The sequence below is a fragment of the Mucilaginibacter pedocola genome (assembly GCF_002013915.1).
In the GTDB taxonomy this organism is placed as follows: Bacteria; Bacteroidota; Bacteroidia; order Sphingobacteriales; family Sphingobacteriaceae; genus Mucilaginibacter; species Mucilaginibacter pedocola.
In genome coordinates this window covers 173,014-230,684 of sequence record NZ_MBTF01000036.1, presented here as the reverse complement: position 1 = coordinate 230,684, position 57,671 = coordinate 173,014, and the positions used below count along the sequence as shown (strand labels likewise).

The window sequence follows — 57,671 nt, the reverse complement described above, 5'->3', positions numbered from 1 at the left end:
ACACGTTCGCTCTCGCGGAACGGATTCTCACAGGTCACCGCAATCTTTAGCGATGATGTCGACATTTATTTTGCCCGTAATCAAGTCAATCAGCGTCTTGCCGAAGCCAAAGAGAACCTTCCGGATGGGGTGGATCCAACTATGGGGGCCATTTCAACAGGCCTTGGCGAGATCTATATGTGGACGGTTGAATATAATAACCCGAATGGCAAAGGCGCAGATATCAAGAATGGCGAGCCGGGATGGCAGAAAGACGGAAGCTATCTGACACCGGAAGGCCAGCGTTTGCGCAAAGATTTCGAACTTGCGGGCTACCTGCGCACTGTAGAGGACTGGATTATTCGTCCGCAGATGAAAGGTGTCAAAGGCGTTGCCGGTGTCGATGCCATCGGCGGTTACGTTCAGCAATACCATGTGATGCCGGATCCGGAAAAATTGGTTTCTTTGGGATTGAGTTTCGATACCGTTATCAATGTTATTCAAAGAAACAACCATAGCATAGGCGCTGGCTACATCGAAAGAAACGGCGAATCCTATGTTGTGCGTTCGGATGGCCGCATTGACAATGCAGAGCAGCTGGCAAATATCGTTGTTGCCAATCGTCGCGGTATTCCAATTTATCTGAAAGACGTCGCCGAGATCGGCATTGGCCGCGAATTGCGTACAGGTTCTGCCAGCGGAAACGGGAACGAAGTTGTTGTCGGAACGTCCTTGATGCTTATCGGCTCGAACAGCCGTGTCGTGTCCGAAGCAGTTGACCAGAAATTGCAAGAAATCAACAAAAGCCTGCCACCGGGTATTATTGCAAAAACTGTCTTGAACCGCACAAAGCTAGTGGATTCAACAATCAAGACGGTAGAGAAGAACCTTACCGAGGGTGCGATCCTTGTTATCGTCATTTTGTTCGCGCTGCTTGGCAACTTCCGCGCAGCTTTGATTACGGCATTGGTTATCCCCATATCCATGCTGATGACAGCAATGGGCATGCAGTATTTCAATATCAGTGGAAATTTGATGAGCCTTGGCGCATTGGACTTCGGCTTGATTGTCGACGGGGCGGTCATCATTACCGAAAACTGCTTGCGGCGATTGGCGGAGCAACAGCATCACGAAGGCCGTGTTTTGACGTTAAAAGAGCGTCTGCACGAAGTGAGTTTAGCTGCACGCGAAATGATCCAGCCCTCCGTATTTGGTCAAGCCATCATTATTATGGTTTACATTCCGCTTCTGACTTTCACGGGAGTTGAAGGCAAGATGTTCCAGCCGATGGCTTTGACAGTTATCATTGCGTTGGTGGCTGCTTTCGTTTTGTCTTTGACTTTCGTGCCAGCGATGATTGCCATTTTCGTCAGTGGCAAGGTTGAGGAAAAAGAAAGCAAAATTATCCATGTAACCAAATCCGGTTATGAACCAATGCTTCGAAGCAGTCTACACAGGCCGCTTGCCTTCATCCTCGGTGCAACTGGTGCATTTGCTGTGGCGCTAATTATCTTTTTCAATATGGGTCAAGAATTTATTCCAACGCTCGATGAAAAAGACATCGCAATGCACGCTATCCGCATCCCAAGCACGTCTTTGACCCAATCTCAGGCGTTGCAGGCTGAGGTTGAGAAGGCTGTCAGCTCCATCCCTGAAGTATCGTTTGTATTTTCAAAAACGGGTACGGCAGAGATGGCAGCCGATCCGATGCCACCGAATGCTTCTGATACGTTCATTATTTTAAAACCACGAGAAGAATGGGCTGATTCGAAGATGGAGAAAACAGCCTTGATCGACCGTATCGCTGAAACTGTCGGAAAAATCCCTGGAAATAACTATGAGTTTACCCAGCCGATCCAAATGCGTTTCAATGAACTTATCTCGGGGGTACGAAGCGACATCGCCATCAAAGTCTATGGCGATGATTTCCCGCAAATGGAAAAGACAGCCAATCAGATCGCCCAGATCCTGCGTGGCGTCAACGGCTCTGCCGATGTCAAGGTTGAGCAGACTTCCGGCTTGCCGATGATGGAAATGAAGCTTGATAAAGGCGCTATCGCGCGATACGGCTTGAATGTCAGTGATATTCTTGATGTGATATCTGTAGCGATTGGCGGCAAAGAAACAGGTCTTGTTTTCCAAGGCGACCGCCGATTTGATATCCTTGTGCGTTTGCCAGATGCCTTGCGCCAAGATCTGGAGGTTATTCAAAATCTGCCAATCCTGCTGCCGGAAGACAATGATCCGTCAGATCTGGTCCGTAACGCGCAACACGTCCGTCCGACTTATATTCCACTGAAGGAAGTTGCCAAACTGGAAATAAAAGATGGACCAAACCAAATCAGCCGCGAAAATGGGAAGCGTCGCATTGTCGTCCAATCGAACGTGCGTGGCCGTGACATCTCAAGCTTCGTGGAAGACGCGCGCACAGTGCTGGACCAGAAACTAAAACTTCCTACTGGCTATTGGCTGGAATGGGGCGGACAGTTTAAAAACCTTGAAGAAGCTAAAGTGCGCCTTTCTTTGGTCGTGCCAGCCTGCTTCTTCATGATTTTCCTTTTGCTGTTCAGCGCACTTAACTCAGTCAAGCAGGCTTTGCTGGTATTTAGTGGGGTGCCATTGGCTTTGACAGGCGGCATTTTGACCCTTTGGCTACGAGGTATGCCGTTCTCTATCTCTGCGGCAGTTGGCCTTATTGCCCTGTCAGGGGTAGCCGTTTTGAATGGCCTTGTCATGGTGTCGCGGATCAATCAGCTGATCCGTGAAGGCATGGAAATCGACAGCGCGATCATTGAAGGCGCTTTGTCACGCTTGCGTCCAGTGCTTATGACGGCACTGGTGGCATCGCTTGGCTTCGTGCCTATGGCTATTGCAACAGGCGCTGGCGCAGAGGTTCAAAAACCCCTCGCCACTGTTGTAATCGGCGGCTTGATCACAGCGACACTCCTAACACTATTGGTTTTGCCGGCCATATATCATTATTTTTCTTTAGGCGAAAGGAATAAATAATTTGCCAATTAACTGGAGTAGCTTGTAAAAGATACCACACATCGTGTTACACATTTGCCGAATATCTTTGGTTGACAAAAAAAATTCAGCTATTAAATTCAGATAGATGGAAATTTGATTGTTTGGTCTTAAGCTCCTGCTCGAGGAGCCAATAACCTATAACAAGCTGAGTTTAACCTACGTTATTAGTCTTTAATAACAAAGGAAAAACTCATGTTTAATGGGTACACCCCTTTAGTCTCATTTCCAAATTGTCACACAAACTGTTACACATTTTGGGATACAAGAGACTTGCAGCACCTCATATACCGAACCAATACCTGGTACTTTAACCGCCGTGTTCCCGTTAAATATCGTGAATATGATTCCCGAAAACTTATTAGGACTTCCCTCAATACCGATAGCAAAAAAACTGCCGCAAAACTCGCCTATGGCGAAAATGAAAGGCTGGAGAGGTATTGGGAAAGTCTTTTAGCAACCGGCAGCAAACATTCGCACGACCGCTATCAACAAGCTATCAAAAGAGCGGAGATTCTCGGGTTCGACTACCAGCCCGCAAATCAACTAGCTGCCGGGCAATTCAGCCAACTGATAAATAGATTTTTATTCCTCCTAACGGCAGAGCTTACCCAGCCACGGGTTGAGGCAGTCTTGGGAGGCGTTGAAAAACCGGAAATTAAATTGGATGATGCGCTTAACAAGTATTTCGAAATCTCTCGGGATATCATCCTCGATAAAAGCGCAAACCAGGTGAGAAAATGGCGCAATCCACGAAAACTCGCTATTAAGAATTTAATCAATTGTATCGGTAATAAGCCTGTCCAGGAATTGACACGGGCTGATATGTTGAAGTTTCGTGATTGGTGGATAGATCGCATAGAAAGCGAAAATTTAATGCCGAATACGGCTAACAAAAATTTCATTCAAATAGGAAGTATTGTTACATCTGTCAGCAAAAACTATCAGTTGAAGTTAGATGTGGATCACATTTTTAGTGACCTGCTATTTGATGAAAGCTATGAACCTCGTCCGCCGTTTTCTACAGAGCACATCACCAACGTACTACTGAACGAAGAAAACCTAAGTGGTATGAGCGAGGTTTCACAGTGCCTATTAAAGGTATTTGCAGAGACAGGAGCATGCTTCTCAGAACAATCAGGAATTCTACCTGAAGATATTATCTTGAATGAGGAAATCCCACATATTGTTATCACCCCCCGCAAAAAGAAACGTCTTAAAACTAAATATAGAAAACGAGTTATTCCACTTGTGGGGTATGCATTGGATGTTTTTAGGAAACACCCTTTGGGTTTTTCGCATCTCGATATTAACCCGGATAGCTATTCAGCCGCAGTGAACAAATATCTTGTCGAAAACAAAATGCTTCCTACAGAACGCCACAGCGTCTATTCGCTCCGGCATAGCGTGCAGGATAGATTATTAAGATTAAATGCACCTGATCGTGTACAAGCTCAAATAATGGGTCATAAGTACACCCGACCAGATTACGGGGTTGGCGCGACTTTAGAACATAAGCAAGAATGGATGGAAAAGATTCAATTAGTCACTTAATTTAATTGCAAATTGTAATATCAATACTCTCTTTATGAGTATTACAAAACATGATATTGTCGCAAAAAATAACGAACGTGAGGACTTAATGCTCTATAGCCAAACAACCGCTTTCTTCGGGGATGATGAACTTTTAATTTACATCAAAGAAAATAAAATCCGTTTCCAAACCGACAGTAAAGGACTGATTGAGTTTCTCCCATTTGATAATGGAGAAATGCCGGCGTTAGAAGTTCCCTTGAACACGCGTAATATCCAATTAGATACCTTAAAAATCTCAGGTGGAATCAATGCTAAAATGGCTCAATCATTTATAGCAAATAGCCTGGAAATAATTGTCGATGGTGGTTTCGATGCACCATGCGCAACAGATATAGAAATAAGGTCATTAAAGCACAATCCTGAATATATCGTTGCGGACTCGGCATTCATCTTCGATGCCGACAAATTGGAAAAATCAGGACCTATATTTTTAGGAAACAATATAGCCCATGTCGAAACAGATGCGCTTTTCTTTTCAGGGAAACTTGGTTCAAAAAAGAAAATTTCCATGTTCAATAAGAACACTGGTTTCGTTAAAGTAAATAGCTATCCCTGGTTACCCTTAGATACAATGAAAGACATTATTAGTGGTGTTTATGAAAGAGGCAGAAATCATAAACAGTATATCAAATTCCTTGATACCTGCGAGGAAAAGCGAAGCCCTAAACCTTTCTAACGCTTAAAGGTCTCCATAATTTTATATTGAAGGATAACAATAGCTTATTGATCCACACTTTTGCCGCCCTGTGTCTCGGAAAAAATATCAAATAGCACCGGATCAAGCTGAAACGCTAATATTTGAAGTTCTTCGAATGTTTCACAATGTGATGCGCTTCTAATAGTTTTAAGACGGCTGTTAATGGTTTCTCGGGGGATTTGCAGTTGGTTGGACATTTTTTTGTACTCCATTCCACGGGCATGCAGGAGTAGTACACACATTTGTGCATGGCTTATATCAAAAGCCGCCCCTACTGATATAAACGATTTTTGAAAAACTTGTTCACCTCTATATAGTATTTTAAGATGTAATATTTTGTGCAAATCCGGCAGGCAGGTATCGGACACGTTGCCCAAAATTAACTCCGGTTCGCTATGTGCTGAAAACTGGATATATCTTGAATGTTGCATGACGTGACGGTATCGCACTTTTTTTCCTGAATAGTACTTCACGCGGTAGTTCAATAAGACTTCAAAATCCGTCCATTTCGTTTGGTCTTGCTTGTGATAAAAGCCCGCTATCGTCGGCAGTATAAATTTAGAATAGGTATGCCAGTCGTCAGCAAACCAAAGTTGGTTGCTAACGAACGCAATCCCTCTATTTTGCATTTTTTCAATTTCCCCACAGGCAAATTGTGCCATTCTCCGGTTTACAATTAAATACTGCTCGGTCCGACAGTCTAAAAGATAACTGCCTCTTGGATCGTCGGTAACTGTATCAAGAAAAAAAGGCAATTGTTTTTTCTGACGAGATTGAAAGAATGGAGAAGTCGATTGCTCACTTCCCCAGGTTGGTGAGTAAATGCCTGACATAGTGATACTTTTTTATATTGCAATATAAGAAATATAAGAAACAGCGCACTGACCAATTGGTTGTTTTTTGGAAGAATATGCTACTTAATTTTGGGTAAATAATTAATCAACAAATATTATGAAACAATTCAGCAACAAAGGTCAGAAAACAGGATTAGCGATACAAAAAAAGCTCAGTCATTCTGCATTTCCATTTTAAATACAAATGCTACTTTGCTTATACATCGTACCGGGAATTAATATTATTGCCGAAATCATACAGATGTTAATATGTTGAAAATAAAATGCTTGTCACACAAATTTTTAACCTGCTAAAAAACTATTTGTCCGTACCTTGCAGGTTTACACTCAAATAAAAATGTATCTAAAGGAACATAACTGCGAAGAACGAACTGGCTTTCCTATTGAATACTATATCAACCTTTCCGGTATTAAAGGCATATATCCTGACTTTAGATTGCAAGACGCGCGTGATCACGAAATAAAACTGGAAAACAAGCGTATCACCATTGAACTAGAAACAGACAGATTTTCAGACTTCTCAAGAACAATCGACAATCATCAGAAGATCATTCTAAACAATTTAATGGTCAATAGAGGCAAAAGTGATGGTGGCGCTTCTTGGAAAGTACTTCAGTCTCAAGTCCGCTATGCAGCCAAGCACAATTTTGACAAACTCATAGTAGATGCTTACCGGGAACTAGCAAAAAACGGGGACTACATCGGCTACTTGTTATGGTGTAAATATGGCTATTACATGCAAGATGAAGACCTAAAAGATTTCACGGAATTTATGAAAAAATCCGGAAGGAAGGAAAAAAATCTGGATGAACTAATAGCGACGGTAGAAGGCCAAGAATTTTGGAAAGAATATGGTGACAGATGGAATGGAGAGTTCGATCTTCAAAAAAATTCCTGGAGTCGGAAAAAATTCGCAAAAGCATTATTAGAAAGAAGAGATAGATGGTTTTTATAAACCATCCATCTTAAATCTCAGAGTATTGATTGTCGTAGTCCGTTGCTCTTCTGTTAGCGCCTTAAATTGGTCAAATACAAGGCGATCATTACCTGAATAACGATTAGGCTGCTCAAATTTCTCATTAATAAAAACGGAAAGCAATAAAATCCGCTGAGCGATTTTAGACTTCTTGAAACGAGCAAATCCCGGCGTATCCACTGCTGTCAAGCTCTGTATAATACTTTCAGCATTCGTGGCACCCTTATACTGCATGCGAATTCCTAAATTTTGAAGTTTCTTTTGTATAATGCTCTTTCTCTTAAACCCTTTATCCCGACAATGGGATATTGGGGACTTTGGAGAAGTGCGTCGATTTATTAACACCTTTGTCATTAGCGAATTATTCTTTACATGTCAATCAAACTTGTAAAGATTTATGCTATAAAGACCACTTAAATTTACAAGCTTAAAACCTAAAAATAATTAAGTTTTACTAACATTTTAAATAAAATCAAAAAAAACTTGAAAAATTATTCGTAATTGACATTTTAATGTTGAAAAAAAAGGATCGGGTTTCCCTTACGTGTCAAAAGACTAAGGGCAATTTTCCCTTTATAGATGAAGATATGTTCCCCAAGCTTAGAAAAATTAGTACAATAAGAGTCTCAAAAAACCGACTTGAAAATTATAAAAAACCAAATCTAACATTCTTGTTTGTTGTGAATAAGTTTCTCATTGTAGTGCTCTTTTTAGAGTTATCTTTACTAATTAAATTAGTTAGCCTTGGCATTACAAATTCTTTCTTACGTCGAAAAGCTACTCCCTTTTGCGCAAGATTTTACAATTAAGAAAATCAAAGAGCAGTTGATTTTCCATCAACTTTGTGAAAAAGCGGGTATTGATTTCTACGAAGACGACTTTGACTTTGCTTATCTTCATAGCATAGCTATCTTCCTTTCTACTCAAGAAAAAGATTGGGGCATAATTTTCAAAATAGCTGAAGTTCGTTCGGCATTTAAAAGAGGATATCGAAAGCGGGATTACAGTGAGTTTAATGCAATAGTAAATTACCATCTGCATGTAACTATAAAAAATGGTCCGCTAAAGGAGTTGAACACTACGCCTGAGAATTTAGCGAAGGACTTCGAAACTATCTATGCTGAATTAATTCAAGATCACATTACACCTTCTACACTTGAAGGTTTAAAGGTCACCAACGAGCTTAAACAAGAGTTTATTCATAACGCCGTTCAGAACGATAATTCTCATCAATTCACACAACAATTGCTGAGAGATTTGGCAGGCACGGTCCAAAGCCTTAAAAACGATGCAATCCCCAAAAGCGAATATGAGCAGTTTATGGATAGTGACCATCAGGCTCAGCTTGACCTCATCAAGAAGTTGATCGATAAGTATGAAGTTGAGGCTGCTAGAGAAAATCTTTTTGAACTAAAGGATCGCATTTGGTTTAGGGCGACGAATCAAATCAAGTTTAAAGTATTAAACAACATAGGGTTCACTTATGCACTACAAGATGATCTTTTAAAGTCTCTGGATTATTACGAGCAGGCCGCGGTTTTCGACCCTGATAATCTGAATAATCTCACCAACATGGTTGGGATATATTTTTCTTATAAGCGCTTCGACAAAATTGAACCGATTGCCGAACGTTTGAAAATAACCAAACCAGGAATCGCTAAAGCTCTGGAACTTTATCGCAATGAAAGCCTGGCTGCACAAGGAAATTTGGAGAGTTTGATTACCGATGATTTAATGCACGATCAAGAAGTAATCGTAGCTCTCATCAATTTGTATTTAAAGCTCTACCCGTTAAAGGCACTAGATTATGCTTACAAGCTCTACGATACTAAACGCGACAGCGACAATTTTAAAGATATCTATTGCAATCTGGTCTGTGTAGCTCTTATTGGCGAAAGAATTGATTTCGAGACAACAGAATTACAAGAGTTAAAAAACGTAAAAATCATTGAGTATGCCGACGAATTATTGGTCGAGCTATGGAATAAATATTCCAACTCTGATCTAAGAAAGTTCAAGCTAACAATTCTAGAAAAAAGAGGGCTGATATTAACAGTATTGGGAAAACACCAGGAGGCGATTAATGTAGCTGACGAAATATTGAAGATAAAGCCAGAGGCATATCATTCTGCGAAGCAACGGGGAATGAATTTGATGTACCTAAAGAAATATGCCGAGGCTACCGAATGTTTTAATAAGATCGCAGTAACTAACGGAGAAGCTTGGGAGTACTTAATGGCCTGGTTAATTTCGTTAGCAAAATCCGAAGGTCTAAGTGCTGCCCAACTTAAAGCTGACAGATATTTACGAGAGCCTGATTGCACAGCTGACGACCGACAAAGAATTTTATCCACCTTATCATTTCTATATATCGACGAACAGGAATATCCTACAGCCCTATCTATTGTAAATATAATGGAAGATGAATTTCCAAATCAAATATCTATCATAGCAGATAAGGCTTCGATTTTAGAGAAAATCGGTTCGAAAGAACAATACGAAGAATATTTAGGCAAGCTTTTAGACTTATCACAGAATGGCTTTAACACTTATGATAAAAAAGACCTGTGTATAGTCGCAAACTATTTAATGAGGGCGGGAAAGTTCAATGAAGCGGCAATAATATTCCAATCATTTGTAGAAATAAAGCGCGACCATTACCTAACCATGCAATTAGCCGAATGCTATCATAAATCGGGCAATAAAGAAAAGGCATTAGCGATTTATGAAACACTGAGGGATAATAACGGTGTTGGAAAATACACCCTTAATGAAGCTGAAATATACTACTTCTATCATGACTATGCCAAGACTTTAGAAGTAATGTCGCTGTACAATGAAAAGTTCCCAGAGGATCAACGCACGCGAATTAACCTCATCGGCCTGAACATTAAGCTTAAGCACATTCCTGCAGCTATGCAGTTACTTGAAAAGGGTTTTCCGATAAAGGATATGCCCGTTACCGAGATAAAAGTTCTTGCAGAGATAATGATCAAGCTTGGCTTGTATGTTCGGGGCTTAGATATATTATACGATTACCGTCGACTGTACCCAAGCGCGAAAATAAATAGCTGCTACATGAGCTATTGTTTATATGACCCAACCAACCGGGAGCAAGTTGAAGCTAAAAACGAGGTAGAAGTTGACTGCGTAGTAAAACTGGAAAGCAAAGGTTCAACTTTTCATTATGTAGTAGAAGACAAACCGGCAAATGAAGTCAATCATAGTAAAGGCGAAATAAATCTTAGCGATCCAATTTACCTTGCCATGGCAGGAAAAACTGTTGGTGCCAAAGTCAATCTTGGTAGTGGTAAAAGTGCGAGAGAATGGACAATCAACGAGATATTTCCAAAATATCGTTATGCATTTCATTCTGCAATGAATGAAAACCAAACTATTTTCTCAACTGAGACCGATAGCTTTTCCGGCTATATAGCAGATATCAAGGAGCTTGATGACCTTATTGGGGAGCAAATTAAAAACCAACAGAAACTAGATGATTTTTCTCGCGAACACGAAGAAAATTACGTCAATTACCAATTACCTCTGTCTGCCTTCGCTTCTTTTAGAAATAAAAACACGATTGAACTTTACGAGTATTTCATGCACAAATCCGGTATTAAATACAGTGTCGGAAACGTCGGCGAATACACAAAGGCAATCAGTTTTTTTAATGAATCACCATACGTCGTAGCGGATATTACAACACTGCTAACGTTGTATTTTATCGGTTTTGATGCGAAAAGACTCATCCCATCAATAGAAATAGTTACCTCATACCCAACAATCGATTTAATCAACGAGCTTTATTTTAAACGAGAATCATCAAGTAAAGCTGACCATATGTCGATTTTCGAGGAGAATGGCGAGCGGGTAAGGATGATCGTTACTGCTGAAAGCAAGATAATTGAGTTTGAAAGGCTGTCTAGCTTCAAGCAGTGGGTAGAAAACAACGCAAGACCCTTGCCTTGTAAACTGCTATTGAAATTTGACGACGAGAAAAATGATAAATTTAAAAGTGTGCTTGGCTCCGATGTTTTTGAAGTGGCTTTATTGGGTCAAGAATACAATGCGCCTTTTTTATATGATGATGCAGCGGGAAGAAGAATTATCGGCGAGGAATATCGTTTTGAAGGCGCCTGGACGCAACCATTTTTAAAATGGCTCGAATTAAAGGGGCTGATAACGTCTGAAGATTATATTTCATTTTTAGTCAAATTGTGTTCCTTAAAGTTTACACACACAGGAATTAATACCCAAGACATCCTAAACGTCATTAAAATTGACGAAGGTAAGCTATCTGATAATTTAGAACTCATAGTATCGATCCTCAACGGACAGAATAGCGATGACAGATCGATTTTTATCGCATTTGGTGCAATTGCGGAAATATGGAATCTAGCAATTACTGAGAAAAGGAAAGACGAACTCTCTTACTTTATTTTAATGACTTTCATGATAGGTCGACCCCTATCTCCTTTAATGGAGATGCTGCCACTTCATGTAGACTATTTTATCAAAGATTTTCAAACCGGCAAAAAGATGCAAAAAATCATAACAAGATTACGCAAGGACTTTGGGTATAAATCAAAGCTGTGGAAGTGATATAGGCTAAATTTTGTTTGGTAATATAACGCATTCGCTTTGATTGATTTTTAATTGTATAAAACAATTAATGGTGGCAGAAAATATGCCTCAAGCTTCTAAATTAGAGGCAAGATGACAGGATTCTACACTGTACAAAGTACACTAACTGACAGACAATCAGACAAAAGCCTATCGTCTTTTTAGTTTTTTGGCAAGATTTCAGCTTGGTACGCTACTTGAAAGATATCTTTCAGCATCGCCATTAATGAGGAAAAACGGCGAGCTGAAAGAATTTCTGATGTATTTTATTTTAGTCGATCAAATATAATATAAGTTCTTTTAACACAAAGACCTCGTGTAGCCGTTCAAAAATGGCTTTTAACACTGTATTATATGGCAAATTTTACTGCTCAAAGCTTAAAATTCCCAGGTTATAAGCATACCGCTCTGCCTGATGATGATCCAAGAACAACAGGAAAGCCCGATAGCACACTTTTGAATAAAGGCGAATCTTATGAGATGGTCTATTTTATAAATAGATACATGACTAAGAAAAGATGGACCTTACGCGATACGTTTCAACGAATCGAGACATTTATAAAGACAGATGCTAATGTGCACAAATCGCATGCTTTTTGGACAAGTGAATTAGACAGGAGATTTTCTGCTTAATTTAAAGTGGATGCCTTAGGGCATCCACTTTTTTACATTAATTAAAATTAGTGACAGGCGATTAAAATGGGCCTGTTGTCAATATGAGCGAGCAAGTAAATTGTCCCTTTTGTAACCAAATTGGTGAAAAGTCTAAAGACCACATATTCCAGCAATTTTTCGGTGGACATCAAACTACGCCTGTATGTAAAAAATGTAATAATTTTTTTGGGCATGCTTTCGAAGGTAAATTTGCAAATAGTTTCTCGCCATTTATGGTGACGCTCGGCGTTGCGGGAATTCCACCTAAAAATGAGACCACTTGGCGTAATGCCGTGATTGATCAGACCTCAGGAGTTAAGTACGACCTTAATTCAAAAGGTGAATTCACGCCCCAAACCAAAGCCTTTTATGAAGACGGTAAACTCAAAGGTATTATTACTAGTGCAGCGCAAGCAAAGCAAAAGCAAAAAGAACTGGAAGCAAAATATCCGGATTCAAAATTTCTTTTGACAGAGAATACGCGTTTAGATTGGAAGCCGGAGTTAAATTTCAGCATACCGTTTAATTCAAACGTTAGAAGGCTTAGTATCAAGATGAGTGTAGCACTGGGTTCTTACCTCGGTTTTAATAACCTAATGGATGAAAATTCTCGAAACTATCTACTTAATGAAAACTTTGAAGAGGAAAATCCTGTGCGATTGGCAACGAATGGCTATCCTGCCTTAGACGAAATGCGGCCATCGCTTTCACACCTTATCTATGTCGAAGGTGATAAGCAGTTAAGGGTGTGTTACTCTTTAGTGCAATTATACGGAGTATTTCAAATGTGTTGCCTCCTAAATAAGAATTACGACGGTGAAAATTTTGCAGCCATAGGCGTACATGACATAGTGACTCATGAAGAAACATTTCAGGAAATATCACCACTTCAACTCGCCTTTCCGCAACAACATTTATCACAACACGAGTATAACGAGAATGTCCATTCAATATTTGACAAGCTTATGCTTGAATTAGATAATAGGCTAGGAAGCACTAATTTATTTTTAAAAATTACCAATATTCCACCCAAAGACAATACTTCGATTACATGGAACGGGGAAATAACATTCAATCCAAAATAAAAGACCTTCTTGCGCAACTGTATGAAGAAGGCACAGTTTTGCAAAATCATCAGCAAATAGGTCGCAATTCGCAGAAATTCCACAAATTCGATTTTGTGATTAAGGACAATAACGTTCTAGGGTTGCCTTTATTTATTGTAGTAAACGTCCCAGCTAAGCCAATTAGCGTAAAAATAATTGATAATTTTTTTGATGAATTAAAGGATGTACAGGCTACTAAGGGTGTATTAATCAGTCAAACGACTTTTACCGAACAATTATTTAATTACGCAAAAAAGAAAAATATTGAGCTAAGTACGGTTACTCATCTTAATCAAAAGAATTGGGATGAAGGTCTCAAAATACCTATGGTTTACATTGATAATCGATGGGATCTTCATGCAACATTATCTGGTACAATCCCAGGGCATCTTCAAGCCTATGCGCCAACCCATCCTAGAGAATTCATATTGTCATTTGACAAGATAAACCAAGTCACGCTTCAAGAACATTTTATTAACCTTTGGAACCGGAACGTGCTTAATAACAAACCCAATAAATTCCACAACTATCCGATAAAAGGTTTATTTGTTTTCATTCAAGGCGATTGGTACCCACTTGATGAACTTGTGCTCCAATATCAACACGTAAAAACTGGATTAATTAAATACGTTAAACCTAAAGAATTCGTTGAAATAAGCCAAATTAGTGCAACGGGTGTAAATTTCGCCGTTGAAGATAGTTTTGACATTAAAGATGGAAGCTGGCAGGAATTTAAGCATGTTGACGTTGCCAATCATTTCTTTCCTGGTCTTCATATCGTTGTGCAAGCAAATGAGAAATTAACGCCAGAATTGCTTCAATATTCTTAAATTATATGGCTTGCTCATTGCATTTGCAATTTTCAAACCTAACTAGCATAACCCACAACTACTAGAGGCTTTTGTATATTTAACGGATCAGGTTATTGATTCAAGATACGAAGAATTAGAAACCGGCGACACCGTTTTGATTTTATTTTTACCTTTTGAATCTCTCTGGCACAAGTGAATCAATGTACGCTTTGTATTCAGGATTGAAATTCATTTTTATTTGTACGTTGCTCATCGCTCTAACAACGTCCTCACTAAATAGCCGAACAAGAACCTTAACCTTCTTGGCCATTTCAGGATCTTTTGAAGTAACTCACATAACATTACCCTTTATCTCAGTTGTGTAATGTATATCTTCTGGTGCAATTGTTTGTTCGTCTATCATCTGTTACTACTGTCTTTAGGTTTAAAATTAAATCTATTGTTCTTGGGTACCTGAATATAATTATCCGGGTTAAGTTCTTCCGAATAATCGAGTACGACATCGTATATACCTTCTGCCACACCTTCAAGCATAATAACGTCTAAGTTTGTGCGTAAAAAATCTTCTAGTAACGCTAAAAAACAAAGCCCCGACACTCTCGCAGCATCGGGGCTTTAACCTAAACCTTATCACAATAGTGGCGGACGCCACCAGTAATAGAACTTCTAAGTTACGTTTTAAATCACATGCATTCCCTATGCTTAGTCATTTTTAATGTGCCTTGCAAACCAATGCAAGTTTCTCTCGATCACGACACGGTTGTCGTAAACATCCCTGCCCTCAACTTTTAAATGCAGCAACGATAATTCCTTCCGGTAAAACACGATTTGTTCATCCGTATAGCTTTCATCAAATTCTTTTGAAAAAACATCTAAATAACTGCCAGGGATGACAATCTTTTGATTTGTAGGTCTGATTTCAATGTGATCGTATGATTTAGGATCAATTTCTAAACAGTCCTGAATACTATTGTATTCTTGCCCGTTTTTATAGAAAGTGAGCTTTTCTACAATCATAGGACCAACACCATTATTCTGAACATGAATAAATAATACCCTGTCCTTGTCCACCACATCTATTTGCGGCAGCGGCGTAACTGATTTTACATTATGCACCCGTTGAATGTGCGCTTGATAAATTGTTGTGAGTACAGCAGTAACTGAGAGTATAATAGTGAGAGAAACGGCAATGTCCAAGAAACACCATCCTGAGAAGGTTGTATTTTACGATGGCATTATTACACATTTTTGCAGTAATTGCAATCGTTCGATAGCTTGCAGCTCGTAATATTTAGGTATAAAACGATGGTACAAACTGCATTGTGGATCTTTATCTTTAATACGATAAACTGGGCAACCACTTGTACAAACGGAACGATATCGGCACTGTTTACAGTCTTCCGATTTTTTATCCTCCAAGTGTTCTCCTGATTCAATCATTTCTACAAGGTCTAAGCCCGCACTAAAAATTGATGTTTCAGCATTTGCTTCTTTGCCAAATTGAACATGGCAATATTTAAATGAGCCATCAACATATATCGCTCCGCCAGAGAAACCTGAAGCACAAGTTTGAAAACCCAAATCGTTTGGCTTTAGATCACAAAACTGGTAGCGCTTAGAAAACTGCCACCCTTCGGTAATTGCCTCTTGCATAATAGCATAGGAAGCCAACAGGTTTTCTTCTAACAATTCGCCATGTATCGCTTCGCCTTTAACGATTGAGTAGCGAAACGGTATATCCAAATCGATTAGATACTTGGTGAGTTCAGGCAACCCAATAAGGTTAAAATTATTGACCACAGTATTTACACTTACTGCGATATCTTCTGCAATGAGCGTCCGTAAATTACTGTCGACAATTTCAAATGTACCCGAACCCGACCTGAATTGCCTTGTCGCATCATGTACCTCTGCTATGCCATCTAAGGACACGCCAAAGCTAACTTTGTATTGTTTGGCAAACGATATGATTTCAGCGTTAAGGAGAGTTAGATTGGTGATGAATGCGATATCAAGTTTACAGCCAACTTGTGCTAAAGCTTGAAAAGCTTCCGGTATAAATGCTTTCCACGAACTAAATTGGCTTAATGGCTCACCACCGGCAAGACGTAGTTTAATATTCTTGATATTGTGCTTTGTAGCAGCTTCAACCAATTTGTATATCAATTGGTTCCTTACAATTGCCATCATCCCCTTGCCGGTGTTTAGCGTAGAAATATAGCAGTAATTGCAGCCCAGGTTGCAGGCGTTGGTCGTATGTATCCAAAAATTCAGGGATTGCGGCTTTTCAGGACGTTGAGGTACGCCAAAGCCGTTGTCGAACCTAACAAGTTCGGTTTTACTAAGTAAGGTAAAGAAACGTTCAAGTACCGCCTCTTGTATCTCTAATCGACCGGCAATTTCACGGAGGCTATCCGTTCCATTAACTGAGTTTAGAATGTTGAATTGGGCTTTGTTCAGTACCCGAAAAGAATTCGGGTACGAACAATTTACAGCATAGGCATGATCTGCGTCTATAAGTTTACAAAGCAGTCCTGGTGCCTTTTGTGGAATTAAGCCCGACTTCATAACTCACGAAGTTTAGTTCGAGCAATCGCAATCTGTTTTTGCAGATTGGTTTACAGTGTAACCATCTTCAAGAGCTGCCGCCAATGTCGCAACATCATCAAATAGGATGTCGTTTTCGGTTGTGTTTGCCATAGCGTTAATGTTTAATTACTGAATTAATTTGTTACCCAAATATAATAAAATGAATCCAAAATTAGTACTGTAGTACTAATTTTTATTTGCGGCGGTATCTGATTTTTGAACATGGCAGATGGTTCAGGAAACGAGATAAAAGAATTCGGACAAAAGCTGCGTGATATTCGAAAGAGCCAAAATTATTCAATGGAGGAATTGGCGAATATGGCAGAGCTCGAACCTGTTCAAGTCCATCGCATCGAAACTGGCAAAACCAATCCCAAACTCTCTACCGTGTATGCGCTTGCGAAAGCTTTAAACGTAAGCCCTAAAGAATTCTTTTAAGAGTTTGTCGCCCCTTTGGCATTTGTTATTTTTCCACAACAATGCTAATTTATTTAGCAAATCGACGCGCTTTTATAAATTTGTTCCATACTTAAAAAACATGGCGGCTAAAACAAAGCGATATTTCAGCGATCTTGATAAAAAGGAATTGCTAAGCAATTTAAAAACATCTAGAAGCGCCTGTATTAGGGCATGCGCTAAAGCACCAATTCAGAGCGAGGTTTATAAAGGCGTTACGAAATTTCTCGGTGATATCGATGCAATGGCAGAATGCCTGACAGGCGACAGAAAACATTTGCATGAAAAACCGCACTCTACGTAGTTTACCTAACAGATTATTTCTTATTCAGTTCCTCGTACAAGTGGGTGACTTTTCGGTGTAGCATGACGATTTCCTCGTCACGTATGGCAAGTTGTTTTTGCGCCACTAAAATTGCGTCATTATCAGAATTTTTAGGTTGTGAACCTAAAAGGATTAAAACATCTATCTCTAAAACCTCTGCAATTTGGTGAACACGGGAAAGGTTTACATCCGTAACCCCTGATTCAATTTTCGAAATCGCCGGAATAGAAACACCGAGGCGTTTGGCAAGCTCTGCTTGGGTAATTTTTCTTTCTGTGCGTGTATCTCGGATAAGTTGCCCGACAGTTTTCAGGATGCTATTTTGTATTGGCGGTATCATAAGTTTAACAGGAACGCCTAAAATACAACAATGGGAAATATTAGCTACATTTGCTTAATGGCAAAATGGTTACGTGGTTTATTTTTACTGACAGGGTTCTGCCTGTTGTTGGTTCATAACCTCATTTCGCATGCCCATGATGCTAACCATTATACAGTATCTCACATTGAAGAGCACCATGAAGAGGCATTAGAGCATGCCCAAATCGCCCACCATTTTTTTCAGGACCATCAGGAAAACGTATTCAAGGGGCATTTACTATTGTTTTTGACTCTTCAACCATCTTGGATAGCAGTCGATCATCAGATTAATCTACTTCAGAAGACTTTTGTTCCTTTCAAAAGCCTATTACGGCAGCAACGAAGTTTGGACCAGCCAATACTTCGAGGCCCACCAGCAACCTGCTAACACATATTTCCACGTCTTTAGAAGTTGTAAGCGTCTTTCAATCTAGTACTATTTGCTTGATTTAGATCGGCATTAGGGTTTGCATTGTATTTATCATTGTACACCTAGTGAATTTTACCAGGTAACAGAGTAGCAGCTACAGGCTTTCTTATTGTGGCGATATAAGCCCCCCGATTTTCTCCTATCCACCCCAAAATTGGGCTCATCATCAGACAATACCAATCAAAAATGAAAGGCGATCTGCAATTATTAGAGCATTTATTAATTAACGCCAACCGTACAGAAGCATTTGAAATGCTTATTCATTCGTACGGTGAACCGATCTATAGTTTTTTTAGACACATGGGATTAACCCATGACGATTCCGATGAATTGTCGTGTAAACTCTTTATAGGGTTTTGGCGCGACATCCCAACCCTGAAAAGCAGCGATAGCCTAACTGTATTAATTTTCCGAATGGCTTACAAATTATGGAGCGATCTATCAAAACGCGATACAGGCAATGACAAAAACACATTGCAAGAGTTTGAGAGAGCAATATTCTATTTAAAATATTCACAAGGGTTCACTTCACGAGAAATCTCCTGCATTACCAAGCTATCTCTCGCAGAGGTTACCTGTTTGGCTGCAGCTCTATCCATTGAAAACTAACAAAAACGGCACACTAAAACTCAAATTCTATGAATAACTATTTTATTACCGATTATCCATTCTCCATCAATCAACGGAAAAACTCCCCATTAATCAATTTTGTGAACAAGGGCTTACGGTTTTTGAAAACGGGTTACCAGGTGGGGCAACTTGACACGAGCCTCGACATGAGCACTGTTGAACAACGGATCAACTACTACCATCTACTTGAAGAAGTGATTGCCTATAATGTTCCTGGCGACGTAGTTGAATTGGGCACTTTTACCGGACAATGCGCCGCTCTATTTCAAAAGGTGATCGAGTTAACCGGATCAGATAAAAAGCTGCATGTATACGATACCTTTGCAACACCCTTTACTTTCAAAGGAAATGTAGAGCATGAACTAATGCGTAATTTCGATACAGCCGGATTAAAACAGCCGGTCGTACATAAAGGCTTGTTTAACGAAACTCTACCTGAAGGCCTACCCGAAAAAGTAGCGTTTGCTCATATAGACTGCGGTTTTGGTGGCGATCCACAGGAACACAAAAAAGTCATGCTATATTGTTTTGAACAGTTATATCCGAAACTTACAAAAGGTGCGGTGTGCATATTAATGGATTACAACGATCCTAAAGAAAATGGGAAAACACTCGATATAAACCCAGGCGTTAAACTTGCTTTCGACGAGTTTTTTGCGGGCAAACCCGAAAAGATAGTTTGCCTTTACGGCAACCAATATCAACATGCGTTTTTCAGAAAGCAATAAAGTAGTTATTGCTGCGATGGCAAAGCAAAGCTTCAGTCAGATTCATTATCCTGAACTTTTGCTTTCCATCGTTTGTACCATGGCTGGTGATGTAGCGAGAGCAAAAAATATAACATGCCTGTGGTTCCAACGGCAATTATAAATTCGTTTAGGCCAATGGTGACACCAACGGCAGCTGTACACCAAACGGTAGCTGCGGTTGTTAATCCGAATGATGTTTTACCGCCGGGATCTCTTGAAATGATGCCTGCACCTAAGAAACCGATGCCCACAACGATATTTGCAACAATGCGCGACGCTGCTGCGGTATCGCCAAGGTGAGCCGCCAATGAAGTGAAAATTGCCGCACCTACACATACAGCAGCATAAGTTCTAATACCAGCGTCACGGCCATGTTTTTCACGGTCGTAACCGATGGCAGCGCCTAACAGCAACGCTATGATAATTTTTCCAAGTATGATTAATTCGGCCTCGTATGTCATTTATTTGTTAAATGCGGTAAAATTAGTAACAACTGGTTTCACTTTTTATCTATAAACAAATAATTATCGCGGTTGTTAGGCTTTGATAATGTAGCAACTGATAAATAAGCAGTTTTATAATCGTTTATGAATTAATATCTTTGCAATCGAAATGAAGTGGATTTGTTTTCTTCTTGCGCTATTTTTTATTTGCCTGGACATGGAACCATGCAAAGACGGCGTAAGTTTGCCTAACACTTCCGGCATGAGCATCGTTAAAACTCATCAAGATCACCAAAGCACGCAGGATCAATGCCCGCCCCTTTGTCATTGCGGATGCTGTAACATGCAAGTGGTCATCGCATCGAAACTAATCATAAGCCCGGTGACGGTTAAACTAGCCGAGATGCGCGCATCGTTTCTTCCTGAAAGCCCGGTTACACGCCCTTCTAATATTTGGCAACCGCCCAAGCTAAACGCATAACTATTCCAGTATTGCCGCTATTGTCGTAAACGACAACACTCCAGCGGCTGGTTTATTATTTCACTATTTCTTGTTTTGGTATGGCAAAGTACAGGTCAACACCTGCTAAGCATACCCCTGTAAAACGCAAGCGAACGCCAAAAAAACCGCTATGGATGCGGGTCATTCGCCTGATTGCACTGCTCATTGTAACCCTTACTTTGTTATTGGGGATCGTTAGCATCTTACAGAGGTACGGTCATATCTTATCCAAGCATTAAAATAAGTTATGCTTAATAAGATCATTCACTTTTCGATTAATAATAAATTGGTGATTGGACTTTTTACCCTTGGGCTGATTGCCTGGGGTGTCTGGTCACTTAAAAAACTGCCCATTGATGCAGTTCCTGATATAACCAATAATCAGGTTCAAGTAATCACTTTAAGCCCCTCGTTAGCAACGCAGGAGGTTGAAAGGCTGATTTCATATCCGGTTGAGCAAACCATGGCAACTATTCCAGAGATTGAGCAAGTACGTTCGATCTCACGCTTCGGATTATCGGTTGTTACGATTGTTTTTCATGACAACGTTGATATTTATTGGGCGCGTCAGCAAGTCAATGAAAAGCTGTCAGAAGCAAAAAACAACATTCCGGCTGGGTTAGGTAATCCAGAGATATCACCAATATCTACAGGTTTAGGAGAAATCTACCAATATGTGATCCACCCTAAGCCTGGTTATGAAAGTAAGTTCAACGCCCGGGAGCTGCGCAGTATTCAAGACTGGATTGTACGCAGGCAATTACTAGGAACTGCGGGCATTGCCGAGGTAAACAGTTTCGGCGGCTTGCTAAAACAGTATGAGATCGCGCTCGATCCTGACAAACTGCGAAGCTTCAATTTAAGCATCAACAACATATTTGATGCTCTTGAACAAAATAACCAAAACACCGGTGGTGCTTATATCGATAAAAAGCCGAACGCTTATTTTATCCGAAGCGAGGGCTTGGTAGGTTCGACGGAAGATATTGGCAAAATCGTTGTTAAAAACAATACCGATGGCACACCTGTGCTCATCAGAGATATTGCCAGCGTGAATATTGGTAATTCTATACGCTATGGCGCCCTCACCCGTGCTTCTAAAGAGAACAGCGGCGAAGCAGTTGGTGGTATCGTTATGATGCTCAAAGGTGCCAATGCTAATAATGTGGTTAAAGCGGTAAAAGAAAAGATCACCCGCATCAATAAAACCTTGCCACAAGGTGTGGTTGTGGAGGCGTTTCTTGACCGCAGTGCGCTTGTAGGCCGTGCGATTGGCACTGTCGAAAAAAACCTTATTGAAGGTGCCCTGATCGTAATTTTCGTACTCGTTATCTTTTTAGGTAATCTAAGAGCTGGCCTTGTTGTGGCATCGGTTATTCCGCTGGCTATGCTTTTTGCGATCTGCCTGATGAATTTATTTGGCGTATCGGGCAACTTAATGAGCCTGGGCGCTATTGATTTTGGATTGATCGTCGATGGTGCGGTGATTATCGTCGAGGCCACTATGCATATCCTATATGCTAAACAGCTGTCAAAATCATATACTCAAGAGGAAATGAACTCCCAGGTGGAAGAGTCCGCCGTTCGCATGATGAGCGCCGCTGCATTCGGACAAATCATAATCCTCATTGTTTATTTCCCTATACTGGCACTGGTAGGTATCGAGGGTAAAATGTTCCGGCCAATGGCTGAAACAGTAGCGTTTGCCATTATTGGCGCATTCCTGCTTTCGCTTACATACGTGCCGATGGTCTCATCATTATTTCTGAGCAAAAAGCCTAAAAACGGCAAAAACTTCTCTGATAAAATGATGGATGCAATACACCGGCGTTATGAGCCCATGATAAAAGGGGCACTCAATCACCGTATGCCCATTATCGTTATCTCGGTTATATTGCTGATCGTCGCAGTATTTACTTTCACCCGTATGGGCGGCGAGTTCATCCCTACCCTCGAAGAAGGCGATTTTGCTGTAGAGACGCGGTTGCTAACAGGCAGCTCCCTATCGCAAACTATCGATAAGGTAAACCAGGCATCGCAAATACTGGTAAAAAAATTCCCTGAAGTTAAAGAGGTGATCGGTAAGATCGGCGCTGCCGAAATACCTACCGACCCCATGCCGATGGATGCCTGCGATCTGACAGTTATCCTTAAGGATAAAAAAGAATGGACGACAACAACGGATCGAGAAGAATTGGCGAACCTTATGGCTAAAGAACTCGAAAATGTTCCAGGTGTCACTTTCGGTTTTTCACAACCCATTCAGCTTCGCTCGAATGAATTGATCTCAGGCGTTCGGCAAGATATCGGTATCAAGATATTTGGAGATGATCTTCAAACCTTGGCTGACCTGTCGCAAAAGGTGGGTAAAATCGTTAGTTCTGTACAGGGTGCTAAAGATCTTTATATCGAACAGGCGACCGGCCTGCCCCAAATCGTCGTAGATATTGACCGCGATAAAGTGGCTCAATACGGGCTAAGCGTTGCAACCCTCAACATGGCGATCAACGCAGCATTTGCCGGACAATCTGCAGGATTGGTGTATGAGGGCGAAAGGCGATATGATATGGTAGTACGGCTATCCAATCAAAATCGTCAGAATATCGATGATGTAAAAAATCTATACGTCACTGCGCCAAACGGCAATCAGGTGCCTTTAGAACAATTAGCAGATGTACGCTTCCAAATCGGCCCTAATCAGATACAGAGAGAAGATACCAAACGCCGTATCGTTGTTGGTTTAAATGTACGTGGCCGCGATATACAATCTGTTGTAACTGAGATACAGCAAAAAATTGTAGAACAGGTAAAAATGCCCGCAGGGTACTATGTGACCTACGGGGGGCAGTTTGAAAACCTGAAAGAAGCTACAGCCCGGCTATCGGTAGCAGTGCCTGTCGCTCTCCTGTTGATCCTGTTGCTACTTTATTTCTCCTTTGGTTCGATTAAGCAATCCATTCTTATTTTTTCCGCTATACCAATGGCAGCTATCGGCGGCGTATTTGCTTTACTCTTGCGCGGTATGCCTTTCAGCATCTCGGCAGGCGTTGGTTTTATTGCCTTATTCGGAGTTGCTGTATTGAACGGCATTGTACTCATTACTGAATTTAACAGGCTTAAAAAAGGTGGGCTTACCGATCTTAAGAAGATCGTTTTTGAAGGCACGCAAGAGAGGCTTAGGCCGGTATTGATGACCGCAACGGTTGCATCGCTCGGTTTTATGCCGATGGCAATTTCATCTGCCGCAGGTGCTGAAGTACAAAAACCGCTCGCTACAGTTGTTATTGGCGGCCTTATCACTTCCACTATTCTCACTTTAATTGTATTACCTGTGTTATACACCTATTTTGAAAATTTCAGCTTTGGGCGTAAAGGCGGCAAAGTTGCCAAAATAGCCCCTTTATTATTGCTGTTTTTTGTTTTCGGTATATCGGAAACAAAAGCACAAACCCCAGGTACGCAGCGATTGACTTTGAACAAGGCTATAACAACCGCTGTTGCAAATAACTTTGCTATAAAATCTTCACAACTGGAGATTAACCAGCAAAGCGTACTAAAAGGCAGTGCGTTTGACCTTGGCAAAACGAACTTTAATTTACAGTATGGGCAGTTTAATAGCGCTAAACGCGATAATAATATCTCCGTTCAACAAAGCATCCCGTTTCCCGGCTTAATCAGTAGCCAACGAAAGGTGTATGAAGCGCAAGAGCAGAACGCACGCATAGGGCTTAATATCACACGGTCGCAGTTGCAATACCAGGTAAGGCAAGCTTACGGGCAACTCGCTTACTTCACTGCTTTAAATGACCTCTTCCTCCGGCAGGATTCCATTTATAGTGAATTTGCGCGCGCCGCTGCGATACGCTTCAAAGCCGGCGAAAGTAATTTGTTGGAAAAGACAACCGCAGAAACACAACTGAATGAGGTACGCAACCAAAAAACAAAAAACGACGGAGACATCGCAGCAGCCAGCGCAGAAATGCAACGATTGTTGAACACAAAGGATTCTATCGCTATTGATAAAGAAGAATTTCGCAAAGCAACCTCCGAGTTCAAGCACCTGGATAGCGCGATAAACCAAAATCCACAGTTGGCTCTTCAGCGTCAGCAGATAATCTTGGCAGATCGAAACGTTGCTTTAGAAAAAGCCAAAGGCGGTCCTGATTTTTCGATCGGTTACTTCAACCAGTCAATTATGGGCAACCAAGTTGTGAATGGCCAGGACCGCAATTTTACCGGTGCCAACCGCTTTCAGGGTGTGCAGGTAGGTGTATCGATCCCGCTGTTTTTTAAACCTTATTCAACCCGCATCAAGGCAGCCAGAATTGGAAAGGAAGTGTCTGAAACGCAGCTACAGCTATACCAGCAAAACCTTTCAAGCCAATACGAGCAGGCCTATCACCAATTGCTGAAGAATGAGCGCTCATTGAATTACTATGAAACGAGCGCATTACCAAATGCGACCCTCATTCTGAGACAGGCCCAGTTGGCGTTTAGAAATGGAGAAATAAGCTATGTGGAATTTGTGCAGGCACTTAAAACTTCATCAGATATCAGGTACGGCTATCTGCAAGCAATCAATCAGTACAATCAATCTATTTACGACTTACAATTCCTTACCGGTTTATAATTATAATATGAATAAGCGATTTTTAAAAATAACTGGCATTCTACCATTTTTAATAGTGGGTATATTGCTGAGCAGTTGCGGTGGTGGCAACAAAAAAGAGGATAATACTCAATCCGATACCACAAAAAAACAAGAGCAATCTGATATTGCTGAAATTACCGAGGCTCAATATAACACGATAGGGGTAACACTTGATACCGCTGGCAAGAAGGCGCTAAGTGGCGTTTTGAAAGTTAATGGATTTATTGACGTACCGCCGCAAGATCTTGTTAGCGTAAGTACGCAGATGGGCGGCATTATACGGTCGATACCTGTGTTGCAGGGATCAAAGGTGAGCAAAGGTCAAATAATAGCGGTTCTTGAAAACCAGGACTACGTACAATTACAGCAGGATTATCTGGACAGCAAAAGCCAGCATGAATTGAACTCTGCAGAATATAAACGCCAGCAAACGCTAGCCCAGCAAAACGTTACAGCGACCAAAATACTGCAGCAAGCAAAAGCAAACTACGAAAGTTCACTGGTACGGGAAGCGGCACTTCGGCAACGGTTACGGTTAATCAATATTAATCCTGATAGATTAACGCCCTCGGGTATTGGCAGTTCCATGAATATCTACTCACCGATCAATGGCTATGTCACAAAAGTAAATACCAATGTAGGCAAGTTTGTGAACCCTAATGATATTATGTTGGAAATCGTTAACAACGGTAATCTACATGTGGAACTGAATGTTTTTGAGAGAGACGCAGAGAAAGTTAAACCCGGCCAAACCGTTAGGTTCACACTTACAAACGATTCTACTGAACGTATCTCGATTGTGTCTTTAGTAGGGCGTGAAATCAATCCTGATAAAACCATACGCATCCACAGCATCGCCAAAGGAACCTTCAATGCGCTGCCAGGCACCTATGTAAAAGCATTTATAGAAACAGGCAAAGACGATTTGACGGCATTACCGGAAAGCGCAATTGTCAACTTTGAAGGTAAAAAATATGTATTTGTCAGCGTTGGCACGATTAACGAAAAACGCAAGGACGGCCAGAATGAACCTGTTGCAGTTAAAGTATATCAATTTAAAATGGTAGAGATCTCCACAGGTGTAAGCGAAGGCGGATTTGTGGCAGTACAACTGCCGCCCACTTTGAACCCAGGTTCTAAAATCGTACTAAAAGGTGCCTATGATCTTTTAAGTAAACTGAAAAACAGCGAAGAAGAATAACCACTAAATCAATCGACCATGAAAAAGCAGGAAATGAAAAAAACTCAAACCAAAGCCAAACCCAAAGAGCTTCATAGCTCAAAAAAGGACACCGCCCAATCGGATAGCAAAAAGAAGAGTGCCGAAAATGAACACGAAGGACATGACCATGAAGAAGGTGCCGACCATGAGCATGGCGGTATTTTCGGTCCAAATACCGAACTGATATTTGCCATTATTTGCGGTGTAGCCTTAGGTACTGGCTGGGGGTTACATTTTATAAAAAACCTTCCAGATTGGGTTAGTCTTTCCTGCTATATCATTGCATACTTCTTTGGCGGATATTTCACTGCGAAGGAAGCTGTAGAAACGATCCTAAAAGGTGGTTTCGAAATTGATTTTTTGATGTTGGTTGCAGCCATCGGTGCAGCCATACTCGGCTCTTGGCTCGAAGGCGCACTGCTACTTTTCCTATTTAGCCTTGGGCACTCTTTAGAACACTATGCGATGGGGAAAGCCCGGAAATCAATTGCTGCTCTCACAGATCTAGCGCCGCCAACTGCATTGGTCATTCGTGATGGGAAACAAACCGAAGTCCGGATCGAAGAACTGCAGTTAGGTGAGATCATTGTGATAAAACCTAATACCAAAATACCAGCTGATGGCGTGGTGGTAAAAGGTGAAGGCAGCGTAAATCAGGCACCCATCACTGGTGAAAGCGTCCCTGTGGACAAACAGCCCGTTTCCGATCCTGAAAAAGATTACAGATCTGAAAAATCTATTAAAGCCGAAAACAGGGTATTTGCAGGGACCATCAATGGAGGTTCTGCTTTGGAAGTAAAAGTCATCCGTGAAGCCAAAGATTCGACCATCAGCAGGCTTGTCAAAATGGTAAATGAGGCTGAAAAACAGAAATCCCCTACTCAACTCTTTACAGATAAGTTTGAAAAATTCTTCGTACCGGCTGTATTGATCCTGGTAGCTGGACTTTGCTTTGCTTTCCTTGTTATAGACGAACCATTTAGCAAAAGCTTCTACCGCGCGATGTCAGTTTTAGTGGCTGCCAGCCCTTGTGCGTTGGCTATTAGCACTCCGAGCGCTGTGTTAAGTGGTGTCGCCCGTGCGGCAAAAGGCGGTGTGCTTATTAAAGGTGGGCGTCCGTTGGAAGACCTTGGCGAGCTCAAGGCAATTGCTTTTGATAAAACCGGAACACTTACAGAAGGAAAGCCAAAGCTTACGCAAGTTATCCCGTTGGATAAAAACACAGAACAAGAGGTATTAGAAACGGTCATTGCTGTTGAGCGTTTGAGCGATCATCCGCTTGCCCAGGCTATTGTGGTGGGTGGCATGGAACGTTTAAAGAAAAACCATAAAATCCCCGAGGCAAAAAATGTTAAAGGCATCACCGGACGCGGTGTTCAAGCGGAGATAGGCAGCGAAAAAATATTGATCGGTAACAAAGCCCTTTTTGCAAAAGGCTTACCCGATGAATTGAAAAAACAAGTAGAGGACCTTGAAAAAGCTGGCAACACGTCGATGCTCGTAAAATTAGGAAATGATTTTATAGGCATCCTCGCCTTAATGGATACCCCAAGGAAAGAAGCCAAACAGGTTATTGCTGAACTTAAAGCCCTTGGGATAAAAAAGATGGTAATGCTTACAGGCGATAATCAACAAGTTGCCGAAGCAGTTGCTAAAGAAGTAGGCGTAACTGATGCATGGGGCGATTTGATGCCTGAGGACAAAGTATCATCCGTACAAAAGCTCGACCGTTCAGAAAAGAAAGTCGCAATGGTTGGCGACGGCGTAAATGATGCCCCCGCAATGGCGAAAAGTACAGTTGGGATTGCAATGGGTGCAGCAGGATCGGATGTTGCTTTGGAAACTGCTGATATCGCGCTGATGGGCGACAAATTGGAAAGCTTACCATTTGCTATCGGTTTAAGCCGCAAATCGAGAGGGATTATTAAACAAAACCTATGCATCAGCTTGGGCATGGTGGCTGTATTGATTCCTCTTACAATTTTAGGCATCGCGTCTATTGGGCCTGCTGTGATCGCACATGAGGGTTCAACCTTATTGGTTGTTTTTAACGCCTTGCGCTTGCTTGCATACAAAAACGATAAAGCGATGAAATAATGAGCCGATTATTCCAAGAGGTTCTGTTAACCGTCATCCCTGTATTACTATTGTTATGCGGGGGAACTTTAGCGGTATTCCGTACTGCGAGTGCAGCGTTTAAAAGCATGACACTGCATTTTGCAGCAGGCGTTGTGTTTTCAGTAGTTGCTGTCGAGCTATTGCCGGACATGGTAAAACTTCACGACCCGATAACCATTGTAATTGGTTTTACAGTGGGTATTGCATCCATGTTATTAGTGAAACAGTATACCGAGAAACTGGAAAAGAAAGCTGTTACTACGCAGAGTGGGCAGAGTTTACCTTGGGCGGCACTTATCGCAATAGCCATCGATTTGCTGATCGATGGCATATTGCTCGGTATCGGTTTCGCTGCCGGTGAAAAAGAAGGTTTACTACTCGCTGTTGCATTGGCACTGGAGTGCTTCTCGCTTGGCATCGCGGTTATTACAACCCTTAGATCAAATACTAACAGCTCACTTGTATTCTATAAAGTACTTGCCGGGCTGGGAGTTATTTTCATTGTGGGGGCGGTTGCTGGCTTATTCTTATTGCACAATGCCAATGATAAAGTAATGGAGCTAATCCTTTCATTTGGTTCGGCGGCATTACTGTATTTGGTAACCGAGGAATTACTGGTGGAAGCTCACGAAGAAAAAGACTCGCCGTTGTTCACGGCGCTCTTTTTTGCGGGTTTTCTCATTTTCCTGATCCTGGGAATTATTTTATAAACGACAACAATGACGGATAACAAAGAACAGTCCGGTGACTTTACTAACCTTGATCCCAAGGTAAAACAAAAGGCATTGGAGATAGCAGCGACGCTAAATAAAGAGGATATTCCCGAAGGCAGTACTAAACTACAAGAAGCCGTCAGGCGCGCCAGGGAGTGGTTCATCAATTTGGAGGGTTAGCAATGGCAACATTGGTAATGACCCTGCAATTTTTGGCTGGCTTATGCCTCATCGTGGCCATTCATGAATTTGGGCACCTGATCGCGGCGCGCATATTCGGAATTAAGGTGAAAAAGTTTTACCTGTTTTTTGATGCGTTCGGCTTTGCGATCTACCGCAAAACAATTCGGGGAACGGAGTATGGGATCGGATGGTTGCCGCTCGGTGGTTATATCCGCATGTCTGGAATATTTTCGGAAACGGACGATGACGATACCAGTCCTTCAGGGAAACGATTTGACAAAAAGCCCGCCTGGCAAAGAATAATTGTAATGTTAAGCGGTATTATCATGAACACGCTGTTTGCCATTGTAGTGTTTACGGCACTATTCTTTTACTATGGGCGAAATCAACTAGTCGGCTTGAACGGGCCGCTCAAAATCGTACCAGGAGTTCTCGGTAAGCAGGTCGGGCTCAGGCCTGGTGACGAAGTTGCAGCGATGAATGCCGATTCAGTGTTTTATGAGGACGAAATGCTGAGCACGCACTTAATGCATGGCCACACGATATTGTCTGTCGTTCGCAAACAAGGCAAAGAGCGCGTCCATATGCACATCGCTGTTTCGCCTAAATTGATGCAGCTAGTTGCAAACAGAGGTTTAACCCAGTTCTTCTCCATACAGGCTGGTTTTAAAATCGACTCAGTTTATACCAACATCGACCCAAGAAATGATAAAGACTTCAGCAAAGCAAATATTGTAGCCCTCAATGGCGATTCGATCCGTTCATATAATGAATTCGTCATCAAGCTTAAGGAAAACAAAAAACGCCAATTATACCTCACAGTTATTCATGAAGGAAAAACCAGTACAATGCTGGCTCATACGGATAAGGACGGGCATATCGGGTTTAGCCTCGATAGTAAAATTCCCCCTGCCCAACCTGTTCGTATGTCACTTGGCGGTTCTGTGGCTTCCGGCGCTGTGCGTGTTGTTAATGCAGTGTCGGAAAATGGCAAGGGCTTAAGCGAAATAGTAACAGGACAGGTGAAAGCGACGGAAAGTTTAGCTGGGCCTATTAGGTTCGCCACATTCTTTGGAGAGCATTTTGACAGCCGCCGTTTCTGGAATTTGCTGGCCATACTATCTGTCGGCGTTGCTTTTTTTAATCTTCTTCCTATCCCTTTATTAGATGGTGGGACTGTTTTGCTATTGGCTGTAGAGGCCATACGCGGCAAACCCGTAAAACAAAACCATATCGAAGTGTTCCAGGCAAGCGGCTTTGTCTTCATGATAATTGTTGCAGCCTTTGTTTTTTACAATGACATTCAATACCTCACCCAATGACAGAATTAATTAAAAGCGCGGAGGTTTTCGTAGCCAAAATGTTAGAAAGCCAACTGCCTGCTGGCATGTGCTATCATAATATTGAACATACTCGTTTTGTAGTAGCTGCATTGACGGAGATCTGCAAGGGTGCCAACCTACCACAAACAGATAGGGATAAGTTGACGCTTGCTGGATGGTTTCACGATACTGGTTATTGCTACAGTTATATCGGGCATGAATCTATCAGCATGACCATTGCCGGTGATTTCATGAGAACACAAAACTGTAGCGATAACTTGATAAAATCTGTACGCGACTGTATTCGTGCCACACAAATGCCGCAAAACCCGAAAACGGAGTTAGAAGCAGCAATGTGTGATGCCGATATGGCACATCTTTCTTCTCCGGAATATTTCGATCACGCTGCTCTACTGCGTCAAGAATGGGCAAGCCGGCTACAAAAAACCTACACCGACGATGAATGGCAGCATTTGAATTTAAAACACATGGCGGATCACACGTACTTCACAGATTTTGCCTTGGCGAACTGGCAGGAACGCAAGCACCGCAATCTTAAAATGCTTCGCATGGCATTAAATGAATAACACTTAACAGACATCAACTTGTGAAAACAGCCAAAAATATTGCTTTCAAACTCATTTCAACTCTGAGTTTCTGCACCATACTATTGGTAGCAAGATCTCAACAAACAAGGCAGTCCGAAGATTATATGAGCATAATCAGGAAAACTGCGGACTCTCTAACAAGCCTGAAGCCTTTGGCCAATGCAAACGGATACTATTTTTTGGTTTCAAAAAGCATTTATGATAGAGCAATTTTTATTACAAAACGGGAACTACAGCTACAAGCTAAATCAACCAATGCAAAATTAGTTCAAGAGGTATTAGATGTACTGGTAGGGCTAAATAAGAGTTTAGTCAGTTCCAATATCTCGAAGGCCAACACAGCCAATCCGCCTTTATTTGTTCAAACGGTTAAAGCGTCCCTGGGAAATTTTACACGTTATAAAAAGCCGGAAAAGCTTGATCGATTAGGTGAATACCGATGGACAATGTTACAGGTATTTGAAAACTTAAATCAAATCAATGTTGGATATCAGGTTACTGGCTTGCCTTCAGAAATCAAACAACAATGTTGGCAGCGCATATTAATCCATCAAAAAATGACCAATCGGCATAAATAAAACCCAAACAAATCGTTATCGCAAAACAGGCAACCTCTTTATTTTCAGATGCAAGCAGGATAGATATCCGAAGATATTCAAGGAAAGCTAAATAAATTAATTTTATTCATATAGTTTTATTTATTAGTCTTATCTAATTTTATTTTTTAGATTTACGACATAAATGAAATTAAGACTAATTTTTCCGCTTCTGCTATTATCGGCATGCACAAAACTTCAGCCAGCTGGCCCGAAAGCCGATCAAGTACTGGATGGGCCTTTAGAGAATCTCACGCCGGAACAGCGGCTGCAGTTCTTGCGTGGCGATATTGCATTTAACGACGAAGTGTTCACAAGGGAAACAGGGCTCGGTCCGTTATTTGTTTCTACATCTTGCGGTAGTTGCCATGCCGGTGATGGCAAAGGGCACCCATTTACTACCCTCACCCGCTTTGGTCAAACCGATGTAGGCGGAAATCAATACCTGCAGTCCGGCGGGCCTCAATTACAGCACCGCGCGTTACAAGGGTTTGAACCGGAACAAATTCCGGCAGGAGCCACCTTTTCGCGTTTTATGCCACCTGCCAATACCGGCCTTGGATTACTTGATGCGGTTGCGGATTCTTCGATCCTGGCAATGGCTGACCCCATGGATAGAGACAGCGACGGCATCAGTGGCGAGGTGAGTTGGATCTCTCCAAAGAAATACAGCCAGCAACGCCCAGGTGGCATTTCACAAAACGGAAAAGTTATCGGCCGCTTCGGAAAAAAAGCCGCTGCCTATGATCTACTGCATCAAACAGCAGTGGCTTATAATGAAGATATCGGTATCACTTCGGTTTTTGAACCGATAAGCACTTATAATGGCGAAGAAGGCGACCCTGAAATAGCCAGCCAGACGGTATTAGATGTAGTATTTTACCTGAAAACGTTAAAAGCCCCCATTCAGCGCAATGCATCTACTAAAGACGTGGTGGACGGCAGAGCGCTTTTTATAAGTGCAAAATGCGGCACTTGCCATCGACCGGAACTCAAAACCGGTTATTCGCCAATCAATGCATTATCCCAGATTTCCTTTTATCCTTACACTGATCTGTTGCTGCATGATATGGGTAGTACGCTTAACGATGGCTACACCGAGGGTGGCGCCAAAACTTTCGAATGGCGCACGCCACCGCTTTGGGGGTTGGGCCTTTCTAAAAACTCACAGGGTGGCGGATATTTTCTCCTGCATGACGGACGCGCCAAAAGCATAAATGAAGCTATACTCCTGCATGGCGGAGAAGCTACACGTAGCCGGAATAATTACCAGGCCTTATCAGAAGCCGAACGAAAGAAAGTGTTAATTTTTTTAGAATCCTTGTAATACATGAACCGGCGAAATTTTCTACGGCAGAGCTGCGCATCGTGCGCTCTTGGGTTGGCAGGCTTCTCAGCTGTATTGGCTGGTTGCACTTCTAAGCGGTATATAATTGGCAACATGGTTAAAGACGGAATTTCAATCCCTTTGAACCTCTTAAACCCTGCCGACGGGCCTATGGCATACTATATTGTACGGAATGATAAGCTTCTTTTTCCTATCTGCGTATTTCATACTGATAAGAAAAACTATACTGCGCTATGGATGCAATGCGCTCATCAGGGTGCCGAATTGCAGGTTTCGGGAAATGAATTAGTTTGCCCGGCGCACGGCAGTGCATTCGACAGTAGCGGCAAAGTAACCAACGGGCCTGCGGTAAATGGCCTGCGAACCTTCCCCGTGTCGGTTCTTGGCGACGATCTTTTTATCGACTTACGCAAACGCAAAGCATGAAAAAGATATTCATTGTTATAGCCTCTTGCCTCTTTGTAAAAACGGCAGTTGCCCAGATAGACAGTTCATTGCTTCGCAGAAGCGCTATAGATACCAGTGGGCTAAAATTGAATATGGATGCCGCCTACTCACGGCCATTTTTGAGTATTGGCAAATTTCCAGTGTCATTTGGCGGGTATGCCGAAGCTAATTACCAGCATCTTGGCACTAATGGGGTAACCGAAGGGCATCAGTTTCAAATGCGGCGTTTTACTCTTTTTGTCGCTTCAACTGTTTCTGAACGTATTAAATTCCTATCAGAGGTAGAGTTTGAAGATGGTGCAAAAGAGATCAATGTTGAGTTTGCCGCGCTTGATGTTGAGCTCAATCCGCTGCTCAATCTTCGCGGAGGGATTATTTTAAACCCGATCGGTGCGTTCAATCAAAACCACGATGGGCCAAAATGGGAATTTGTCGACCGCCCCATGTCTGCAACAGAAATGCTTCCGGCTACCTGGAGCAACGTAGGGTTTGGTATATACGGTAAAACTTTTAAGGGTGATTGGGCGCTCGCATATGAAGCTTATCTCACTAATGGATTTAACGATAGGATAATTGATAATGGCGTAGGCAGAACTTCGTTGGCCGCCGCAAAGTTAGATCCCACACGCTTTGAGGAAAGTTATAACGGCATTCCTCTCATCACATTGAAAACGGCAATAAAAAAGAGAAATTTTGCCGAACTGGGGCTTTCCTACATGGGGGGTATTTACAATAAGTTTCAGGATGATGGGCTGCAATTAGATAAAAAGCGGCGCGTGGATACCTATGCATTAGATATGAACTTTACTTTGAGCAATTGGCGAACAGCCGTAAACGCAGAATGGGCATGGGTATTTGTCGATATTGCACCAACCTACACACAGCAATATGGACGGCGGCAGCAAGGTGGCTTTGTCGACATAGTGCAACCGATTTACCGAGGTAATTTTGCAGGACTGCCGAACTCTGTTATAAACCTGGCTTTAAGAGCGGAGTATGTCGATTGGAACATTGGGCGGTTCAATGAAACTAAAGGAAACATTGGTGACAACTTTTGGGGGCTGACACCTGCGATTAGCTGGCGCCCGGGAGCACAAACGGTGGTTCGTGTTAATTACAAAATAGTGCGGCAAACCGACTTGCTCGGTAATCCTCCGGCAAAAACAGGTGGATGGCAAATCGGGTTTTCGAGCTATTTTTGATAACTAGCTACATGATATAATAATCTGCCGAGTTAACTGCGGTCGCAGGTGCTGGCTGTCCTGACATTTCCATCAGGTTACGCTCAATAGTTGCTGATAAGGTAGTCATTGGCGTGTCGGTCGGTTTGTTTTCAAACGGGTCCTGCATTAAAATAGCTGTGCGCTCTATAGCAATGAATAGTACCGGGACAATCGTGGTTATAACAATCTCTATGATCCAGTGATTATCCTCCAAACCAAAAGGCAACATTGTCATTAGCACATAGATGAGAAAGTGGATAAGCATGCTGTACGAACGCGGAAGCACGGTGTTCTTGATACGCTCGCATTTACCCATGGAATCGGTCAAGCGAGCTATCGTTGCATCGATCTGCACTAATTTGTTGGCGTTCAAATTATAAGCCATGCCAATATTCGCTAATTCTTCGGCATGTTGGCTAAGGATTAAATTGGGGCGGTTATCGCTGTCTTTACCCAACTTGCTAAAAAAAGCGTTCACCTTTTCTGAAAACGATACTTTCCGAAGATTCTCCGACAGTGCATAACACCAAATAGCCTGACGACTGGCAAAACTTCTTATATATTCTTGCTTCTTCGTATCTTCAGGAATGAACAAAATAAGCTGGCGTATCAATGTACGGCTATCATTGACAATTGCCCCCCAAATAGTACGGGCTTCCCACCATCGTTCGTACGATTGGGATGTTCGAAAAGCTAGTAGCAGCGATAGCAACGTAGCTATCAACGCTGAAATGCTAAGCGGTATAGATATATCCTTAAGAAAAGCAACATGATCGAGTGAGCCGACCAGCGTTGCGTAAACAACGATGGCCAGCACGTCCCATTTTATCAAGTTTATAAAGTAATTTACGGAAATCTGTTTTTTTAACAACATGATGTAACGGTTAATTAGGACTACTATTTAACAGGTTAGCCATACCCGATCTCACATACGCTTGGTCAACTAATCAAACGCTATAAAAGATTTATGTTTTAAATAACCGATGTAATTTACTTAAAATTCCAGTACTGCATCAATAGCCTGATCCGCCTTTTTATGCGAGAAATTTGATTGATACTTCATTGTGGTAAGTATCGACTCATGGCGATACAAACCTTGCAGGACCTTAGGGTGTATTTCTTTATCTTCTGCACGCTGGGCGAATGAGTGCCGTGCTTTGTGTTGTGAGCCATTCTTGCTGCTGCCAATCATCGGCATGATCTTTTCCATCGCCTCGTTTAATCTCCTTACTGCAAAAGCGATTTTTCGTCTCAACTCAAATCTGTCATCGAGTGTTGGCAAATCCCTTAATAATGGAAACACCAAATTGTGTTTGTTATGCTCTAAATCGCCCTTACTTGACGAATATTGATCAAGTATTTCTAAGGCTTTCATCGGTACTTTAACTGTACCGTGCTCGCCATTTTTTGACATCTGATAATACAGCCGACCATTTTGAAACGCTGTCCAGGAAAGTAGCAAACAGTCGGTCACCCGCATTCCTGCGAAATAAAACTCCATGAGCCATATATTTCGCGCATCGTTATAAATAGGAGGAAATGCCGATAGGTCCAATGTTTCGAGCTTTTTGATTTCAGCTTCTTCTAAGCCGATTTTGGCTGAATCAACAAGCTTAATGGCAATCTTACCATCTGCGCCGAACGGATAGTCGTCTTGGCTGGCAATTTTCGCGGTAATCGCTCTATTGTATATTGTACGGACAACAATCAAATGATTAGTAATTGTTCTTTCACTTAGCGGCTTTATCGCGCTGTTCTCGTTGTACCGAAACTTCTTGGCCTTCTTCAAGAAAATAAGATAGCGCTGTAGAAAATCTACACTGATCTCTTTGAATGTAACCATACCCTCTTTCGCAAATTCATAAAAACGTTTAAGCCTCGCCCTGTCGGTTTTCTGCACATCATAATTGCCAAGATCTTCCTGCTCTTTTAAGTATTGGTTTGCCACCTCTGCGAAATAGATAGGCTTTTCTTCGACGGGCTTTAAACTGTGTTTCACCTCTTTGGCGGAAACGTGTGTTTTGGTTTCCAACTCTAGCGCTTTATCGTTAGCTTTGGCTAACTCGCTAAGAAGGAAATTATTTAGTCGTGAGGAATTAGGATGTGATTTTTTAACGCGTTGCGCTTTAGCATCCCACTGGCTTAAGTCGTCAAGCTTTTGACCAGTCATGATGTAAGAGGGTTTCCGATTAATCGTAATACGTACGGAGATCGGATACTTGCCGTCTTTAGACGGACGCTTCCAAATGTAGAAATCTACGGTTGCCATTTCTTAAAAAATTTAAGTTAAATGGCTGGCCAACCATGGGAGTAAAGCTACCTGTTTTGTTAAAACAATGTTTAAACAATGGGTGGTTCTATATGAAATGTGGTGATATCATCTGTTGTTAAAAACAGCTTTAAATGCCATTTTAAGCCATATTGAACCACTTAAAAACATATAGCGTAGTTTTCATAACCCTAAGGTCGGCAGTTCGATCCTGCTCCCCGCTACTCTTTGTAAATCCCATAGCTGATCAGTTATGGGATTTTTATTTGGATCACATTTTTTACTTTTACTTCAAATACGACGTCATGAAATTTCTACGAAACTTATTTGGCCAAAATAAAGATGGGCAATCGATTTATAAAGGTATGATCGAAAAAGCAGTAGATATTTATTTTTTAAACTATCAAGATCCAGACAGAATTGCAGATGAAATTGAAAAACTTACGGATAATAAAAATGATACTTTAATGCTTTACTTATTTATCCCTCATGTATTTTGTCGAATATTTCTACCCGAGATCCAATATTCTGAGTTTTATATTGTCGTAAACAAAAACGGAAAGGATAAACAATTTAACTTTTCAGACTCTATCATTTTCAATGAAATGCTTACCGTAATAAATAACAACTGGGACACTTATGTTGGCAGAGATATCATGAAAGTTTTATTTCATAGCGGTGATTTCAGGGCCGCAAATCAAATGCTGGGAAAAGGCTCAAAACTTGAAGACCTCAAAAGTATACCACCACGAATCACAGACAGAGATAGCTTTAATTAAGCGTTATGTATAATGATGCAAATTTGGCCCAACGAGATAACTCACCAATAATATAGTTCGAAATTTGCCCGGTGTGGGCTACTTACCAATCAGCCTGTTATGAGAAATCGTAACAGGCTTTTTTATTTTTGTTAAAACAATGTTTAAACGGGTCAAGCTGGAAAGTTAAACAAGCCGCTGTTAAATTGTAGCCTACCTGTTCCTATCAATACGGTACCTCCCCTATATAATTCCCACTCGGCGAATAGTTGGCTACCACATACCTGTCGCCTTTAGCTGATATAGCTACCCCAACGCCTACCTGGGTGGTGTTTTTCCAAACCATTTGGGTGTAGTGGCCGGTTGCAGAAAAATTATCCATAGATATTTTGCCGTAAGTGTATTTTTTCTTTTCCTCGTACCAAGATTCGGACGCGCTTAAATTACTGTAGTAGCTGGCTGTGCCCATAAAAAGGTTTTCGCCATACTTGGTTTGGCTGTGCTGAAAGCTATTGGTTTCGGCCAGGTGGTCGGCCCACTGCTGGGCTATTGCTGCCAATTCTTTGCTCCAGGTAAGCGGTGGGCTGCCCACCTCTTTACGCACAGCGTTATGGTGTTCTAATATCTTTTGGGCATCGGCTTCGGACATGCGCGAACCCGTTGCTTCGTTAATGCTTTGCGCTTTTGTGTAACCTGCAAATAACAACAAGCCCGCTAAGAGGTATTTTATCATAAAAATTGGTTTATAAAAGCCGGCCACACTTGCTATTGCAGTGTGGCCAGCATTGGCATTTAAATATACGTTTAAATACAGTAAAACAACCGGGTTAATTATCTCAACACCCGGTATACTGCTTCATTAATACTTAATTACAAAGTACCCGGTCTTGCGTTTCAGTTCGCCTTTTACGCGGTATTCAACCATGTAAAAATAGGTGCCTGCGGGCAGCAATACCCCGCTCTTACCAGCGTGGCCATCAAAAACCTTATTGCTGTTATCGTAGCCCGAAACTTCGTAAACACTCTTGCCATTCTTGTCCATCAGCATCACACGGTTATCGGGATAGTTCTCAATATTATCTATCCTCAACACGTCGTTTACGCCGTCGCCGTTGGGCGATAATGCAGGATTAAGTTTTGGCCCGGCCATACCAAGCTCAGGGTCGGCTTTTGCCTCCGACTGCACAACGGTTATTTTATCGGCAGTTTTAGCCGGCGATGCAGCCATAGTTGGCGGGTTGCTAACCGTTATGTTAAATGTTGCCGTGCTGCTACCGAAGTTATTGTAAGCTGAAACAGTATACGCTGTTGCTGCGGTTACGGTAGTTGGCGTGCCGGTAAAGGTACCTGTAGTAGCATTAAAGCTCAGGCCCGCCGGTAAGGCCGGTGTTGGGTTAAGTGCATAGCCTTTGGTTAGCACTTTGCGTACACGGTGGCTGCCATAATCGGCAACAAACAAGCTGCCGCCTGCATCAATGGTGAGTGCATACGGCTGGTAGAAAGTTGCTGCTGTGCCCACAGCATCTGTTGTATTAACCGATGCATTGGCCTTACCTGCAAGGGTAGATACCATACCGGTCGGCGTAATTTTACGGATAAGCGAGTTTCCATAATCGGCTACATACAGGTTGTTCAGGCGGTCAACAGCAAGGCCAACCGGGTTCAGGAACGATGCGCTGGTACTATCGCCATTGGTGGTACCACCTGTGCCGCTACCTGCGTAGGTACTAACTACGCCCGCAGGGCTTATTTTGCGTATGCGGTGCGAGCCATATTCGGAAACGTAAACCGTACCGGCGCTATCAACCGCAATGCCACGCGGATCGTTAAAGCTGGCGGCCGTGCCTACCCCATCTGCCGAACCAACCACGCCACTACCTGCCAGCGTGCTTACAATACCCGCCGGGGTTATTTTACGTATCAACCCGTTAGATGAATCGGCAACGTATAAATTGCCTGCTGCATCAATGGTTATACCTGTAGGATACGAGAATGTTGCTACCGTGCGGTTACCATTCGCAGCACCTATAGTGCCGTTACCCGCGTAGGTAGTTACCACACCGGCCGGCGTTACTTTGCGTATCAACTGGTTGTTCCTATCGGTAATAAACAAGTTATCATTTGCATCAATTGCTACGCCAACCGGGTAACTAAACCTTGCTGCCGTACCTGTAGCATTTACCGCGCCGGCCGCGCCGTTGCCTGCAAAAGTAACCACAGTACCGTCTGGGGCTATTTTGCGGATAACGTGCCCGCCAATATCAACTATAAACAAGTTGCCGGCGTGGTCAAACGCAGCGCCCGATGGATTCTTAAACTTGGCCGCGGTAGCAGCTCCGTCTGCGGAGCCCGATAACGAGCTGCCTGCATAAGTGCTTACCGTTGCAAACGCTGTAGCCGGAACAGCGCCACCTGCATTATTAGGTGCCAGCGGAGTAATGGCCACATTTTTAGTGAACATTGGCGATGCATAGCTAATAATTGGCGCAGCATTAGCATTAAAGGCATCATTAACGGTAATATCAAATACCGATGTGCTTGAACCACCCGCGTTACCTGCCAATATGGTATAAGTAGTTTTTGGCGTAACAGCAGTTGGTGTTCCGCTTATTATACCGGTAGCATAATCAAAGCTCAGGCCGGCAGGTAAAGCCGGGTTGAGATCGTACCCACTGATAGATATTTTGCGTAGGCGGGTACCGCTTTGCTCAGATACTATCAAATTACCTTTTGCGTCAAGCGCTATGCCGTATGGCGCCCTGAAGCTGGCTGCTGTGCCCACCCCGTTAATAGAAGTGCTTGCACCGCTACCCGCAAGGGTTGTAACAACGCCTGCTGCGGTTATTTTACGCACAAGCCTGTTATCGGTGTCGGCCACGTAGACGTTGCCTGCGGCATCAACTTTTAAACCGTTGGGGTTACTAAAGCTTGCTACCGTACCAATTCCGTTAGCGGCACCTGTGGCACCGCTGCCGGCCAACACCGTTACAACACCGGTTGGGCTTACTTTATATATCCGCATATTAAAGTCGGCTACATAAACGTAGTTGGCAGCATCAACAGCCACGCCAAACGGCGATTGGAAACCATTTGCAAATGTGCTTACCACGCCTGCCGGTGTAATTTTCTTAATTGTAGTGCCACCACCTTCGGCAACAAACAAGTTGCCGGCATTGTCTATAGCAACATCTGTAGGGTAATTAAGCCCGCTTGCAAATGTGCTTACTACGCCTGCCGCGGTTATTTTGCGCAGCATGTTGTTATTAGCATCGGCTACGTATATGTTCCCGCTATTATCTACCACAAGGCCCGATGGTGCGTTGAAGCTTGCGCTTGCAGCCGTACCATTAGTTGCCCCGGCCACACCCGTACCTGCAATTGTAACTACATTACCGCCCGGCGTAACTTTGCGTATTTTATTATTACCCCTATCGGCAACGTAAACATTACCATAAGTATCTGATGCCAGCCCCGCCAGTTGTTTAAACGATGCCAGCGTATCAGCCCCATCGGCAGAACCTTGGGTACTACCGCCGGCATAGTTGCTAACTAACGCGTAGGTAGATGCAGGCACCGCTCCGCCCGGGTTAGAAGGAGTTAAAGGCGAAATACCCACATTTTTGGTATACGTTTGCGATGCATAGCTAACCGCAGGCGGCAATGGCTTCACCACAGTTGGGTTATTTATGGCAATGCTAAGCGTTGTTGTGCTGCTGCCTGTTGGGCCATAGCCGGTAACCTGGTAGCTTGTAGCAGCCTGAGCCGTAACCGGCGTACCGCTAATTGTTCCGGTTGCCGAATCGAATACGAGGCCAGCAGGCAATGCAGGGGTAATTGTAAAGCCGCTTATCGCAATTTTTCTGATAAGCTGGTTATCAGTATCAGCCACATACAGGTATCCGTTATTATCAGTTGCAATACCGTATGGGTTGCCAAACAGGGCTGCCGTGCCAACGCCGTTTACTGCCCCATCTGTGCTGCTGCCGGCAATGGTAGTAACCACGCCCGCCGGTGTTACCTTCCGTATTTTCGAAACATCTATAACGTATAAATTGCCTTTTCTGTCTATACATATGCCGGTAAGGTTTGTAAAGCCGGCTGCTGTGCCGGTGCCGTCCTGCGGCGATGCTGCACCGCCTGCCAGGGTTGTTACTACGCCAGCCGAAGTAATTTTGCGCAACAAGGCACCATCGGTAACGTACACATTTTTGGCTCCGTCAACCGCTACGCCAACCGGGCTGCTGAAGCTGGCTGCAGTACCTGTACCATTGGCGCTGCCGCTTACGCCGCTGCCTGCAAATGTGCTAACCGTGCTGCCTGTGGTAATTCTACGAATTACATAATTGCCCTGGTCCGCCACAAAAATATTACCCGCCGCATCGGTTGCCACCCCTTTTGGCGAGTTAAACCTTGCGGCCGTGCCACCAGCGTTAACAAAACCGGCTGTGCTACTACCTACAAAAGTAGAAACAGCACCCTCGGGGGTAATTTTCCGGATACGTTCGTTACCGGTATCACCAATATAAATATTGCCATATACGTCCATGGTAATACCTTTTGCATTATTAAAGCTCGAAGATAGCAGCGCCCCGCCCGTAGCCCCCGCTGTGCCTCTACCTGCATAAGTGGTAACTACGCCGGCAGGTGTAATTTTTCGGATAAGGAAGTTATTCGCGTCGGTAACAAATAAGTTGCCTGCTGTATCTACCAAAAGCCCGCGTGGCCCGTTGAACGTGGCGGCCGTGCCTGTGCCATTGGTAGCGCCTGTTACACCGGCGTTTCCGGCAACTGTACTTACTTGTGCAAATACTGTGGCAGGTATGGCCCCACCGGAATTAGCAGGCACTACCGGTTCAATGGCCGAATCAACTACGAAGGTTTTATTGCCATTGTAGCTAATTGCCGGGGCTGCAGGAGCCGGCAATACGGTAATGGCAAGCGTTGCTGTTGAACTGCCGTAACCATTGTAACCAATTATGGAATAAGTGTTTGTACCTGCTGTTGTTGGTGTGCCTGTTATAACGCCTGTTGTTACCGATAAACTAAGCCCTGCAGGCAAGCTTGGCGTATACCTATACCCTGTTATTGCTATTTTACGCACCAGGTTATTGCCACTATCGGTAACATACAGGTTAGCTTTTCCGTCGAAGACCACGCCAACCGGGGTTTGAAACTGCGCCGTGCTGCCAATTGAATTTGTTATGCCCGAGGCAGCGCCACCGGCAATGGTTGTAACCTGTGCATAAATGTTAACCTTCCTTATACGGTGGTTGGTTTGGTCGGCAACATACAAGCTGCCGCCGTCATCAATAGTAAGGCCATATGGAGCATTAAAGCTTGCCGCCTCGCCTGTTCCGTTTACAGCGCCTGCAGTTCCGCTACCGGCAAAAGTGCTCACTACACCGGTTTTTAATATTTTCCGTATAACGTTGTTGGCCTGATCGGCAACGTAAACCGAACCGCTAAAGTCAACAGCCAAACCTGCAGGCTTGTTAAAGGATGCTTCGGTACCTGTACCGTTTACAAAGCCGGCAACACCGCTACCGGCCAGGGTAGTTACAACACCCAGCGGCGTTATTTTCCTGATAAGGTTATTACCCTCTTCAGCCACATAAATATTCGAGGTAACATCTGTAGCTATTGCTACCGGCGCATTAAACCTTGCTGCCGTACCGGTGGCATTTACTGCACCGGCAGTAAGGCTGCCTGCAAAAGTGGTTACTTCGCCGTCCGGGGTTATTTTGCGGATAAGGTTATTGCCTTTATCTGCTACGTATAAGTTACCCGCCGGGTCCGAAGACAGGCCAACGGGGTTGTTAAAGCTCGCCGCAGTACCTATGCCATTTGCCGAGCCTGCCACACCGCTACCGGCAAAAGTAGTAACCACGCCCGCCGGGGTGATCTTACGGATCAGGTTATTTTTTGCATCGGCTACATAAATATTAAGCGATGCATCTTTTGCCATACTTACCGGCCCATTAAAGGTAGCCGCTGCTCCGGTGCCGTTTGCTGCGCCGGCATTTGTGGCACCGGCAAAGGCCGTAGTGCTGCCATAAGTACCCGAAGGTATCGCGTCGCTGCTGTTGGATGGCAGGATGGGTGATATTGTAGTTCCGGCAGTTAAGGTTTGTGGTGTTACATAAGTAAGAGCAGGCCTTTTAATTGGCTCTACAAACACAAACCCTGCTTTAGTAACCGTTCCTGAGCCGTTTGTTACCGTTAAATCGCCCGACGCAGAGGCTGTACCCGGCACAACAACTATTTGGGTTGACGAACTAACCGTAAACGACAACACCGGCTTGCCGCCAAGCGTGACCGCCGTAGTACCTGTAAAGTTTGAGCCTTTGACAATGATAGTTGAATTGTACATGCCCGATGGAGTGAAGGATGATACAACCGGCAAAGTGGTGGATGGTACAGTAACGGTTAAAACCCCGGCAACATAGCTTATCGTATAGTTAGCTGCTGCCGCACCCGAAACGTTAATGCCATACGACCCTGCAGGGGATGAGGTTGTTGCAGCAGTAGTAACCACAGCCTGTGAAGTAAGCACAGTTTGGGTTTCGCTGTTTACAAACCCGTTATAGCTTACCGTTAAAGCAGGGTTGGCGGCACCGGCAACTTTTGTTTTGTTATCGGCAGATATGGTTAAAGCAGCTTTGCCTACAGTTAAGGTACCCGCGGTGTAGCTAATGGTGTAATTGGCAGATACCGCTCCGCTTGCGGTAATGGCGTAGGTACCTACTGCCGATGTGGCCGTTGCCGTACTGCTTACACTTGGCTGCGTTGATAAAGCAGTTTGTGTATCGCTATTTACAAAGCCCGAATAAGTCACCGTAAGTGCAGGGTTTGCTGCACCGTAGGTTTTAGTTTTATTGGCTGCGGCTATTACAAGGGCAGCACGAGTTACGGTTAACGTTTGCGTGGCGGTTGATGAACCTGAAGTTGCGGTTATGGTTGACGTGCCTACCCCTACCACATGTATTTTGCCCGAAACAATGGTTGCTACAGCAGTATTGCTGCTGGTATAGCTTATGGTACCGCTACCTGTAGCACCCGGGTCAAAATCGGCAACGCCATAGGTTTTAGATGGGATGGCAGCGAACGTTAGTGCCGAACCTGTTACGGTTAAAGTACCCGATACATAGTTGATGGTATACTTCGCTGCTGCTGCACCACTTACGGTAATTGGGTATGTACCCGCTGCCGATGCCGTGGTAGCGGTTGTAGATACCACCGGCAGTGTGCTAAGGCTTGCTTGTGTATCGCCATTTACAAAACCCGAATAGCTAACTGTTAGTGCCGGATTAGCCGCGCCTGCTGTTTTTGATTTATTGTCGGCAGTGATGGTTAATGCAGCCGGGTTAACTGTTAACGTTTGGGTAGCAGTAGATGAACCGTTGTTGGCTGTAATGGTTGATGTACCCGGGCCAACTATTCGGATATTGCCACTCACAATGGTTGCAACTGCTGTATTGCTGCTGGTGTAGATTATGGCCGATGCGCTTGTTGCACCGGGGGCAAAATCATTTGCACCATAAACCTGGGTAGCTATAGGGTTAAATGTTAGTTGTTCCGCGTTAATGGTTAGCGTGCCCTGGGTGTAAGTAATGTTATAATTATTTGATGCAGCCCCGCTCAGGGTTATAGGATAGGTACCAACTGCCGATGTAGTGGTTGCAGTAGTGCTTAAGATTGGCTGGGCCGACAGTGTTACGGCGTTGTCGCCATTAACAAAGCCTGAGTAGCTTGCTGTTAAAGCAGGGTTTGCCGAGCCGTATACCTTCGATTTATTGTCGGCAGTAATATTAAGGTTGGCCTTGCCAATAGTAAGCGTGCCGGCAACATAACTGATATTGTAATTTGCCGATGCCGCTCCCGAAACCGAAATAGGATAACTGCCCGCGCCCGAGCTCGCCAAAGCTGTTGTGCTTGCGGCAGGCAAGGTGGTTAACGAAGTTTGCGTATCGCCATTTACAAAGCCCGAATAGGCTACTGTTAATGCCGGGTTAGCCGCTCCGTACGTTTTGGTTTGATTGTTGGCCGTAATAGTTAAACTAACCTTACCAACGGTAAGCGTACCGGCAGTATAGTTAAACGTATAATTAGCCGCAGTTGCGCCCGTAGCAGTTATAGGGTAAGTACCCGCTGCCGAGGCTGCTGTTGCGGTGGTACTGATGGTTGGCTGCTGGGTTAAAACAGTTTGCGTATCGCCATTTACAAAACCCGAATAGCTTACGGTTAAAGCCGGGTTTGCAGCCCCATAGTTTTTAGATTTGTTTGCCGCTGTAATGGTAACCACAGCCGGGTTTACCACAAGAGTGCGCGCAACCGGGGTGGCAGCATCGTACCCTGTACCCGCGGCTTGCGAGGCCGTGATCACCGTATTACCCGGTCCAACTATATCTATAAGGCCCGATGGGGTTATGGTTGCAACCGCAGTATTGCTGCTGGTATAGGTAATAGGTATTGTAGTATTAGTACTGGTAGCACCCGGCGAATAATCTGCCGTACCATAGGTAACTGCCGCAAGCGGGTTAAAGGTAATGGTTTGCGCCGCATTACGGTTTATGGTTACGGTATAGGTTAACACCGTGGCCATATCCTGTGCGGTTACTACTGTTGTGATAGTATTTGCGCCAACATTTAATGGGATAGCCGCCGAGGTGGCACCACTGTTTACCGCAGTGCCATTGACCGTAACTTTTGCATTAGCGCTTGCCGTTACCAGCGATACCGTTGTTGAAGAAACAGAATTGCCCACACTAACGGTATAAGCATTGGTGGCCTGCGCAAATACAGGGCTTAAAGCACCCGCACTAACAGCCAGGCTGCTCAATTTAGCGTTTGACGATGGCGTGTAGGTTAAAGCTATGGTTTTGGTAGCCGCCAGGCTGGTAAACTGGCCATCGTTAGCGGTAAAGGTTACCGTACGGTTGGCCACATTTGGCGTAACGTTATTGGTGTTGTTATAGGTAACAGCCCTTAGCGCAGCCTGCCATTGCGCCAGTGTAGCGGTAGACGATGCCGATGTTAAGGCCAATACACCTGTGCTTGCGTTATAGCTTCCCGCAATATTACCCATGGTAGCCGCATTGGGTGTAAATGCAAGTACATCTTGCCCGGCGGTAAAATTGCCTGTTATGGCAACCGAAGCAGATGGCAGGGTAGTTTTGCTAAGGTCGGTAACGGTTGCGTTGCCATCAATGGTAACAGGTACCGGGGTAACATCGCCCATGGAAGCAAATGCTGTTACCGGGGCGGTTGTAGTAACCACCGGTGGATAAATTATGGTAATGTTTAGGTTTGCGGTACTGCTGCCACCAACATTGCTGCCGGTCATGGCATAGGTAGTTGCAGCCGATGCTGTAGTTGGCGTACCCGATACGATACCCGTTTTGCTATCGAACGATAGGCCTAACGGAAGCGGCGCATTGCTGGTATAGCCGTTTATGCTCATTTGCCTGATGGTGTTGCCGTTATCCACGATATACAGATTCCCGCTGCTACTCATTGTAACCTGGCTCAAAGCACTGAAATTTGCGGAGGTACCAACACCATCTGCCGAACTGAAATTGCCACCCGCCAGCGTAGTAACTACACCGGCCGGCGTAACTTTACGAATAATGCCATTAAATACATCGGCCAAATATAAATTACCTGCGCCATCAATGGCAATGCCACCCGGGTTATTAAAATAGGCATTAGCTCCGGTACCGTCAATATACCCGGCGGGTTCGCCACCGGCAAGGGTAGTAACCACCCCTGCCGCAGTAACTTTCCTGATGCGGCTGTTCCCGCTGTCTGATACGTACACGTTACCCGCTGCATCAACCACCAGGCCTTGTATATTATTAAAACTTGCCGCAGTACCCGTTCCGTTAACATAATCGGTATTACCGCTACCGGCAAGGGTACTTACCACGCCGGCAGTTGTAATTTTACGTATCACGGTGCCGTTATTGTCGGCAACATATAAAATACCGTTTTTATCAATAGCCATGGCACCGGGGCTAACAAAGCTTGCAACCGATGCCGATCCGTTAACTACGCCGTAGTTGCCATTACCTGTAAAAGTAGTAACCACGCCCGCCGGGGTTATTTTACGTATACGCAGGTTGCCCTGATCTGCCACGTAAATATTGCCGCTTTTATCAACAGCAATACCCTTCGGATAGCTAAATATTGCCGCTGTACCGGTAGCATTTACAAAGCCGTTAGAGCCATTGCCTGCAACTGTAGATACGAAACCAGAAGGAGTGATCTTCCTGATATAATTGTCGTTTTCAGAAGTGTAGATATTTCCATAAGCATCGGTGGCCAGGCCGGTTAGGCTGCCAAATGTGGCCTCGCCAACTTTGCCATCGTCGTGCCCGTTTGTGTTGTTGCCGGCAAGCGTAGTTACATTTGCATAAATATCTGCAGGTATAGCGCCGCCTGTGTTTGTAGGGCTCAAGTTAGTTATTGGCAAGCCCACTGCATAGGTTTGAGGTGTTGCGTAGGCTATTACCGGCGCGGCTGTTGCTGCCGGTACTGTAGCAGTGCCTGATATGGTAATGTTCACCGTGGCCGTGCTGCTTCCGCCTGCATTGTAGGCTGTTACGCCATAGTTTTTAGCTACTGTGGCAACCAGCGGTGTGCCGCTTATGGTGCCGGTAGCCCCATCAAACGCCAAACCATCAGGCAAGGTACCGGTTAGGGTATAGCCAGTGGCCGATATTACCCTCAATTGATTATTTGTATCGCCTGCATAAACATTTCCCAATGTATCAACAGCCACGCTGTAAGGGTAAGCAAATGATGCTAAAACGCCAACGCCGTTTCGCAGCCCGGGCGCATTCCTGTTACCTGCAAGCGTGGTAACTACCCCCGCTTGTGTAACCTTGCGTATCGATTGGTTATAGGTGTCGGCAACATATAAATTACCGGCTTTATCAATAGCCAGACCATGCGGGTAATAAAAACTTGCCGCTGTGCCGGTAGCGTCGGTGTAATCCATATTACCGCTGCCGGCCAAAGTTGTTACCACGCCAGCCGGCGTAATTTTGCGGATGAGCCCGTTATTGCCATCTGCAACAAAAACATTGCCCGATGCATCAACGGCTATACCCTGCGGGCTATTGAAACTCGCCGAAGTACCAGTTCCGTTAGCCGAACCCGCTACCGTATTACCTGCAAGTGTAGTTACCAGACCGGCAGGGCTAATGCGCCGTATCATGTTATTATAGCAGTCGGAAACATACAGGTTTCCGTAGCTATCAATTGCCATATTATTAGGATAATTAAAGCTTGCTTGTGTACCAGGGCCATCTGCCGCGCCTACCGCTCCGCTACCTGCAAATGTGCTTACGATACCTTCGGGGGTAATTTTGCGGATGGTGTTGCTGCGCGGGGTTGTTATGTACAAATTACCCGCAGCGTCGTAAACCATTCCTTCGGGCCCGGCAAAACTTGCTGCGTTAGCATCGCCGTTGTTCGAGCCTTCTGTACCGTCGCCGGCCAGGGTATTAATTGTTCCGTTAGGGTTTACTTTTAATATTTGATTATTGGAAGGTATGGCCACATTGCCTGCTGGGTTTATGGCTATACCTAAAATAGTGTTCGAAGGAAGCGCGCCGCCAAACGATTTTGTTTGTCCGTACACTGTAGCCGGCACCGCACCGCCCGTATTGGTTGGGCTAAGGGTAACGGCTGTACCTGCGGTGTAGTTTTGCGGCGTAGCATAGCTAATAGCCGGTGCATTAACCGGGTTTACCGGCGGCGCAATAGTACCTGTAGTAGCTATATTTACCGTAGCCGTACTGCTCCCGCCTGCATTGTAAGCTGTAACGGTATAGTTTGTAGCTGCAGATGCTGCTAATGGTGTGCCGCTTATGGAGCCTGTAGTGGCGTCGAGACTCAGGCCCGGAGGCAAAAGACCGGCAATGGTATAACCATGTATAGATACCTTGCGAATGCTATTATTATAGTCGGTAGCATAAAGTTCCCCTGAAGCACCCACGGCCACCGAAAATAAGTAGTTAAAACTCGCCGAACTACCGGTACCATTTATCCCGCCACTGGTGCCGTTACCGGCCAGTGTTGTTACAACTCCGGCCGGGGTTATCTTCCGGATAGTATTATAATCGGCAACATAAACGTTCCCTGCAGCATCAGTAGCTAAACCCGATGGCATTGCAAATGCGGCACCGGTTCCGGTGCCATCTGTGGAACCTGAACTGTATTGCGAACCCGCAAGTGTGGTTACAACAGCCGCCGGCGTAATTTTCCTGATAAGCTTATCACCGCTTTGGGATACATATAAATTCCCTGAAAGATCAATGGCGATTCCCGATGGGCCGTTGAACTTCGCATTAGTACCGGTGCCATCCTCGGATCCGTTAACGGTATTGCCCGCAAAGGTACTTACAATTCCGTCTGTACTAATTTTACGAATAATGCTATTATTCCGATCTATAACAAATAGGCTTCCGAAGGCATCAACAACAATCCCAATAGGAACATTGAACCTTGCTAAAGCAGCAGGGCCATCAACGCGGCCAGCCACCAGGTCGGCGTTGCCGGCCACTGTGGTAACCATGCCATTAGTGCCTATTTTCCTGATGAGGTTATTTCCCATATCTGCCACATAAATATTGCCGGCAGCATCAACCGCGATACCTTGCGGGCTATTAAAGCTTGATGCGGTTGCTACGCTATTGAGCGAACCCGCCTCTGCCGTGCCCGCAATAAGAGTAACCGCACCGGTTGGTGTGGCCTTAAATATTTGGTTGGCTACTATGTAATAAATATTGCCTGTGGCATCGGTAGTACTGCTGGTTGCAGTACCGCCTAATGCCGGTAAAAAATCAGCAACCCTTGCATACGCAGCAGCGGGCACTGCACCGCCGCTGTTTGTCGGGCTAAGTGTTGCAATAGGTGTACCGACGGGGTAAGTTTTGGGGCTTGCATAAGTAATTGCAGGCGGCGCAACCGGGTTTACCGGTGGTGCTATAGTACCTGTTACGGTAATATTTACAATAGCTGAACTGCTGCCTCCCGCATTGTAGGCAGTAACAACATAGCTTCCGGCCGCAGTTGCCAATATTGGCGTGCCGGTAATACTACCGGTGGTAGCATCAAAAGTTAAACCGGCAGGCAAAGGCGATGATATGGTATATCCGTTCAATGAAATTTTACGGACGATATTGTTATAATCCACTTCAAGCAAATTACCCGACGCATCCATAGCAACATTCTGGGGATACCAAACCGATGCTTGTGTACCAATACCGTCTATTGACCCCATGCCACCGGCACCAACCAATGTACTTACCTCACCCGCCGGCGTAATTTTCCTGATCAATTGATTACCATAATCGGCTACGTAAAGGTTTCCGGCAACATCTATTGCCAAACCATGCGGACTGCTAAATTTAGCAGCGCCCGCAGAGCCATTAACATTCCCAGGTTCAGTGGGCACGCCAGCAAATCTGGTTACAACGCCGGCCGGGGTAATTTTCCTGATATCATGATTAGTTTCATCCGAAACATATAAGTTTCCGGCTGCATCTATCGCAATTCCATACAGAGTTCGAAAGCTGGCGGACGTACCGGTACCATTGGCAGATCCATAGTCGCCGCTGCCTGCCAACGTGGTTACATTGCCCGCCGGGGTAATTTTCCTGATCAGGTTGCTGTCGTTTACATAAACATTCCCACTTGCATCTATAGCAATGCCTCGCAGGTTGGAAAAAGTGGCAACAGCAGGGCTGCCATTGACAGATCCGGATGTACCTGCTAAACCTGCAAGCGTAGTTACAACGCCGGCAGGGCTTACTTTCCTGATCAATTGATTACCGTAATCGGCTACGTAAAGGTTTCCTGCTGCATCACAAACCATATCCAAAATGGTTGAAAAGCTTGCGGCAGACCCTTTACCATTAGCAAAGCCCGAATAATCACTGCCCGCCAAAACGGAAGATACTCCCGCAGATGATAATTTGATTATTTTGTTGGAATACGCTACATAGATATTGCCGTTCCTATCGGCGATAGCAGTATATCCACTGGTTTGCAAATTAGTTAGCGTAGAAATTTGTGCGTAAACAGTTGCAGGCACTGCACCACCGGAGTTTGCTGGGTTGAGTGCCGTAATAGCCGTGCCTACCGGGTAGGTTTTGGGGCCGGCGTAAGAAATTTGAGGAGCAGCCACAATAGGTGTTGTAGCTATACTTCCGGTAACAGCTATTGAAACTGTGGCCGTGCTGCTGCCGCCACCGTTGATACCGGTTATGCTATAAGTAGTAGCCGCCTGTGGATTGGTTGGCTTACCGCTAATTGTGCCGGTAGCAGGATCCAGTGTCAAACCTGCCGGTAAAGCACTATCTGTTGTATAACCTGTTGCCGTAATTTTGCGGATAACGTTATTACTTACATCACTTACATATACATTGCCTTGTGGGTCAACAGCAATACCATAGGGGTACTTGAAGGTTGCTTCACCACCCGTGCCGTTGTTAAAGCCCGCTGTGCCATTACCCGCCAGCGTACTCACTAAGCCCGTTTTTGTTATTTTCCGTACTTTGTTATTATTATAATCAGCTACGTAAATGTTACCTGCTTTGTCAACAGTAATACCTGTGGGGTTATTAAACATGGCTGCGGTACCCGCGCCGTCAACATTGCCCTGTGTACCGGTCCCTGCAAAAGTTGTTACTACTCCCGCTGTGGTAACTTTCCTGATGGTATTGTTATCGTCTAATACATATAGTGTACTTGTTCCATCCAAAGCGATGCCATTCATCCAATTAAACATAGCTGCTGTACCTGTACCATCAACATGCCCCTGGCCGCCCGGTGTACCTGCAACAGTAGTAACTACACCCGATGGGGAAATTTTACGGATAACGAAGTTGTATCTATCAACTACATACACGTTTCTTGATGCGTCGACCACCAAGGCTGAAGGGTAGTTGAACATTGCACTTGTCCCGGTTGCATCGGTATAACCAGCCGACCCGGCGGTACCCGCAAGCGTAGTAACCACGCCGGCAGGTGTTATTTTACGAATAACATGGTTATAGCTATCTGCCACATATAAGTTGCCGAGCAGATCGGTGGCCATACCGGCCGGGTTGTTAAATATTGCGGAAGTGCCTGTACCATCCATATAACCCTGTTGGCCATTACCCGCAAATATGCTGACTATCCCTGCTGAAGATATTTTACGAATAACCTGATTGCCGTCCAAAACATATACATTACCGTATACATCCACAGTAATATCTTTTGGTATATTAAACGAAGCATTGGCAACGGGCCCGCTATTCAGGCCGCCGACTCCTGTGCCCGCAAACGTTGTTGTTTGCCCGTAAACAGTGGCCGGTATTGCGCCCCCGCTGTTAGACGGTGTTAAAGCACTTATGGTTGTACCCGATACGTAGCTTTGCGGCCCGGCGTAACTGATAACAGGTGCAGCAATTGCGGCCGGCGCAGCGGGTGTGCCGGTTACGGCAATATTTACGGTGGCGGTACTGCTGCCGCCTGCATTGTAGGCGGTTATTGTGTAATTTGCGGCGGCTTTGGCCAACAAAGGTATGCCGCTTATAGTACCGGTCGCACCGTCAAAATTAAGCCCGCCCGGCAATATGCTTTTTAAGCTATAGCCGGCAACGGCCACCTTACGTATGGCGTTAGCATAATAATCTACTACATACAAATTACCCGCACCATCACCGGTTAAACCGGCCGGCGTACTGAAGCCCGCTGCGGTGCCAAGCCCATCTCCCTTACCACCACCTGCAACGGTTGTTACCAGCCCTGTAGGGCTTACCAGGCGAACACGTGCACCGCCAAATTCCGACACGTATAAATTGCGCTGCGCATCTATATAAATTCCGGCCGGGTTATAAAAACTTGCCGCTGTGCCCTGCCCGTCTACAGAGTCGGTATTGCCACTACCTGCAAATACGCTTACCGTACCGTCAGGGCTTATTTTCCTGATGTTGTGGGTAGCACCATCGGCAACGTAAACGTTAAACAAAGCATCAACTGCTATGCCCTGCGGCCTATCGGTACTGGCCAATGTGGTAACAAAGCCATTAGGGTTTATTTTGCGCACGAACTGGCTATTGTTATCGGTTACATAAATGCTTCCAACCTTATCTACTGCCAGCCACATCGGTTTGTTAAAACCGGCAGAAGACGCGGGGCCATCGGCATTGGCAGCAATACCGGTACCTGCATAAGTGCTTACCAACCCGGCTGGTGTTATTTTACGGATGAGGTTGTTGTTATTATCGGCAACGTAAATATTGCCGGCAGCATCAATAGCCAAGCCCTGTGGCCTGTTAAATCTTGCTGCGGTACCCTGCCCGTTAGCCGAGCCTGCGGTACCGCTGCCTGCAAAAATACTTTTAACGCCGGCGGGTGTAATTTTTCTGATGAGGTTGTTGCCACCTTCGGTATAATACACGTTCCCCTGTGTATCCATTACTATACCGCTGCTTATTGTTCCGTTATCAGACGATGCCAAACCGCTTACGGTAGCAAAAGTGCTCACCTGGCCAAAACTAAGCGCAGGTACTGCGCCGCCGGTATTGGTTGGCACCAGGTTAGTGATAGCGTTGCCTGCCGCATAGCTTTGCGGGCCTGCATAAGCAATAGCCGGCGCGCTAACCGGTGGCGGCGTTACGGCAATAGTACCGGTAGCTGCAATACTTACAGTTGCGGTGCTGCTGCCGCCGGCATTATAGGCGGTAATGCTGTAGCTTGTAGCTGCTTTTGCCAAAATTGGCGTACCGCTTATAGTACCGGTGGCCCCATCAAACAAAAGCCCTGCAGGCAGCGTGCCTTTAAGGCCAAAACCTGTTGTAGCAACTTTACGGATAGCATAGTTATAAAAATCGACAACGTAAAGGTTGCCATCGGTATCGCCGGTTAGGTTAACGGGAGAGTTAAAACCTGCCCCTGCACCAATTCCATCGCCGTTACCACCGCCTGCTACGGTAGTTACAAGCCCGGTTGGGCTTACACGCCTAACGGCCTGCCCGTAAAGCTCGGTAACGAAGAGGTTACCCTGTTTATCTGCATAAATACCTGCGGGGTTATAAAAAGCGGCGTTTACGCCCTGCCCGTCTGTTGTTTGTGCGGCACCACTACCGGCCAATACCGATACCACGCCATCGGGCGTAATTTTATTAACAACATAATTATCGATAACGTAAACATTAAATAAAGCATCAACAGCTATGCCTTGCGGATTGCTTAAGTTAGCCAACTGGCTTACAGTGCCGTTAGGGCTTATTTTATAAACCCGCGAGTTACTGATACCTGTGGCATAAACGGTTCCGTTAGCATCAACTGCCACCCATTGAGGCCTATAGATAGCCGAACTTGTGGCACTACCTGTATAGTTACCGGCAACCCCGTTTCCTAACAGAGTGCTTACTATACCGGCAGGGCTTATTTTGCGTATTTGGTTATTGTTATTGTCGGCAACGTAGATATTGCCGGCCGCATCAATAGCCAAGCCTTGCGGCTTATTAAAGCTGGCCGCCTGCCCTTGCCCGTTGGCCGAACCGGCTACGCCGCTCCCGGCAAAAACGCTTTTTACACCCGCCGGGGTCACTTTACGTATAAGATGGTTACCTGTTTCTGAGTAATAAGTGTTGCCCTGTGCATCGCGCACTATACCCGCGCTAATGGTTCCATAATCTGAAGCTGCAAGCCCGGTTATGCCTCCTACAAACGTGCTTACCTGCCCATAAACCTGTGCAGGCACAGCCCCGCCTGTATTAGTTGGGGTTAAGTTTGCTATAGCTGTGCCTACCGGGTAACTTTTTGCACCGCCATAACTTATAACGGGCGCGTTAACCGGGGCAGGCGGCAACGTAATGCTGCCGGTAACCGCTATGCTTACCTGCGCCGAGCTGCTGCCACCGGTATTATAACCTTTTATTGTATAATTAGTGGCTGCTTTAGCCAATACCGGGGTACCTGTTATGGAGCCGGTTGAAGCATCGAAACTTAACCCGGCAGGCAGCTGCGGGCTAACCGAATACCCCGTTATAGATACCTTGCGGATGCGCAAATACTCGCTGATATATAATGCGCCTGCACCATCGTAAAAAATGCCACTGGGGTTATCAAAAGCAGCCAACAAGCCAACTCCATCAATATGATTGTCTTGCCCGCCTGCAATAGTGGTAACCACACCTGCGGATGTAATCATCCTGATGAGGTTATTTTGCAGATCGGTTAAGTAAAGGTTTCCGTTACCATCGATAGCAAGGCCCGATGGCTGGTAAAAACTGGCAGCGGTGCCGGTGCCATCCAAAGCACCATAATTACCGGGCGAACCTGCAAGGGTAGTAACCACCCCTGCCGGTGTAATTTTACGTACACTGATATTCCCTGCATCGGCTACATACACATTGCCCGCGGCATCAACAGCAACACCCTGTGGGTTGCTAAAACGCGCGGCGGTACCGGTAGCGTTTACATAGTCGGCAGTGCCGTTGCCTGCAAGCGTGGTTACAACACCCGACGGGGTTACCTTCCTGATGGCATTGTTGCCCATATCGGCTACATAAAGGTTACCATTAGCATCAATTGCAATGCCGCCCGGGCTGTTAAACCTGGCAGCTGCGCCGGTGCCATTAGTGAAGCCGCCGGTGCCATTACCGGCCAGCGTTGTTACAACACCATAAGGGCTTACCTTACGTATAGCGTTGTTATCGGCATCGGTAACATATATATAACCTGCTGCATCAATGGCAAGGCCCCTTATATGGTAAAATGTTGCTGCCGAACCCGTACCATTTACAAGCCCGACATTGCTGTTGCCTACAAAACGCGTAACCAGGCCAGTGGGAGTAACCTTTTGTATCGTGTTCCCGCCGTCGGCTACGTAAACATTACCTGCCGCATCTGCCACTATACCAAACGAGCTATAAAAGTCGTTTTTAACTATAGATGTTTGAGCATAAAGCCCGCCAGGTATTGCGCCACCGGTATTTGTTGGGCTTAGTACCCCAATATCGGTACCCCCCGTATAGTTTTTGGGGCCGGCAATGCTCAAGGACGGAGCGCTTACCTGCGCCTTCAGCAACAGCGGGGCAAAAGCGGTAACCACAAGTAACGAGGCGCAAGCTTGTAAAAATCTTCTCATAATATTTCGGGCTTTATCAAAAGTTTTAATAATTAGTATGCCGCCGCCTAATAGTTTAAAGCAGCAGCCATTTTTGCAAACCTGTTGATGGAGGGGGTACCACACTAAGTTTGTAGGGTATAGTAAATAATTAACCAGCAGTGGCCATGATCCGGCAATTGTGATATTGAAGGCATTGCCTTTGTGCTTCGGTGTGTATCAGGCTAAACAAATACTGTCGTGGTAAACCTTAAGGGCTTGTCACAAAGC

Annotated in this window: 36 protein-coding genes (1 of these 36 running past the window's edge); 26 read left to right on the top strand and 10 right to left on the bottom strand. The window is 44.3% G+C overall.

All coding sequences use genetic code 11. The features are described from left to right. From BC343_RS25615 to BC343_RS25605, 3 genes are all read left to right on the top strand, one after another. Nucleotides 1-2,988, top strand: partial view of an efflux RND transporter permease subunit gene (locus BC343_RS25615; RefSeq protein WP_078350661.1) — the 3' portion only. Its footprint begins 243 nt before the window's first position; the window shows 2,988 of its 3,231 coding nt (coding positions 244-3,231); the start codon falls outside the window, past its left edge; its stop codon occupies nt 2,986-2,988. Nucleotides 2,989-3,279: 291 nt separating this feature from the next. Then, nucleotides 3,280-4,560 carry a DUF6538 domain-containing protein gene (locus tag BC343_RS25610; protein ID WP_078350660.1) on the top strand — a complete coding sequence of 427 codons (1,281 nt, stop codon included), beginning with the start codon at nt 3,280-3,282 and terminating at the stop codon, nt 4,558-4,560. A 34-nt stretch (nt 4,561-4,594) separates the two neighbouring features. Next, the gene (locus tag BC343_RS25605; protein WP_078350659.1) at nt 4,595-5,278 is read left to right on the top strand and encodes a hypothetical protein; all 684 of its coding nucleotides are present in this window, start codon (nt 4,595-4,597) and stop codon (nt 5,276-5,278) included. A 44-nt stretch (nt 5,279-5,322) separates the two neighbouring features. Here the strand turns inward: BC343_RS25605 and BC343_RS25600 are convergent, their stop codons facing one another. Beyond that, nucleotides 5,323-6,132 carry a hypothetical protein gene (locus tag BC343_RS25600; RefSeq protein WP_078350658.1) on the bottom strand — a complete coding sequence of 270 codons (810 nt, stop codon included), beginning with the start codon at nt 6,130-6,132 and terminating at the stop codon, nt 5,323-5,325. Between the two features lie 358 nt (nt 6,133-6,490). On the opposite strand from BC343_RS25600, the gene BC343_RS25595 reads away from it, so the two are divergent. Beyond that, the gene (locus tag BC343_RS25595) at nt 6,491-7,108 is read left to right on the top strand and encodes a hypothetical protein (protein WP_078350657.1); all 618 of its coding nucleotides are present in this window, start codon (nt 6,491-6,493) and stop codon (nt 7,106-7,108) included. On the opposite strand, the gene BC343_RS25590 is transcribed toward BC343_RS25595, so the two are convergent. Then, nucleotides 7,103-7,363: a hypothetical protein gene (locus BC343_RS25590; RefSeq protein WP_162276944.1), complete on the bottom strand. Its 261-nt coding sequence runs from the start codon at nt 7,361-7,363 to the stop codon at nt 7,103-7,105. The two genes, BC343_RS25595 and BC343_RS25590, sit on opposite strands and share 6 nt — an antisense overlap. A 510-nt stretch (nt 7,364-7,873) precedes the next feature. On the opposite strand from BC343_RS25590, the gene BC343_RS25585 reads away from it, so the two are divergent. The 4 genes from BC343_RS25585 (at nt 7,874) to BC343_RS25570 (ending at nt 14,345) form a co-directional block, all read left to right on the top strand. Beyond that, nucleotides 7,874-11,734 carry a tetratricopeptide repeat protein gene (locus BC343_RS25585; RefSeq protein ID WP_078350655.1) on the top strand — a complete coding sequence of 1,287 codons (3,861 nt, stop codon included), beginning with the start codon at nt 7,874-7,876 and terminating at the stop codon, nt 11,732-11,734. 375 nt (nt 11,735-12,109) lie between these two features. Further along, on the top strand, nt 12,110-12,388 hold the full coding sequence (locus BC343_RS25580; protein ID WP_078350654.1) for a hypothetical protein: 279 nt from the start codon (nt 12,110-12,112) through the stop codon (nt 12,386-12,388). Nucleotides 12,389-12,471: 83 nt separating this feature from the next. Beyond that, entirely contained in the window at nt 12,472-13,494 is a 1,023-nt protein-coding gene (locus BC343_RS25575) for an HNH endonuclease (RefSeq protein ID WP_078350653.1), read from the top strand. Next, nucleotides 13,461-14,345 (top strand): restriction endonuclease, encoded by an 885-nt coding sequence (locus BC343_RS25570; RefSeq protein ID WP_078350652.1) that lies wholly within the window; start codon nt 13,461-13,463, stop codon nt 14,343-14,345. Before BC343_RS25575 ends, BC343_RS25570 begins: the two co-directional genes overlap by 34 nt. Nucleotides 14,346-15,029: 684 nt before the next feature. On the opposite strand, the gene BC343_RS25565 is transcribed toward BC343_RS25570, so the two are convergent. Together BC343_RS25565 and BC343_RS25560 are read right to left on the bottom strand one after the other, a co-directional pair. Beyond that, on the bottom strand, nt 15,030-15,524 hold the full coding sequence (locus BC343_RS25565) for a hypothetical protein (protein WP_238381869.1): 495 nt from the start codon (nt 15,522-15,524) through the stop codon (nt 15,030-15,032). Nucleotides 15,525-15,551: 27 nt separating this feature from the next. Continuing rightward, nucleotides 15,552-16,895: a radical SAM/SPASM domain-containing protein gene (locus tag BC343_RS25560; RefSeq protein WP_078350651.1), complete on the bottom strand. Its 1,344-nt coding sequence runs from the start codon at nt 16,893-16,895 to the stop codon at nt 15,552-15,554. A 243-nt stretch (nt 16,896-17,138) separates the two neighbouring features. Between BC343_RS25560 and BC343_RS25555 the strand changes: the two genes are divergently transcribed. Then, a complete protein-coding gene (locus BC343_RS25555) occupies nt 17,139-17,354 on the top strand; it encodes a helix-turn-helix domain-containing protein (RefSeq protein WP_078350650.1) in 216 nt (71 codons plus the stop codon). A 100-nt stretch (nt 17,355-17,454) separates the two neighbouring features. Further along, on the top strand, nt 17,455-17,676 hold the full coding sequence (locus BC343_RS25550; protein WP_078350649.1) for a hypothetical protein: 222 nt from the start codon (nt 17,455-17,457) through the stop codon (nt 17,674-17,676). Between the two features lie 13 nt (nt 17,677-17,689). Here BC343_RS25550 and BC343_RS25545 read toward each other — a convergent pair whose 3' ends face one another. After that, nucleotides 17,690-18,037 (bottom strand): helix-turn-helix domain-containing protein, encoded by a 348-nt coding sequence (locus BC343_RS25545; protein ID WP_238381868.1) that lies wholly within the window; start codon nt 18,035-18,037, stop codon nt 17,690-17,692. Nucleotides 18,038-18,094: 57 nt separating this feature from the next. Here BC343_RS25545 and BC343_RS25540 point away from each other — a divergent pair, with 57 nt between their 5' ends. The 3 genes from BC343_RS25540 to BC343_RS25530 all read left to right on the top strand — a co-directional run bounded on the left by BC343_RS25540 (nt 18,095) and on the right by BC343_RS25530 (nt 19,845). Then, nucleotides 18,095-18,445 carry a hypothetical protein gene (locus BC343_RS25540; RefSeq protein WP_078350648.1) on the top strand — a complete coding sequence of 117 codons (351 nt, stop codon included), beginning with the start codon at nt 18,095-18,097 and terminating at the stop codon, nt 18,443-18,445. Nucleotides 18,446-18,673: 228 nt separating this feature from the next. After that, nucleotides 18,674-19,096 carry a sigma-70 RNA polymerase sigma factor region 4 domain-containing protein gene (locus tag BC343_RS25535; RefSeq protein ID WP_078350647.1) on the top strand — a complete coding sequence of 141 codons (423 nt, stop codon included), beginning with the start codon at nt 18,674-18,676 and terminating at the stop codon, nt 19,094-19,096. A gap of 29 nt (nt 19,097-19,125) precedes the next feature. Continuing rightward, the gene (locus tag BC343_RS25530) at nt 19,126-19,845 is read left to right on the top strand and encodes a TylF/MycF/NovP-related O-methyltransferase (protein WP_078350646.1); all 720 of its coding nucleotides are present in this window, start codon (nt 19,126-19,128) and stop codon (nt 19,843-19,845) included. A 32-nt stretch (nt 19,846-19,877) separates the two neighbouring features. On the opposite strand, the gene BC343_RS25525 is transcribed toward BC343_RS25530, so the two are convergent. Then, the gene (locus BC343_RS25525) at nt 19,878-20,327 is read right to left on the bottom strand and encodes an MgtC/SapB family protein (protein WP_078350645.1); all 450 of its coding nucleotides are present in this window, start codon (nt 20,325-20,327) and stop codon (nt 19,878-19,880) included. 151 nt (nt 20,328-20,478) lie between these two features. On the opposite strand from BC343_RS25525, the gene BC343_RS32015 reads away from it, so the two are divergent. The 12 genes from BC343_RS32015 (at nt 20,479) to BC343_RS25470 (ending at nt 35,221) form a co-directional block, all read left to right on the top strand. After that, a complete protein-coding gene (locus tag BC343_RS32015; RefSeq protein ID WP_078350644.1) occupies nt 20,479-20,790 on the top strand; it encodes a DUF6660 family protein in 312 nt (103 codons plus the stop codon). Between the two features lie 268 nt (nt 20,791-21,058). Continuing rightward, nucleotides 21,059-25,441, top strand: coding sequence for a CusA/CzcA family heavy metal efflux RND transporter (locus tag BC343_RS25515; RefSeq protein WP_078350643.1), 4,383 nt, complete (start codon nt 21,059-21,061; stop codon nt 25,439-25,441). Between the two features lie 7 nt (nt 25,442-25,448). Next, on the top strand, nt 25,449-26,663 hold the full coding sequence (locus BC343_RS25510; RefSeq protein WP_078350642.1) for an efflux RND transporter periplasmic adaptor subunit: 1,215 nt from the start codon (nt 25,449-25,451) through the stop codon (nt 26,661-26,663). An 18-nt stretch (nt 26,664-26,681) separates the two neighbouring features. After that, nucleotides 26,682-28,781, top strand: a complete 2,100-nt coding sequence (locus BC343_RS25505; RefSeq protein WP_078350641.1) for a heavy metal translocating P-type ATPase — start codon at nt 26,682-26,684, stop codon at nt 28,779-28,781. Continuing rightward, entirely contained in the window at nt 28,781-29,512 is a 732-nt protein-coding gene (locus tag BC343_RS25500; RefSeq protein WP_078350640.1) for a ZIP family metal transporter, read from the top strand. The genes BC343_RS25505 and BC343_RS25500 overlap by 1 nt, the downstream gene beginning before the upstream one ends. A gap of 9 nt (nt 29,513-29,521) precedes the next feature. Then, nucleotides 29,522-29,695 carry a hypothetical protein gene (locus BC343_RS31125; protein WP_156088772.1) on the top strand — a complete coding sequence of 58 codons (174 nt, stop codon included), beginning with the start codon at nt 29,522-29,524 and terminating at the stop codon, nt 29,693-29,695. 2 nt (nt 29,696-29,697) lie between these two features. Beyond that, a complete protein-coding gene (rseP, locus tag BC343_RS25495; RefSeq protein WP_078350639.1) occupies nt 29,698-31,020 on the top strand; it encodes an RIP metalloprotease RseP in 1,323 nt (440 codons plus the stop codon). After that, complete coding sequence (locus tag BC343_RS25490; protein ID WP_078350638.1) at nt 31,017-31,607, top strand: HD domain-containing protein; 591 nt, start codon at nt 31,017-31,019, stop codon at nt 31,605-31,607. Before rseP ends, BC343_RS25490 begins: the two co-directional genes overlap by 4 nt. A gap of 20 nt (nt 31,608-31,627) precedes the next feature. Then, nucleotides 31,628-32,206, top strand: a complete 579-nt coding sequence (locus BC343_RS25485; protein ID WP_078350637.1) for a hypothetical protein — start codon at nt 31,628-31,630, stop codon at nt 32,204-32,206. Between the two features lie 163 nt (nt 32,207-32,369). Next, entirely contained in the window at nt 32,370-33,551 is a 1,182-nt protein-coding gene (locus tag BC343_RS25480; RefSeq protein WP_078350636.1) for a di-heme oxidoredictase family protein, read from the top strand. A gap of 171 nt (nt 33,552-33,722) precedes the next feature. Continuing rightward, a complete protein-coding gene (locus tag BC343_RS31260; protein WP_162276943.1) occupies nt 33,723-33,998 on the top strand; it encodes a Rieske (2Fe-2S) protein in 276 nt (91 codons plus the stop codon). Then, on the top strand, nt 33,995-35,221 hold the full coding sequence (locus BC343_RS25470) for a hypothetical protein (protein WP_078350634.1): 1,227 nt from the start codon (nt 33,995-33,997) through the stop codon (nt 35,219-35,221). The genes BC343_RS31260 and BC343_RS25470 overlap by 4 nt, the downstream gene beginning before the upstream one ends. 7 nt (nt 35,222-35,228) lie before the next feature. On the opposite strand, the gene BC343_RS25465 is transcribed toward BC343_RS25470, so the two are convergent. Both BC343_RS25465 and BC343_RS25460 read right to left on the bottom strand, forming a co-directional pair. Continuing rightward, complete coding sequence (locus tag BC343_RS25465; protein WP_078350633.1) at nt 35,229-36,116, bottom strand: bestrophin family protein; 888 nt, start codon at nt 36,114-36,116, stop codon at nt 35,229-35,231. Nucleotides 36,117-36,236: 120 nt separating this feature from the next. Continuing rightward, nucleotides 36,237-37,511 carry a site-specific integrase gene (locus BC343_RS25460; RefSeq protein WP_078350632.1) on the bottom strand — a complete coding sequence of 425 codons (1,275 nt, stop codon included), beginning with the start codon at nt 37,509-37,511 and terminating at the stop codon, nt 36,237-36,239. A 305-nt stretch (nt 37,512-37,816) separates the two neighbouring features. Here BC343_RS25460 and BC343_RS25455 point away from each other — a divergent pair, with 305 nt between their 5' ends. Continuing rightward, nucleotides 37,817-38,290, top strand: a complete 474-nt coding sequence (locus BC343_RS25455) for a hypothetical protein (protein WP_078350631.1) — start codon at nt 37,817-37,819, stop codon at nt 38,288-38,290. A 205-nt stretch (nt 38,291-38,495) separates the two neighbouring features. Here BC343_RS25455 and BC343_RS25450 read toward each other — a convergent pair whose 3' ends face one another. Then, nucleotides 38,496-39,002, bottom strand: coding sequence for a CAP family protein (locus tag BC343_RS25450; protein ID WP_202909861.1), 507 nt, complete (start codon nt 39,000-39,002; stop codon nt 38,496-38,498). A gap of 126 nt (nt 39,003-39,128) precedes the next feature. Further along, nucleotides 39,129-57,422: an NHL domain-containing protein gene (locus BC343_RS25445; RefSeq protein WP_143822349.1), complete on the bottom strand. Its 18,294-nt coding sequence runs from the start codon at nt 57,420-57,422 to the stop codon at nt 39,129-39,131. Nucleotides 57,423-57,671: the final 249 nt, after the last annotated feature.

Bases quoted from the DNA above. Each gene is read 5' to 3' on its own strand.
- BC343_RS25605 (WP_078350659.1), top strand. From the start codon at position 4,595: ATGAGTATTACAAAACATGATATTGTCGCAAAAAATAACGAACGTGAG.
- BC343_RS25600 (WP_078350658.1), bottom strand. From the start codon at position 6,132: ATGTCAGGCATTTACTCACCAACCTGGGGAAGTGAGCAATCGACTTCT.
- BC343_RS25595 (WP_078350657.1), top strand. From the start codon at position 6,491: ATGTATCTAAAGGAACATAACTGCGAAGAACGAACTGGCTTTCCTATT.
- BC343_RS25590 (WP_162276944.1), bottom strand. From the start codon at position 7,363: ATGCAGTATAAGGGTGCCACGAATGCTGAAAGTATTATACAGAGCTTG.
- BC343_RS25580 (WP_078350654.1), top strand. From the start codon at position 12,110: ATGGCAAATTTTACTGCTCAAAGCTTAAAATTCCCAGGTTATAAGCAT.
- BC343_RS25575 (WP_078350653.1), top strand. From the start codon at position 12,472: ATGAGCGAGCAAGTAAATTGTCCCTTTTGTAACCAAATTGGTGAAAAG.
- BC343_RS25570 (WP_078350652.1), top strand. From the start codon at position 13,461: ATGGAACGGGGAAATAACATTCAATCCAAAATAAAAGACCTTCTTGCG.
- BC343_RS25560 (WP_078350651.1), bottom strand. From the start codon at position 16,895: ATGAAGTCGGGCTTAATTCCACAAAAGGCACCAGGACTGCTTTGTAAA.
- BC343_RS25555 (WP_078350650.1), top strand. From the start codon at position 17,139: ATGGCAGATGGTTCAGGAAACGAGATAAAAGAATTCGGACAAAAGCTG.
- BC343_RS25550 (WP_078350649.1), top strand. From the start codon at position 17,455: ATGGCGGCTAAAACAAAGCGATATTTCAGCGATCTTGATAAAAAGGAA.
- BC343_RS25545 (WP_238381868.1), bottom strand. From the start codon at position 18,037: ATGATACCGCCAATACAAAATAGCATCCTGAAAACTGTCGGGCAACTT.
- BC343_RS25540 (WP_078350648.1), top strand. From the start codon at position 18,095: ATGGCAAAATGGTTACGTGGTTTATTTTTACTGACAGGGTTCTGCCTG.
- BC343_RS25535 (WP_078350647.1), top strand. From the start codon at position 18,674: ATGAAAGGCGATCTGCAATTATTAGAGCATTTATTAATTAACGCCAAC.
- BC343_RS25530 (WP_078350646.1), top strand. From the start codon at position 19,126: ATGAATAACTATTTTATTACCGATTATCCATTCTCCATCAATCAACGG.
- BC343_RS25525 (WP_078350645.1), bottom strand. From the start codon at position 20,327: ATGACATACGAGGCCGAATTAATCATACTTGGAAAAATTATCATAGCG.
- BC343_RS32015 (WP_078350644.1), top strand. From the start codon at position 20,479: ATGAAGTGGATTTGTTTTCTTCTTGCGCTATTTTTTATTTGCCTGGAC.
- BC343_RS25515 (WP_078350643.1), top strand. From the start codon at position 21,059: ATGCTTAATAAGATCATTCACTTTTCGATTAATAATAAATTGGTGATT.
- BC343_RS25510 (WP_078350642.1), top strand. From the start codon at position 25,449: ATGAATAAGCGATTTTTAAAAATAACTGGCATTCTACCATTTTTAATA.
- BC343_RS25505 (WP_078350641.1), top strand. From the start codon at position 26,682: ATGAAAAAGCAGGAAATGAAAAAAACTCAAACCAAAGCCAAACCCAAA.
- BC343_RS25500 (WP_078350640.1), top strand. From the start codon at position 28,781: ATGAGCCGATTATTCCAAGAGGTTCTGTTAACCGTCATCCCTGTATTA.
- BC343_RS31125 (WP_156088772.1), top strand. From the start codon at position 29,522: ATGACGGATAACAAAGAACAGTCCGGTGACTTTACTAACCTTGATCCC.
- rseP (WP_078350639.1), top strand. From the start codon at position 29,698: ATGGCAACATTGGTAATGACCCTGCAATTTTTGGCTGGCTTATGCCTC.
- BC343_RS25490 (WP_078350638.1), top strand. From the start codon at position 31,017: ATGACAGAATTAATTAAAAGCGCGGAGGTTTTCGTAGCCAAAATGTTA.
- BC343_RS25480 (WP_078350636.1), top strand. From the start codon at position 32,370: ATGAAATTAAGACTAATTTTTCCGCTTCTGCTATTATCGGCATGCACA.
- BC343_RS31260 (WP_162276943.1), top strand. From the start codon at position 33,723: ATGGCATACTATATTGTACGGAATGATAAGCTTCTTTTTCCTATCTGC.
- BC343_RS25470 (WP_078350634.1), top strand. From the start codon at position 33,995: ATGAAAAAGATATTCATTGTTATAGCCTCTTGCCTCTTTGTAAAAACG.
- BC343_RS25465 (WP_078350633.1), bottom strand. From the start codon at position 36,116: ATGTTGTTAAAAAAACAGATTTCCGTAAATTACTTTATAAACTTGATA.
- BC343_RS25460 (WP_078350632.1), bottom strand. From the start codon at position 37,511: ATGGCAACCGTAGATTTCTACATTTGGAAGCGTCCGTCTAAAGACGGC.
- BC343_RS25455 (WP_078350631.1), top strand. From the start codon at position 37,817: ATGAAATTTCTACGAAACTTATTTGGCCAAAATAAAGATGGGCAATCG.
- BC343_RS25450 (WP_202909861.1), bottom strand. From the start codon at position 39,002: ATGATAAAATACCTCTTAGCGGGCTTGTTGTTATTTGCAGGTTACACA.
- BC343_RS25445 (WP_143822349.1), bottom strand. From the start codon at position 57,422: ATGAGAAGATTTTTACAAGCTTGCGCCTCGTTACTTGTGGTTACCGCT.